The 56457-nt window shown below is 66.7% G+C and carries 53 protein-coding genes (2 of these 53 cut by a window edge); 32 read left to right on the forward strand and 21 right to left on the reverse strand.

Annotated features, from left to right (window positions below):
• Window positions 1-821, reverse strand: partial view of a DNA topoisomerase IV subunit B gene (locus tag H162_RS0102940; RefSeq protein WP_026354153.1) — the 5' portion only. 1177 nt of this gene lie to the left of the window's left edge; 821 of the gene's 1998 nt are visible here — the first part of the coding sequence; it begins with the start codon at window positions 819-821; its stop codon lies off the left edge, out of view.
• Between the two features lie 152 nt (window positions 822-973).
• Between H162_RS0102940 and H162_RS0102945 the strand changes: the two genes are divergently transcribed.
• The 3 genes from H162_RS0102945 to H162_RS0102955 all read left to right on the forward strand — a co-directional run bounded on the left by H162_RS0102945 (window position 974) and on the right by H162_RS0102955 (window position 3396).
• A complete protein-coding gene (locus tag H162_RS0102945; RefSeq protein WP_026354154.1) occupies window positions 974-1798 on the forward strand; it encodes a response regulator in 825 nt (274 codons plus the stop codon).
• 130 nt (window positions 1799-1928) lie between these two features.
• Complete coding sequence (locus H162_RS0102950; RefSeq protein WP_020651953.1) at window positions 1929-2930, forward strand: gamma-glutamyl-gamma-aminobutyrate hydrolase; 1002 nt, start codon at window positions 1929-1931, stop codon at window positions 2928-2930.
• 127 nt (window positions 2931-3057) lie between these two features.
• Window positions 3058-3396, forward strand: a complete 339-nt coding sequence (locus H162_RS0102955; protein ID WP_020651954.1) for a hypothetical protein — start codon at window positions 3058-3060, stop codon at window positions 3394-3396.
• 30 nt (window positions 3397-3426) lie between these two features.
• Here H162_RS0102955 and H162_RS0102960 read toward each other — a convergent pair whose 3' ends face one another.
• From H162_RS0102960 to H162_RS0102980, 5 genes are all read right to left on the reverse strand, one after another.
• Window positions 3427-4560 carry a YbdK family carboxylate-amine ligase gene (locus H162_RS0102960; protein ID WP_020651955.1) on the reverse strand — a complete coding sequence of 378 codons (1134 nt, stop codon included), beginning with the start codon at window positions 4558-4560 and terminating at the stop codon, window positions 3427-3429.
• On the reverse strand, window positions 4550-5740 hold the full coding sequence (locus H162_RS0102965) for a cation:proton antiporter (protein WP_020651956.1): 1191 nt from the start codon (window positions 5738-5740) through the stop codon (window positions 4550-4552). The genes H162_RS0102960 and H162_RS0102965 overlap by 11 nt, the downstream gene beginning before the upstream one ends.
• Before the next feature lie 113 nt (window positions 5741-5853).
• Window positions 5854-7023 (reverse strand): vWA domain-containing protein, encoded by a 1170-nt coding sequence (locus H162_RS0102970; RefSeq protein ID WP_020651957.1) that lies wholly within the window; start codon window positions 7021-7023, stop codon window positions 5854-5856.
• A gap of 1 nt (window position 7024) precedes the next feature.
• Window positions 7025-7615 (reverse strand): GNAT family N-acetyltransferase, encoded by a 591-nt coding sequence (locus H162_RS0102975; protein WP_020651958.1) that lies wholly within the window; start codon window positions 7613-7615, stop codon window positions 7025-7027.
• Window positions 7612-8466, reverse strand: coding sequence for an AAA family ATPase (locus tag H162_RS0102980; protein ID WP_020651959.1), 855 nt, complete (start codon window positions 8464-8466; stop codon window positions 7612-7614). The genes H162_RS0102975 and H162_RS0102980 overlap by 4 nt, the downstream gene beginning before the upstream one ends.
• 177 nt (window positions 8467-8643) lie before the next feature.
• On the opposite strand from H162_RS0102980, the gene H162_RS34955 reads away from it, so the two are divergent.
• From H162_RS34955 to H162_RS0102995, 3 genes are all read left to right on the forward strand, one after another.
• The gene (locus tag H162_RS34955; RefSeq protein WP_026354155.1) at window positions 8644-8982 is read left to right on the forward strand and encodes a c-type cytochrome; all 339 of its coding nucleotides are present in this window, start codon (window positions 8644-8646) and stop codon (window positions 8980-8982) included.
• Window positions 8983-8990: 8 nt separating this feature from the next.
• The gene (locus H162_RS34960) at window positions 8991-9329 is read left to right on the forward strand and encodes a c-type cytochrome (RefSeq protein WP_020651961.1); all 339 of its coding nucleotides are present in this window, start codon (window positions 8991-8993) and stop codon (window positions 9327-9329) included.
• Window positions 9330-9474: 145 nt separating this feature from the next.
• Entirely contained in the window at window positions 9475-10995 is a 1521-nt protein-coding gene (locus tag H162_RS0102995) for a SulP family inorganic anion transporter (RefSeq protein ID WP_020651962.1), read from the forward strand.
• Window positions 10996-11008: 13 nt separating this feature from the next.
• Here H162_RS0102995 and H162_RS0103000 read toward each other — a convergent pair whose 3' ends face one another.
• Together H162_RS0103000 and H162_RS0103005 are read right to left on the reverse strand one after the other, a co-directional pair.
• Window positions 11009-11437 (reverse strand): DUF1841 family protein, encoded by a 429-nt coding sequence (locus tag H162_RS0103000; RefSeq protein ID WP_020651963.1) that lies wholly within the window; start codon window positions 11435-11437, stop codon window positions 11009-11011.
• A 247-nt stretch (window positions 11438-11684) separates the two neighbouring features.
• Window positions 11685-12302, reverse strand: a complete 618-nt coding sequence (locus tag H162_RS0103005) for an RNA pyrophosphohydrolase (RefSeq protein ID WP_020651964.1) — start codon at window positions 12300-12302, stop codon at window positions 11685-11687.
• Between the two features lie 208 nt (window positions 12303-12510).
• Here H162_RS0103005 and H162_RS0103010 point away from each other — a divergent pair, with 208 nt between their 5' ends.
• The 4 genes from H162_RS0103010 to H162_RS0103025 all read left to right on the forward strand — a co-directional run bounded on the left by H162_RS0103010 (window position 12511) and on the right by H162_RS0103025 (window position 17865).
• The gene (locus tag H162_RS0103010; protein WP_026354156.1) at window positions 12511-14241 is read left to right on the forward strand and encodes a proline--tRNA ligase; all 1731 of its coding nucleotides are present in this window, start codon (window positions 12511-12513) and stop codon (window positions 14239-14241) included.
• Window positions 14238-14924, forward strand: a complete 687-nt coding sequence (locus tag H162_RS0103015; protein WP_020651966.1) for a lytic transglycosylase domain-containing protein — start codon at window positions 14238-14240, stop codon at window positions 14922-14924. Before H162_RS0103010 ends, H162_RS0103015 begins: the two co-directional genes overlap by 4 nt.
• A gap of 108 nt (window positions 14925-15032) precedes the next feature.
• A complete protein-coding gene (locus H162_RS0103020) occupies window positions 15033-16481 on the forward strand; it encodes an alkaline phosphatase (protein ID WP_020651967.1) in 1449 nt (482 codons plus the stop codon).
• 19 nt (window positions 16482-16500) lie between these two features.
• On the forward strand, window positions 16501-17865 hold the full coding sequence (locus H162_RS0103025; protein WP_020651968.1) for an alkaline phosphatase: 1365 nt from the start codon (window positions 16501-16503) through the stop codon (window positions 17863-17865).
• A gap of 183 nt (window positions 17866-18048) precedes the next feature.
• Here H162_RS0103025 and H162_RS33040 read toward each other — a convergent pair whose 3' ends face one another.
• Complete coding sequence (locus tag H162_RS33040) at window positions 18049-18441, reverse strand: SWIB/MDM2 domain-containing protein (protein ID WP_026354157.1); 393 nt, start codon at window positions 18439-18441, stop codon at window positions 18049-18051.
• Window positions 18442-18686: 245 nt separating this feature from the next.
• The gene (ffh, locus tag H162_RS0103035; RefSeq protein ID WP_026354158.1) at window positions 18687-20054 is read right to left on the reverse strand and encodes a signal recognition particle protein; all 1368 of its coding nucleotides are present in this window, start codon (window positions 20052-20054) and stop codon (window positions 18687-18689) included.
• 276 nt (window positions 20055-20330) lie between these two features.
• Between ffh and H162_RS0103040 the strand changes: the two genes are divergently transcribed.
• The 11 genes from H162_RS0103040 (at window position 20331) to H162_RS29985 (ending at window position 35568) form a co-directional block, all read left to right on the forward strand.
• Complete coding sequence (locus tag H162_RS0103040; protein ID WP_020651971.1) at window positions 20331-21302, forward strand: ABC transporter substrate-binding protein; 972 nt, start codon at window positions 20331-20333, stop codon at window positions 21300-21302.
• A complete protein-coding gene (locus H162_RS0103045; protein ID WP_020651972.1) occupies window positions 21292-22146 on the forward strand; it encodes an ABC transporter permease in 855 nt (284 codons plus the stop codon). Before H162_RS0103040 ends, H162_RS0103045 begins: the two co-directional genes overlap by 11 nt.
• A 2-nt stretch (window positions 22147-22148) precedes the next feature.
• Window positions 22149-22946: an ABC transporter ATP-binding protein gene (locus tag H162_RS0103050; RefSeq protein ID WP_020651973.1), complete on the forward strand. Its 798-nt coding sequence runs from the start codon at window positions 22149-22151 to the stop codon at window positions 22944-22946.
• 59 nt (window positions 22947-23005) lie between these two features.
• Window positions 23006-23809 (forward strand): cytochrome C assembly family protein, encoded by an 804-nt coding sequence (locus H162_RS0103055; protein ID WP_020651974.1) that lies wholly within the window; start codon window positions 23006-23008, stop codon window positions 23807-23809.
• Complete coding sequence (locus tag H162_RS0103060; RefSeq protein ID WP_020651975.1) at window positions 23806-24054, forward strand: PP0621 family protein; 249 nt, start codon at window positions 23806-23808, stop codon at window positions 24052-24054. The genes H162_RS0103055 and H162_RS0103060 overlap by 4 nt, the downstream gene beginning before the upstream one ends.
• Window positions 24055-24058: 4 nt before the next feature.
• The gene (locus tag H162_RS0103065) at window positions 24059-25726 is read left to right on the forward strand and encodes a two-component system sensor histidine kinase NtrB (protein ID WP_020651976.1); all 1668 of its coding nucleotides are present in this window, start codon (window positions 24059-24061) and stop codon (window positions 25724-25726) included.
• Between the two features lie 36 nt (window positions 25727-25762).
• The gene (locus H162_RS0103070; protein ID WP_020651977.1) at window positions 25763-27226 is read left to right on the forward strand and encodes a sigma-54-dependent transcriptional regulator; all 1464 of its coding nucleotides are present in this window, start codon (window positions 25763-25765) and stop codon (window positions 27224-27226) included.
• A gap of 515 nt (window positions 27227-27741) precedes the next feature.
• Window positions 27742-30669, forward strand: coding sequence for a ribonucleoside-diphosphate reductase subunit alpha (locus H162_RS0103075; protein WP_026354160.1), 2928 nt, complete (start codon window positions 27742-27744; stop codon window positions 30667-30669).
• A 164-nt stretch (window positions 30670-30833) separates the two neighbouring features.
• A complete protein-coding gene (locus H162_RS0103080) occupies window positions 30834-31946 on the forward strand; it encodes a ribonucleotide-diphosphate reductase subunit beta (protein ID WP_020651979.1) in 1113 nt (370 codons plus the stop codon).
• A 178-nt stretch (window positions 31947-32124) separates the two neighbouring features.
• Complete coding sequence (locus tag H162_RS29980) at window positions 32125-33819, forward strand: PQQ-dependent sugar dehydrogenase (RefSeq protein ID WP_020651980.1); 1695 nt, start codon at window positions 32125-32127, stop codon at window positions 33817-33819.
• A 93-nt stretch (window positions 33820-33912) separates the two neighbouring features.
• On the forward strand, window positions 33913-35568 hold the full coding sequence (locus H162_RS29985; protein ID WP_020651981.1) for a glycosyltransferase family 4 protein: 1656 nt from the start codon (window positions 33913-33915) through the stop codon (window positions 35566-35568).
• A gap of 20 nt (window positions 35569-35588) precedes the next feature.
• On the opposite strand, the gene H162_RS0103095 is transcribed toward H162_RS29985, so the two are convergent.
• On the reverse strand, window positions 35589-36008 hold the full coding sequence (locus tag H162_RS0103095; protein ID WP_084676920.1) for a DoxX family protein: 420 nt from the start codon (window positions 36006-36008) through the stop codon (window positions 35589-35591).
• A gap of 56 nt (window positions 36009-36064) precedes the next feature.
• Window positions 36065-36931 carry a pirin family protein gene (locus H162_RS0103100; protein ID WP_020651983.1) on the reverse strand — a complete coding sequence of 289 codons (867 nt, stop codon included), beginning with the start codon at window positions 36929-36931 and terminating at the stop codon, window positions 36065-36067.
• Window positions 36932-37049: 118 nt separating this feature from the next.
• Between H162_RS0103100 and H162_RS0103105 the strand changes: the two genes are divergently transcribed.
• The 3 genes from H162_RS0103105 to H162_RS0103120 all read left to right on the forward strand — a co-directional run bounded on the left by H162_RS0103105 (window position 37050) and on the right by H162_RS0103120 (window position 40420).
• Window positions 37050-37946 (forward strand): LysR family transcriptional regulator, encoded by an 897-nt coding sequence (locus tag H162_RS0103105; RefSeq protein WP_020651984.1) that lies wholly within the window; start codon window positions 37050-37052, stop codon window positions 37944-37946.
• Between the two features lie 489 nt (window positions 37947-38435).
• Window positions 38436-39779: a transcriptional regulator gene (locus H162_RS35620; RefSeq protein WP_307188060.1), complete on the forward strand. Its 1344-nt coding sequence runs from the start codon at window positions 38436-38438 to the stop codon at window positions 39777-39779.
• 113 nt (window positions 39780-39892) lie between these two features.
• Window positions 39893-40420 (forward strand): YggT family protein, encoded by a 528-nt coding sequence (locus H162_RS0103120; RefSeq protein WP_026354163.1) that lies wholly within the window; start codon window positions 39893-39895, stop codon window positions 40418-40420.
• Window positions 40421-40526: 106 nt separating this feature from the next.
• Here H162_RS0103120 and H162_RS0103125 read toward each other — a convergent pair whose 3' ends face one another.
• The 8 genes from H162_RS0103125 to H162_RS0103160 form a co-directional block, all read right to left on the reverse strand.
• A complete protein-coding gene (locus tag H162_RS0103125; RefSeq protein ID WP_020651989.1) occupies window positions 40527-41471 on the reverse strand; it encodes a carbohydrate kinase family protein in 945 nt (314 codons plus the stop codon).
• Window positions 41472-41480: 9 nt separating this feature from the next.
• Window positions 41481-42764 carry a DUF3426 domain-containing protein gene (locus H162_RS0103130; protein ID WP_051109863.1) on the reverse strand — a complete coding sequence of 428 codons (1284 nt, stop codon included), beginning with the start codon at window positions 42762-42764 and terminating at the stop codon, window positions 41481-41483.
• 3 nt (window positions 42765-42767) lie between these two features.
• The gene (gene prmA / locus H162_RS0103135) at window positions 42768-43718 is read right to left on the reverse strand and encodes a 50S ribosomal protein L11 methyltransferase (protein ID WP_020651991.1); all 951 of its coding nucleotides are present in this window, start codon (window positions 43716-43718) and stop codon (window positions 42768-42770) included.
• Window positions 43715-45115: an acetyl-CoA carboxylase biotin carboxylase subunit gene (gene accC, locus H162_RS0103140; RefSeq protein WP_020651992.1), complete on the reverse strand. Its 1401-nt coding sequence runs from the start codon at window positions 45113-45115 to the stop codon at window positions 43715-43717. Before accC ends, prmA begins: the two co-directional genes overlap by 4 nt.
• Window positions 45116-45204: 89 nt before the next feature.
• The gene (accB, locus tag H162_RS0103145) at window positions 45205-45672 is read right to left on the reverse strand and encodes an acetyl-CoA carboxylase biotin carboxyl carrier protein (RefSeq protein WP_026354164.1); all 468 of its coding nucleotides are present in this window, start codon (window positions 45670-45672) and stop codon (window positions 45205-45207) included.
• A gap of 97 nt (window positions 45673-45769) precedes the next feature.
• On the reverse strand, window positions 45770-46201 hold the full coding sequence (aroQ, locus tag H162_RS0103150; RefSeq protein ID WP_026354165.1) for a type II 3-dehydroquinate dehydratase: 432 nt from the start codon (window positions 46199-46201) through the stop codon (window positions 45770-45772).
• Between the two features lie 122 nt (window positions 46202-46323).
• Window positions 46324-46884 (reverse strand): TlpA family protein disulfide reductase, encoded by a 561-nt coding sequence (locus tag H162_RS0103155; protein ID WP_020651995.1) that lies wholly within the window; start codon window positions 46882-46884, stop codon window positions 46324-46326.
• Window positions 46881-47513: a hypothetical protein gene (locus H162_RS0103160; protein WP_020651996.1), complete on the reverse strand. Its 633-nt coding sequence runs from the start codon at window positions 47511-47513 to the stop codon at window positions 46881-46883. The genes H162_RS0103155 and H162_RS0103160 overlap by 4 nt, the downstream gene beginning before the upstream one ends.
• Before the next feature lie 78 nt (window positions 47514-47591).
• On the opposite strand from H162_RS0103160, the gene mpl reads away from it, so the two are divergent.
• From mpl to corA, 8 genes are all read left to right on the forward strand, one after another.
• Complete coding sequence (gene mpl, locus H162_RS0103165) at window positions 47592-48962, forward strand: UDP-N-acetylmuramate:L-alanyl-gamma-D-glutamyl-meso-diaminopimelate ligase (protein ID WP_084676918.1); 1371 nt, start codon at window positions 47592-47594, stop codon at window positions 48960-48962.
• Window positions 48959-49552 carry a YqiA/YcfP family alpha/beta fold hydrolase gene (locus H162_RS30000; RefSeq protein WP_020651998.1) on the forward strand — a complete coding sequence of 198 codons (594 nt, stop codon included), beginning with the start codon at window positions 48959-48961 and terminating at the stop codon, window positions 49550-49552. Before mpl ends, H162_RS30000 begins: the two co-directional genes overlap by 4 nt.
• Entirely contained in the window at window positions 49549-50145 is a 597-nt protein-coding gene (locus tag H162_RS0103175) for a chorismate--pyruvate lyase family protein (RefSeq protein ID WP_040786281.1), read from the forward strand. The genes H162_RS30000 and H162_RS0103175 overlap by 4 nt, the downstream gene beginning before the upstream one ends.
• Before the next feature lies 1 nt (window position 50146).
• Complete coding sequence (locus tag H162_RS0103180; RefSeq protein ID WP_020652000.1) at window positions 50147-52180, forward strand: RNB domain-containing ribonuclease; 2034 nt, start codon at window positions 50147-50149, stop codon at window positions 52178-52180.
• Between the two features lie 173 nt (window positions 52181-52353).
• A complete protein-coding gene (locus H162_RS0103185; RefSeq protein ID WP_229451900.1) occupies window positions 52354-53238 on the forward strand; it encodes a TonB family protein in 885 nt (294 codons plus the stop codon).
• The gene (gene aroE, locus H162_RS0103190) at window positions 53235-54044 is read left to right on the forward strand and encodes a shikimate dehydrogenase (protein ID WP_020652002.1); all 810 of its coding nucleotides are present in this window, start codon (window positions 53235-53237) and stop codon (window positions 54042-54044) included. The genes H162_RS0103185 and aroE overlap by 4 nt, the downstream gene beginning before the upstream one ends.
• 10 nt (window positions 54045-54054) lie before the next feature.
• Window positions 54055-54768 (forward strand): monofunctional biosynthetic peptidoglycan transglycosylase, encoded by a 714-nt coding sequence (mtgA, locus tag H162_RS0103195; RefSeq protein ID WP_020652003.1) that lies wholly within the window; start codon window positions 54055-54057, stop codon window positions 54766-54768.
• A 126-nt stretch (window positions 54769-54894) separates the two neighbouring features.
• Window positions 54895-55860, forward strand: coding sequence for a magnesium/cobalt transporter CorA (corA, locus tag H162_RS0103200; protein WP_020652004.1), 966 nt, complete (start codon window positions 54895-54897; stop codon window positions 55858-55860).
• Between the two features lie 150 nt (window positions 55861-56010).
• Here the strand turns inward: corA and hemL are convergent, their stop codons facing one another.
• Window positions 56011-56457 carry the 3' end of a glutamate-1-semialdehyde 2,1-aminomutase gene (gene hemL, locus H162_RS0103205; RefSeq protein ID WP_020652005.1) on the reverse strand. It continues 852 nt past the right edge of the window, so 447 of the gene's 1299 nt are visible here — the last part of the coding sequence; its start codon lies off the right edge, out of view; its stop codon occupies window positions 56011-56013.

The following is a 56457-nucleotide window of genomic DNA, read 5'->3' on the forward strand; positions in this document are numbered from 1 at the left end:
CAGGCCGCGCCTTCGCCCTCGGCGAAGCCTTCGTCTCCCTGGGCCGCGTACTGCGCGCCTTCGAACAGCGGGATCAGGGTCTGGCCGTTCGAGGCCTGGTTCAGCGCCTCGGTCAGGTAGCCGCGCAGGCCTTCGTCGTAGCGCCAGGTCTGGACGTCGCCGGTCTTGGCATGGGTGAGCGTGACGGTCACGCCCGGCAGCAGCACCGCCTTCGAGCGCAGCAGGCGCTGCAGCTCGGCCATCGGGATGTTCGGGGAGTCGAAATACTTCCCGTCCGGCCAGGCGGTGACGCGGGTGCCGTTCTTCTTGCCGCCGCGCTCAAGCGGGGCGGAGCTCAGCGGTTCGATCACGTCGCCGTCGGCAAAGGTCAGGCGGTGCACGCCGTTGCCTTGCTCGTCCTTGCGCCAGACCGTGATCTCGAGGCGCTTCGACAGGGCGTTGGTCACCGACACGCCGACGCCGTGCAGGCCGCCCGAGAAGGCGTAGGCGCCGCCCGAGCCCTTGTCGAACTTGCCGCCCGCATGCAGGCGCGTAAAGACGATCTCGACCGTGGAGACGCCTTCTTCCGGGTGCAGGCCGACGGGAATGCCGCGGCCGTCGTCCTCGACGGTGATCGAGCCATCGAGGTTGATCGTCACGCCGATGTTCCTGCAGTGGCCGCCGAGCGCCTCGTCCGAGGCGTTGTCGATCACTTCCTGGATGATGTGGAGCGGATTTTCGGTCCGGGTATACATGCCCGGACGCTGTTTCACAGGTTCGAGTCCCTTCAGGACGCGGATGGATGATTCGCTGTAATCGGTGGAGGGTTTCTTAGAGGCCATGCTATTGTTTGTTTATCGAATGCCTGCGCATTCTATCTTGTCGGGCAGAAAAGTTGATCTTTTCGCGGGGGAGGCAATCGTGCTTGCCACTTTGCACACTTGTGCTAGATTAAATTGGATTACGACCGGCACATGCCAGGGGAGGCGGCACGATGCACGTACCCAGACATCCATTCACCGTACGCCTGGTCGGGTTCGAACCAGATGAGAGCACGCAACTGGAAGCCCTGCTTGCGCGGGCCCCGGTTGCGGGACCGTCGTATTCTTGCCTGCACGACGACAGTTTGCAAGAGCCCGATCTATATATTGCAAATGGCGACAGTTCGGCCGCGCTCAAGCGGCTGGGCTGCGTTCCGCCCAGCAGTTTGCAGCCCGCGCTGGTCATCGGCGGCGGGGATGCCAGCGCCCGTCCGACCATGGCGCGCCCGATCGAGCCCAAGCGCCTGTTCGACGAACTGGCCGAGCTGCTCGATATGCGGGTGCAGGCGCTGGCGGAGCTGAACGCGCGCGGCGAGCGGCTCCTGGCCGAGCGGCGGCGCCATCCGCGTCTCGCGCCGGATACCGAAAAGCCCGAATTCTACGATCGCCTGCGTCATGGTCCATCAGATGGGGGCGTACTCATCATTGACAAGGAGTGCACTTTCCGCGATCACGTGGCGCGCGTGCTCGGCAGGCGCAAGTTGCCCGTCGAGTGGACCGACAGCTTGCGCGCCGCCATGCGCCTGTGCGACGAGACGCCCGTCTCGCTGGTCATGATCAACACCTCGGCGGTGGGCGTCGATCCCTACTGGCTGTGCAGCTCGATCAAGTCCCAGGGCGGGGCGGGGCGCACGGCGGTGCTGTTCCTGGTCGAGTCGTCCTTTCAATACGACAGCGTCCGCGCCAGGGATGCCGGGGTGCGCGGCCTGCTCGACAAGCCGGTGGCGGGGCGGCACCTGATGATGACCTTCCAGAAGCTGCTGGATCTGCCCGTCTAGTCCGCCGGCGGCGTGTCAACGGCGGGTCCTCATCAAGCGTTGACCAATGCATCAGCCTTTAGTCCCTTGATGAACGCCTTTGCAACAAGCCCGTATCGTGCGCGGCCGAAGCAAGGCTATATTGATATCCATGGCGGAAAACGAACCCAAGCAACCCGAGGAGCCTGCCGGCCCTCCCACCGAGAAGAGTCCCGACACCCCGGTCCGCGTTCCCGACCGGCGCGCCACCGACACACCTGCGCGTGGCGCCCGCGCCCGCTACCAGCGCGACGGCGATACCCCGATGGCGCTGGCCGGCCGGGTCATCACCTCGCGTTTCCGCGCCTTGCGCGACCGTTTCAGCCGCGACTTCATGCAGCGCACGCTGCACATCGGCGTCTCCGCCCGCATCTTCCACCCGGAATCGGGCGCCAAGGGTTTGCTCAGCAAGAATCTCCAGTACCTCGAGGAGTCGATCGCCCAGTGGGTGATGTCGCGCGACGTGCTGGTCTTCATGATCCCGACCGTGAACACCAGCGGCCTGCTGCACCCGAGTAACATCACCCTGCGCCACTACGCGCGCCACCTCGACGGCCTGGTGCTGCAGGGCGGGGCGGACGTGGCGCCGCAGACCTATTCCGAAACCCCGACCCGTCCCGAGTGGGGCGGCGACCGTGCGCGCGACGTGTACGAACTGGAACTGCTGCACGAGTTCGTGGACGCCGGCAAGCCGGTGCTGGGCGTGTGCCGCGGTTGCCAGCTGATCAATGTGGCCTTCGGCGGCACCCTGTACCAGGACGTGGCCACGAATGTGCCGCAGGCCAGGGCCCACGTGCACGACCTGTACGACGCCCACCGCCACGACATCGTGTTCCCGCAAGGTTCTTCGCTGGCGCGCATGTTTCCTCAGGTAAATCGCGCGGTGGTGAACTCGATCCACCACCAGGCGGTCAAGGAACTCGGGCGCGATATCCGGGTCGAAGCTTATTCCGATCCCGACGGCATCGTCGAGGCGATCCGCTACGAGCGCGCCGACTTCGTGATGGGCCTGCAATGGCACCCGGAATTCCACCGTGCCGGCGGGGTCGACTTGCTCGACTGTACGCCCGTGCTGGACGAGTTCCTGCGCGCGGCCCGTGAAACACGGCTGTAGTCATGCAATAAGATTGTCTTATCGAAAACCCTTCGAAAACGCTTGCTTTCATTTATCGCCCGGACAATAATTGGAATGAGAATGATTCTCATTTACGAGAAGGCAACCGTTTATCAGAGAGGCTTGCATGAACATTTCCTTCGCAGACGACGCACTGCCTCCGGCGCAGCCCGGACGCAGCCAGGACGTGCTGCTGGTCGCATCCCTGCTGCACCTGATGTCGCACTACACCGCCCGCGGCGAGGGCGAGCCGCCCTGCGTCAAGCTGGCCTCCGTGATCGAGCGCCACCTGTGCGCGCTGTCGCGCCTGCCAGAGATCGATCCGGTCCTGCGCGCCACCTGCGAGCAGCTGGCCGAACAGTGGGCCGGGATGGTCGATGCCAGGCTGCCGCCAGCCAGGCAGCCGCTGCTGGCGCGCTTCATGAAAGGGGCGTGGCCCGGCAAGGCGGCCGCGGTCGCGGGCTGAACCCTCCCTGATGCGCCCCTGGCCGCCGTACTACGGCGCCATGCGGCGCTCGCCCCGGAAGCGTGCGATGGCGGCGTTGACCATGCTTTCCACGCTGCCGTCGCGCTCGAAGTAGCGGCGCAGCAGGGTCGCATCGCTGCCCTCGTTCACGGCCGCGTTCAGGTGGCGCAGGGCGTCCACGCTGCCCAGCGCCTCCGCATGCGGCAGCATCTTCTCCAGGGTCGCCAGGATGTCTTCGCGCAGCGGGATGTTCTCGTAGGTCTTCGGATGGGTGATGGTGCCCTCCAGGCCGAAGCGGCAGGCCTGGAAGCGGTTGTAGTTGTAGACCAGGTAATCGTCCTCCACCGGCGCTTCCTCGCCGCGCGCCAGCAGGTGGCGGCACAGCGCCTGCAGGTAGCCGGCCAGCGCCGCCGCGCGCTCCACCGTCAGCGGGGTGTCGCAGACCCGCAGCTCGATGGTGCCGTATTCGGGCTTGGGCCGCAGGTCCCAGTAGAAGTCCTTCATGCTCTTGATGACGCCGGTGCGTTCCATCTTGGCGAAGAACACCTCGTTGAATTCGGCCCAGGACAGCACGAAGGGCGCGCGCCCGCTCATCGGGAAGGCGAACACCGAATTCAGGCGCGCCGATTCGAACAGGCTGTCATGCCCCTGCACGAAGGGCGAGGAGGCCGACAGCGCGATGAAGTGCGGGATGTAGCGTCCCAGCGCATGCAGCAGGTAGAGCGCGTCGTCGCCGCTGGCGCAGCCGATGTGCACGTGCTGGCCGAACACCGTGAACTGCTTGGCCAGGTAGCCGTACAGCTGCGACAGGTATTCGTAGCGCGGCTTGGCCGAGATCTTCTGGTCCGACCAGTGCTGGAACGGATGGGTGCCGCCGCCGGCGATGCCGATGTTGAGCGTGTCGCTGGCCGTCACCAGGGTGTCGCGGATCTCGAGCAGTTCCGCCAGCAGCGGCGCGTAGGCGGTCTGGACGCTCGAGTTAATCTCGATCATGCTCTCGGTGATCTCGGGCGTCACGTTGCCCGGGAAGGGCTTGCGGTTCAGCAGGTGCAGCAGGTCGGGACTGGCCGCGGTCAGGTTGAAGTCCGACAGGTCGATCAGCTGCAGTTCGAGCTCGACCCCGAAGGTCAGCGGCTGCGACGTGGCAAAGGGTTCAAGCGGCATTGGCGGTCTCCGGTGCTTCGCGCGCCCAGATGAGCGCGCGCTGGATGATGATCGGGCCGAACACTTCGAGCAGCATCGTCACCGCCGCCATCGAGCGCAGTTCCTCGACCACGTGCACGCCCGCATGGCGCGCATGCTCGAGCAGCAGGATCACGAACACCGCCAGCGGCGCCAGCCCGAGGCCGGTCAGCATGCCCTTGCGCCACGAGATGCCCGACAGCTGGGAGAGCGCCATCACGCCGGCCGTCTTGGTCACCAGGCGCACCAGCACCACGGCGATCGCCAGTGCGCTGCCCTCGGCCACGGTGAGCCAGTTGATGGTGGAGGCGGCGTATACGAACAGCAGCACGGTGAGCACTTCGCCGAGCGCGCCGAAATTGCGCTGCGCCTGGCTGAAGGCGATGCGCCGGTGGCGCGCGGCCAGCCCGAAGGCCAGCGAGGCCACCACCGGCGACAGGCTGGCGCTGTCGCAGATCGCGACCAGCAGGATCACGGCCAGGGAAAAGGGCACGGTGGCGTCCTGGCCGGGATGGCCGATGGCGCGCAGCAGCGCCGGCACCACCACGCCGAACAGGGCGCCGGCGAGCATCGAGCCGGCCAGCATCACCAGGCTTTGCCAGATCGCCTCGCCGACCGCCTCGTAGGTGCGGAAGATCCAGAAGCCGATGATGGCGTTGAACGCGAACACCGCCAGCACGCAGTTCTGGGCCGACAGGTGCAGCACCCGTTCGGTCACCTGGCCGGAGCTGCGCTGTTCGTTGATGACGCGCACCACGGTGGCGGGCGAGGTCGCCATCGACAGCGCCGCCATCAGCAGCGCCGTCATCCGGGCCGTGCCGAAGGCGGTGGCGACCAGGTACACGGCGATGAAGGTCAGGCCGGCCTCGACCAGGCCGGCGACGCCGATCCAGGGATTGTTGACCAGCCAGCGCAGGTTGATGCGGTAGCCCAGTTCGAACAGCACCAGGCCGAAGGCGATATTGGCCAGCAGCGCGACCGGCCCGGCGTCCGGCGCGGGCAGGACCCCGATCTGGGTGCTGCCGAGCATGAACCCGGCCAGGCCGTAGAAGCTGATGCGCGGCAGGCCGGTCCAGCGTTGCCCGAATTCGCCCGCCAGCCAGGCGATCGCGATCGCGAACGGCCATGCAAGACTTGTCAACACGGACAGCAGGTCTGGCATTAAGTCCCCCTCGAGAAAGGCAAGCAGTGGTCAGTCATCATTGACACTTTCTTTGCCGATTCTACAAGAGACTCCGTGCGCACGATTCGCGCGCACTTCCCGTAGGAATCGTCCTATTTGCTGAGGAGACGCATTGCCCGTTCCAGGCCTTCCAGGGTGACCGGAAACATGCGGTTATTCATGATCTGGCGGATCACGGCGATCGATTGCCGGTACTCCCACAGGCTTTCCGGCTCGGGGTTGAGCCAGGCGAACTTGGGGAAGTGGCTGACGAAGCGCGCCAGCCATTCGGCGCCCGCTTCCTCGTTGTTGTACTCGACCGAGCCGCCCGGCGCCAGCACCTCGTAGGGACTCATGGTGGCGTCGCCCACAAAAATCAGGCGGGTGTCGGACGGATACTTGCGCAGCACGTCCCAGGTCGGGAAGCGCTCGCTGTGGCGGCGCCGGTTGTTCTTCCACAGGTAGTCGTAGACGCAGTTGTGGAAATAATAGAACTCCATGTTCTTGAACTCGGTCCTGGCCGCCGAGAACAGCTCTTCGGTGCGTTCGATGTGGTCGTCCATCGTGCCGCCGACGTCGAGCAGCATCACCACCTTGATCCGGTTCCTGCGTTCGGGCTGCATGCGGATGTCGAGGTAGCCCGCATTGCTGGCGGTGGCGCGGATGGTGTCGTCCAGCGCCAGCTCCTCGGCCGCGCCCTGGCGCGCGAAGCGCCGCAGGCGGCGCAGCGCGACCTTGATGTTGCGCGTGCCGAGTTCGCGCTCGTCGTCGTAGTCGCGGTAGCTGCGCTGGTCCCAGACCTTGACCGCGCTGCGGTTGCGGCTTTGTCCGCCGATGCGGATGCCTTCCGGGTTGGCGCCGCTGTTGCCGAACGGGGAGGTGCCGCCGGTGCCGATCCACTTGTTGCCGCCTTCGTGGCGGCCTTTCTGTTCCTTCAGCAGTTCTTCCAGGCGCTGCTGCAGCTTGTCGTAGCCGAGCTTCTCGAGCTGGGCCTTCTGTTCCGGCGTCAGCTCGCGCTCGAAGCGCTTGAGCAGCCACTCGAGCGGAATCTCGGCCTGCTCGTCGAACACCGCGTCCACGCCCTTGAAATAGGCGCCGAAGGCGCGGTCGAACCGGTCGAAGTGCGCCTCGTCCTTCACCAGGGTGAGGCGCGCGAGGTAGTAGAACTCGTCGAGCGAAGGCGCGATCACCTGTTCCTGCAGGGCTTCGAGCAGGGTCAGGAACTCCTTGATCGTGACCGGGACCCTGGCCTCGCGCAGCGCGTAGAAGAAATCGATCAGCATGTCAGGGCCTGGCGTGGCTGGCGAGGCGTTCGTGCAGGTGCGACTTGATGGCGGGCCATTCGGCGCGCAGGATGCTGTACATGACCGTGTCGCGGATCGTGCCGTCGCGCCGTGCGCCGTGGTGGCGGATCACGCCGTCCTTGTGCGCGCCGAGCCGCTCGATGGCGGCCTGCGAGGCGAAGTTCTCGCAGTCGGTGCGCAGGCCCACGACGCCGCAGCCGAGCGTGTCGAAGGCATGCGACAGCAGGATCAGCTTGCAGCTGGTGTTCAGGTGCGAGCGCTGCACCCGCTTGGCATACCAGGTGTAGCCGATTTCGACGCGGTCGATCTCGGGCACGATGTCGTGGTAGCTGGTGCTGCCCAGCACCGTGCCGGAGGCCGCGTCGATCACGGCGAAGGGCTGGCGGTTGCGCATCTCGAGCGCGGCGCCGATGTAGTGCTCCACGTTGTACGGCTCGGGGACGGTGGTCACCCGCAGCTGCCACAGCTCGCCGTCGCTGGCGGCGGCGCGCAGGCCGTCGGCATGGTGCGGCGCCAGCGGCTCCAGGCGCACCCCGTTGAATTCCAGCGTGACGGGCGCGACGCGGATCATCGGTTGGTCCTCGACATGTAGACCAGGCGCTCGAACAGGTGCACGTCCTGCTCGTTCTTCAGCAGGGCGCCGGCCAGCGGCGGCACCACGGCCTTGGCGTCCTGGCTGCGCAGGGCTTCGGCCGGGATGTCCTCGGCCAGCAGCAGCTTGAGCCAGTCGAGGAATTCCGAGGTCGAGGGCTTCTTCTTGATGCCGGGGACGTCGCGCAGCTGGTAGAAGCTCTGCAGCGCGGCGCCCAGCAGTTCCTGCTTGAGCTTGGGGAAGTGGACCTTGACGATGTCGGCCATCGTCTCGCGGTCCGGGAACTTGATGTAGTGGAAGAAGCAGCGGCGCAGGAAGGCGTCGGGCAGCTCCTTCTCGTTGTTCGAGGTGATGATCACCAGCGGGCGGTGTTTGGCCACGACCATCTCGCGCGTCTCGTAGACGTAGAACTCCATGCGGTCCAGTTCGCGCAGCAGGTCGTTCGGGAACTCGATGTCGGCCTTGTCGATTTCGTCGATCAGGAGCACCACCGGCTCGGGCGCGGTGAAGGCCTGCCACAGCACGCCCCTGACGATGTAGTTGTGGATGTCGCGCACGCGCTCGTCGCCCAGCTGCGAATCGCGCAGGCGCGAGACCGCATCGTATTCGTACAGGCCCTGCTGCGCCTTGGTGGTCGACTTCACGTGCCACTGCAGCAGCGGCATGTCCAGCGCCGCGGCCACTTCTTCGGCCAGCATGGTCTTGCCGGTGCCCGGCTCGCCCTTGATCAGGAGCGGGCGGCCGAGCGTGAGCGCGGCGTTCACGGCCAGTTTCAGGTCGGCGGTGGCGACGTAGTTGTCGCTGCCTTCGAAGCGTTGGGAAGCTTGCATACGCGAGATGAAAAGAGAGTGAAATGCCAACGAGTATATGCCAGAACCCGGCCGGTGACGCACCGCACGGTTTATAGACTGACGCCAAGTCTTCGGATAGAATCGACTGGTTGGTAGTCCAATTGCTAACTTTTTGTGCGTTTGCGGTATTCGAATTACAACTAACGAGCCCCACCCATGAAAAACACTTTAGCACTACTGGTGCTGGCCGCGTGCGCCAGCACCGCCGCAGCCGCGGAAGTCGTCGGCAATCCCAAGGCTGCACCGGCCAAGATTGAAATGTGCATCGGCTGCCATGGCATCCCGGGCTACAAGGCGGCCTTCCCCGAGGTCTACCAGGTGCCGATGATCGGCGGCCAGTCCGCCAAGTACATCGAAGCGGCCCTGCACGCGTACAAGAAGGGCGACCGCAAGCATCCGTCGATGCGCGGCATCGCGGCGAGCCTGAGCGACCAGGACATCGCCGACGTGGCAGCCTACTACGCCATGCAGACCCCAGCCACCGTCAAGCGATGAGGACCGCCATGAAAAAACTGATTTCCGCACTGGCCGTCGGCGCGGTCTGCCTGAACGCATCGGCCGCCGACGTCTCGCGCGGCGAGGCGCTGGCCAAGAAGTACAACTGCGCGTCCTGCCATGGCGCCGACTACAGCAAGCCGATCGACCCGAGCTATCCGAAGCTGGCCGGCCAGCACGCCGACTACCTCACCCACGCGCTGCGCGCCTACAAGCGCGGCGCCGGCGCCAACGGCCGCACCAACCCGATCATGGCGGGACAGGTGCAGCCGCTGTCGAACCAGGACATGGCCGATATCGGGGCTTACCTGGCCAGCCTGCCGTCGAACCTGGTGGTCAGCAGGTAGCGACACGCTGCCAGCCCCGGGCTGGTAACATGCGATCCCCTCGGCTGCTGGGCGGCGAGGGGATTTTTCTTTTGTGGTGCGCGCACGCCGCCATCGTCACCCTCAGGACACCAACCCGCACCGCCACGCATTTACCGGAGTTCCCTTGCTTTCCGTCTCACTCACCTACCTCAAGACCAACCTGCTGAGCGGCCTGACCGTCGCCCTGGCCCTGGTCCCGGAGGCGATCGCCTTCGCCCTGGTCGCCCACGTGTCGCCCCTGACCGGCCTGTACGCCGCCGTGCTGGTCGCCTTCATCACCTCCGCCTTCGGCGGCCGCCCCGGCATGATCTCGGCGGCGGCCGGTTCGCTGGCGGTCGTGATGGTGGCGCTGGTGGTGCAGCATGGCGCCCAGTACCTGTTCGCGGCGGTGGTGTTGATGGGCGTGCTGCAGCTCCTGTTCGCGCTGGCCCGGCTGGGCAAGTTCATCCGCATGGTGCCGCACCCGGTCATGCTCGGCTTCGTCAACGGACTGGCGCTGGTGATCTTCATCGCCCAGTTCGGCCACTTCAAGGTCGCCGGTCCCGGCGGCGCGCCGCAATGGATGGACGGCGCCCGGCTGGCCGCCATGCTCGGCGTCGTGGCCGCGACCATGGCGGTGATCTACCTGACGCCGCGCATCACCAGGGCGGTGCCGGCGACCCTGGTCGGCATCCTGGCCACCAGCGCCGGCTGCGCACTGCTGGGCATCGACACCAAGACGGTGGGCGACCTCGGCTCGATCGCGGGCGGCCTGCCGGCGTTCGCGCCGCCCGCCGTGCCGTTCACCCTGGAAACCTTGCGCATCGTGTTCCCGTACGCGCTGGTGATGGCCGGCGTCGGCCTGATCGAGTCGCTGCTGACCCTGACCCTGATCGACGAGATCACCGACACCCGCGGCCAGCCGAACCGCGAATCCATGGCGCTGGGCGCGGCCAATGTCGTCACCGGCCTGTTCGGCGGCATGGGCGGCTGCGCGCTGATCGGCCAGAGCATGATCAACGTGAACAGCGGCGCCACCGGGCGCCTGTCCGGCATCGCCGCGGCGCTGTTCCTGATGGCCTTCATCCTGTTCGGATCGGCGTGGATCGAGGCGATCCCGCTGGCCGCGCTGATCGGGGTGATGTTCGTGGTCTGCGAAAAGACCTTCGAGTGGGGCACCTTCCGCCTGTTCGGCAAGGTGCCGCGCGCCGATGCCTTCGTGGTGGTGCTGGTGGCCGCGATCACGCTGCTGTTCGACCTGGCGGTCGCGGTGCTGGCGGGCGTGGTGGTGTCGGCGCTGGTGTTCGCCTGGCAGCATGCACGCCAGGTAAGGGCGGGAGCCCTGGTCGACGCGCAGGGCTGGAAGGTCTATGACCTGGAAGGGACGCTGTTCTTCGCTTCGGTCACCAACTTCCAGCAGCTGTTCCGTCCCAGGGACGACCCGGAGGATGTGGTGATCGATTTTCGCCGCGCCCGCGTGGCCGACCATTCGGCGATCCAGGCGATCGATGCGCTGGCCGACCGCTATCGCGCGCTGGGCAAGCGCCTGCACCTGCGCCACCTCAGCCCGGACTGCCGCGAGCTGCTGGAGAAGGCGAAAGACATGATCGAGGTGAACCTCCTCGAGGATCCGCGCTACCGGGTCGCCGACGACAAGCTGGCCTGAGCCGGGCGAAGACTCAGGCGAAAGCGCGCCGGCGCACGCACTCGACGTAGGTTTCCGTGTCGGGCGGGGCGCCGTTGCGCTGCGAGGTCCAGATCATCTCGCCCAGGCATTCCATGATCTCGTGGTGCGCATCGTGCTGCCCGCGTTTCGCGACCAGCGCATCGTGGGCGGCGCGGATGCCGCGCGGCTGGTCGATCGAGACCTGCTCGGCGATCGACAGGTGCATCGACAGGTGCAGGAAGGGATTCGGCTGCCCGCCCTCCACCGAGTAGTCGCGTGCGATCGCCGCCTCGACATCCTCGAGCGCGTCGTGGTACTCGGGATGCTGGACGATCCAGTCGGCCGCGATGGCGTCCATCGGGGTCAGGATCTCGCCGTTGCGCTGCTTGCGGTAGGCTTCGCAGAAAAAGCGGCGCACGTCGTGCGAAGACGGTGTGAACATGGGTGGGAGCGTCGGAAAAAGGAGAGAGCCGGCATTGTAGCGCGATGGCGCCCGGCCCGCCCGCCAGGGCATTCCACCGGCATCCTTGCCATGTTGCATGCGGGTGGAGAGTACTGCTGAGTATGTTGGAAACAACAATGTCTTGTACGCGAAACAAGACGATTGACGCAAGGAAGGGCATCCGGCCGCGTGGGCCGGTGCGGGAGGAATGCAAAGGGGAAAGTGGCAGGCCACTTTCCCCTTTTGCTTACTTGTTTGGCAACAGTACCAGCGACTCCGGTGCGCCCGGGGGCGCCGCCAGGGTGGGCGGCTGCACCGTCTTGCTGCCCTGCTGGGCGCGCGGCTGGCGCAGGTAGCGCGCCGTGTGCCGCCGTTCGCCGTGCGCGCCCTTCGGCCAGGTGACGAAACGCGACAGTTCCTGCAAGGCGCGCTGGTAGACGTCACGCTTGAACTCGATCACCACGTCCAGCGGAACCCAGTAGTCGTGCCAGCGCCAGGCGTCGAACTCCGGATGGTCGGTCAGGCGCAGGTTCACGTCGTTGTCGCGCGCCACCATGCGCAACAGGAACCAGATCTGCTTCTGGCCGCGGTAATGTCCGCGGATCTCGCGCTTGATGAAGTGATCGGGCACTTCGTAGCGCAGCCAGTCACGGGTACGTCCCATGATCTTGACGTGCTCCTGGCGCAGGCCGATTTCCTCCTCGAGCTCGCGGTACATCGCCTGTTCCGGCGTCTCACCGTACTTGATACCCCCTTGCGGGAATTGCCACGAGTGCTCGCGCACCCGCTTGCCCCACCACACCTCGTTGTTGGCGTTCAGCAGGATGATGCCGACGTTGGGGCGAAACCCTTCACGATCGAGCATAAGTGCACCTCGAAACTTTCTGCCGGCTCCTGCGTTCCTTATATTTTTACTTACAAACTTGCGCGCCTATGGGGATTCCATGCCGTTTGTGCGGCGGGCGCTGCCTGTGTTCCGGACCCATTTGTAGAAAGATTGGACGCATCAGCCGGCTAATCCTTTAAAATTAAGGTCGATTATAACTCTCTCTTTTTAAAAAGAATTCAACGATATGCGCGCCTCACGATTTTTTATTTCAACTCTTAAAGAAGCGCCTTCCGATGCCGAGATCGTCAGCCACCAGCTGATGATGCGCGCCGGGATGATCAAGCGTCTGGGCTCCGGCATCTACACCTACATGCCGACCGGGCTGCGCATCATCCGCAAGGTAGAGGGCATCATCCGCGAAGAAATGAACCGCGCCGGCGCGATCGAGCTGTTGATGCCGGTCGTGCAGCCGGCCGAACTGTGGCAGGAAACCGGCCGCTGGGACAAGATGGGCCCGGAACTGATGCGCGTCAAGGACCGCCATGGCCGCGACTACGCGATCCAGCCGACGTCCGAGGAAGTCGTGACCGACGTCGTGCGCACCGAGGTGAAGTCCTACCGCCAGCTGCCGATCAACTTCTACCACATCCAGACCAAGTTCCGCGACGAGCGCCGTCCGCGCTTCGGCCTGATGCGCGGCCGCGAATTCACCATGAAGGACGCCTACTCGTTCGACCGCGACGTGGCGGGCATGCAGGCGTCCTACCAGACCATGTTCGACGCCTACGTCCGCATCTTCAGCCGCTTCGGCCTGAAGTTCCGCGCGGTGGCGGCCGACAACGGCGCCATCGGCGGCACCGGCTCGCATGAATTCCACGTCATCGCCAGCACCGGCGAAGACGCGCTGGTGTACTGCCCGAGCTCGGACTACGCGGCCAACATCGAAGCCGCCGAAGCGCTGGCGATCGGCGAACGCGGCGCGGCCACCCAGGCCCTGACCAGGACCCTCACCCCGGGCAAGACCAAGTGCGAGGACGTGGCGGCCTTCCTCGGCCTGGAGCTGGCGAAGAACGTCAAGAGCCTGGCGCTGACCGTCGAGAAGGAAGAAGACGGCAAGCAGGTCAAGGAACACTGGCTGCTGCTGCTGCGCGCCGACCATGAGCTGAACGAGATCAAGGTCTCGAAGGTGCCGGGCCTGGCGACCTTCCGCTTCGCCACCGAAGCCGAGATCCTGGAAGCCTACGGCACCGTGCCGGGCTACCTGGGGCCGATCAACACCAGGCTGCCGGTCAAGGTCGTGGCCGACCGCACCGTGGCCAACATGGCGGACTTCGTCTGCGGCGCCAACGAGCTCGACTACCACTACACCGGCGCCAACTGGGGCCGCGATGTTCCCGAGCCGATCGTTGCCGACCTGCGCAACGTGGTCGAGGGCGACGCTTCGCCGGACGGCAAGGGCGTGCTGGCGATCGAGCGCGGCATCGAGGTGGGCCACGTGTTCCAGCTCGGCACCGCCTATTCGGAAGCGATGGGCGCGACCTACCTGGACGAAGGCGGCAAGCCGGTGGCGCTGCAGATGGGCTGCTACGGCATCGGCGTGACCCGTATCCTGGGCGCGGCGATCGAGCAGAACTTCGACGACAAGGGCATCGTCTGGCCGGACGCGATCGCGCCGTTCGAGATCGTGCTGTGCCCGATGGGCCTGGACCGCAGCGAGATGGTCAAGGAGCAGACCGAGAAGCTGTACGCCGACCTGGTGGCGGCCGGCGTCGACGTGATCGTCGACGACCGCGGCCTGCGTCCGGGCGCGATGTTCGCCGACTGGGAGCTGATCGGTGTGCCGCACCGCGTCGTGATCGGCGAGCGCGGCCTCAAGGAAGGCAACCTGGAATACCAGGGCCGCCGCGACGCCGAGGCCACCAGCGTTCCCGTGGCCGACATGGTCGGCTTCGTCAAGGAAAAGCTGGGCAAGTGAAGCGTTTCAACCTTGCTCCCCTGGTCGGGGGCGTGCTGCTCGCGGCCGGGCTGGGGCTCGGCGGGGCGGCGCAAGCCGGCAACCAGAAGGAAGAAGCACTGGCCGACTCGGTGCGGCTGGCGCTGGCCAACGCCATCGCCGACGCGCGCCCGCCCAAGCCCTCGTTCCGCGACGAGGGCGCGCGCGCGCGTTACCAGCAGTGGTTCGACGAAATGTCGCGCCGCCTGGCGAAGCGCATCCCGGACGGCCAGTCGCGCACCGAATTCCTGGAGACGGTGCACTACGAAGCCACGCGGGCCGGCCTCGATCCGGGGCTGGTGCTGGGGCTGATCCAGGTCGAATCGGCCTACCGCAAGTACGCGATCTCGATCGCCGGCGCGCGCGGCTACATGCAGGTGATGCCGTTCTGGACCAAGGTGATCGGCGACGGCGACCGCCGCCGGCTGTTCCACATGCAGTCCAACCTGCGCTACGGCTGTTCGATCCTGCGCATGTACATCGACATGGAGCGCGGCGACCTGTACCTCGCGCTGGGTCGCTACAACGGCAGCCGGGGCAAGCCGCAGTATCCGAGCGCGGTGCATGCGGCGTGGAAGAAGTGGGAATTCAATCCGGGCATGAGCGCGACCAGCCAGGCCCGCGCGGACAATCCCAAAGCCGCCGTGTCCAGGTCCGGAGGCTGAACCGCCCCTGCCGCGCAATGCCGGCATCCTGTACAAACCCGCAACATATCTATTCAGCCAACTTTCCTGCGGCCGGTGTAGACTTTCCGCTTTCCTCACGAGGTAAGCATGCGACTGACCACTCTCGCCACCGCCACGCTGCTGGCGGCGCTCGCCGGCTGCGCGGCCACGCCGCCCGCATCCGCGCCGCTCAATGCCGGAACCGCCGGCGTCCCCGCCGAGCAGCGCGCCAAAAACATCATCTTCTTCCTCGGCGACGGCATGGGCATCAATACCCTGACCGCCGCGCGCATCTACGCGGTCGGCGAAGAGGGCGAGCTGGCCATCGACCGCCTGCCCGAATCGGCCTTCGTCAAGACCTTCTCGAACGACGCCCAGGTCACCGACAGCGCCGCCTCGATGGCCGCCTACATGACCGGCGTGAAGCACAACAACGGCGTGATCTCGATGACATCGGACACGCGCTCGATCTCCCCCGGCCCTGACGCCAACGGCAACAACCTGGTGAGCCGCTGCGAGAACGGCCAGCCGGTGCCGACCCTGCTCGAACTGGCCAGGCGCCGCGGCATGGCGGCGGGCGTGGTCACCACCACCAGCGTCACCGACGCCACCCCGGCCACCACCTTCTCGCACTTCTGCCACCGCAAGCTGGAGACCGACATCGCGGCCTCGGTGGTGCCGGGCGGCGCCGGCTACAACGCGGCCCTGGGCGCGCGCGGCCTGGACGTGCTGTTCGGCGGCGGCGCGCAATTCTTCACGCCGTTCGCGAACGGCGGCAAGCGCGCCGACAACCGCGACCTGCTGGCCGAACTGGGGCAGCAGGGCGTCAAGGTGGCCCGCGACAGCGCCCAGTTCAAGGCGCTCGCGCCCGGCCAGCCGGCCGTGGCCCTGTTCGCGCCCAACCACCTCGACTACGACGCGCTGCGCCAGCCCGAACGCCAGCCCGGCCTGGACGAGATGACGCGCAAGGCGATCGACCTGCTGGCCCCAAGCCCGAACGGCTTCTTCCTGGTGGTCGAGGGCGGCCTGATCGACCACGCGCTGCACGCCACCCTGGGCAAGCGCGCCCTGCAGGAAACCGTCGCCTACGACGCGGCGCTGCAGGCCGCGATCGAGCGCATGCAGGCGCTCGACCCGGGCCTGAGGAACACCCTGATCGTCGCCACCGCCGACCATGACCACACCCTGCTGCTGAACGGCTACGCGGTCCGCACCGGCAAGACCACGCCAACGAATCCGGGCGTGCTGGGACTGGTGCGCAACCTGGACGGCTCACCGAAGCTCGACAAGGACGGCATGCCGTTCACGATCATCGGCTTCGGCACCGGCGAAAACCGCCATGCCGGCAACCGCGCGCAAAAGGGGCCGCTGACCGACGAGATCGTAACGCGCGACGACTACCACCAGGAAGCGGTGGTGCGCACCCGCACCGGGGCCGAGACCCACGGCGGCGCCGACGTCTACCTGGGCGCGGCGGGCGCGGGATCGGAGCTGTTCCGCGGGACCATCGACAACACCCGCGTGTTCAGCCTGATCAAGACCGCCGCCGGATTGTAGAACGCCACCAGGAGCCAACATGACCATGAAACGACTCTCGCCGCTGCTGCTGGCCGCCTGCTGCGCAGTCGGCGCCAACGCCGGCGCCGCGCCGCAGGCGAAGAACATCATTTTCTTCCTCGGTGACGGCATGGGCCCGACCACCATCACCGCCGCGCGCATCTACAAGGGAGGCGAGGAAGGCCTGCTCAACTTCGAGCGCTTCGAGCGCACCGCGCGCATCAAGACCTATTCGAACGATTTCCAGACCACCGACAGCGCGCCGTCGATGGGTGCCTACATGACCGGCATCAAGATCAACAACGACGTGATCTCGATGAAGGACGCGCGCGCCCTCGAACCCGGCAAGGCGGGCATCGACCTGTGCGGCAGCGGCAACGGCGCGGCCAGCCCCACCATCCTGGAACTGGCGAAGGCGCGCGGCAAGGCGGTCGGCGCGGTCACTACCACCGAGCTGACCCACGCCACGCCGGCATCGACCTTCTCGCACGTGTGCCACCGCGACGCGGTCTACACGATCGCGCAGCAGATCGTGCCGGGCGGCGCCGGCTACAACGCGGCGCTGGGCGACGGCGTCGACGTCCTGATGGGAGGAGGGCGCGATCACTTCACGCCGCGCGACGCCACCCGCAATCCGCAGGGCCGGCCCGACGGGCGCGACCTGATGGCGGAATTCGCGGCGCAGGGCTACTTCGTGGCCGCGACCAGGGCGGACATGCAGTCGGCGCGGGTCGGCCGCAAGTTCGTCGGCATCTACAGCGCCACCAGTCACCTCGATTATTCGCGCGCGCGCCGGCCCGAGCAGCCGTCGCTGGCCGAAATGACGGCCAAGTCGATCGAGCTGCTGGCCAGGGATCCGGACGGCTTCTTCCTGATGGTCGAGGGCGGCAAGATCGACCACGCGCTGCACGACACCAGGGCCAGGGACGCGCTGGCCGAGACGGTGGCCTTCGACGAGGCGATCCATACCGCGGTGGAACGCATGCGCGCCATCGATCCGGGGCTGGAGAACACCCTGATCGTGGTGACGGCGGACCATGACCACACCATGGTCATGAACGGCTATCCGAAGCGCGGCAGCCCGGTGCTGGACGTGGTGCGCGACTATGCGACCGGCCAGCCGAAGAAGGACGCCGACGGCAAGACCTTCACCACCCTCGTCTTCGGCAACGGCGCCAACCGGCCGGATGTCAGGGCGGACGTGGACAGCGCCACCGCCCTGGGCGACGACTACCGGCAGGAAGCCGGCGTGCGCGCGCCGTATGAATCGCACGGGGGCGGGGATGTGAAGCTGTTCGCGATCGGGGCGGGATCGGCGCCGTTCAAGGGGACGATCGAGAACACGCAGGTGTTCCACCTGATGAAGGCGGCGTTCGGGTTTTGATGCCGCCGCTGTTATCGGGATCGGGAAGAATGCCGCCGGCATTGTTTCCCCCCGGGTTCGCCGATCCGCTGCAAACCCGGACGCCAGACATTATTAGTAACTAATAATCGATAACCCATAAAACAAAAGGCCCCGGGATTAACCGGGGCCTTCCAGCTCGGGGCTTTAACAGCCGGCCAATGCTTATTTCAGGTGATCCGAAATGAGTTTGGTCATTTCGAACATCGATACCTGCGCTTTGCCGCCAAAGACAGCTTTCAGCTTGTCGTCGGCATTGATCATGCGGCGGTTTTCTGCATCCTGCAGATTCGATTTCTTGATGTAGTCCCAGACCTTCTTGGTCACTTCGGTACGTGGCAGCGGCTTGTCGCCAACGACTGCGGCCAGGGTAGCGGACGGGGTCATTTCTTTCATGAAAGCGGCGTTCGGCTTGCGAGCGGCGGCGGGCTTGGCGGCTGCCTTCGGTGCTGCTTTTGCTGGAGCTGCTGCCTTCTTTGCTGCGGGCTTGGCCGCTGCAGCCGGCTTGGCAGCGGCTTTCTTGGCTGGCGCTGCAGGGGATTTTTTGGCTGTTGCCATCTTCGAGCCTCCTAAAACGAACACATGGAAAATTGCGCAATTTATCGCACGGCTTATATTGGTGGCGTTTTACTGTTCGTGCAAGTCCTTTTCGAAACTTTTTCACTCTTATAAGCCCCAAAATGCGCCCTATCGCATCCAGCAACGCGCCGGAGCGAGAAAACGCCGACAAACGGCGAAAAAAAACCGCGTGAAGCAGGACTTCACGCGGTCTGCGCCCGGAGGCGAATCGATTAACGGGAACCTTAACGCATACCTGGCATCATGCCCTTCATCCCGCGCATCATCTTCATCAGTCCGCCGCCTTTGAGCTTCTTCATCATGGTCTGCATCTGGTCGTACTGCGTCAGCATGCGGTTCACTTCCTGCACCTGCACGCCGGCGCCGGCCGCGATGCGGCGCTTGCGGTTGGCCTTGATCAGTTCGGGCTTGGCGCGTTCGGCCGGCGTCATCGAGTCGATGATGCCGACCATGCGCCGCACCTGCTTCTCGGCCTGGTCCATGTTGGCGCCCGATGCGGCCTGCTGGAACTGGGCCGGCAGCTTGTCGAGCAGGCCGGCCATGCCGCCCATTTTCTTCATCTGGGTCAGCTGCGACTTGAAGTCGTTCATGTCGAAACGGCCGCCGACCTTGATCTTGTTGGCCAGTTCGGCCGCCGCTTCGGCGTCCACGCCCTTGCGCGCTTCCTCGACCAGGGCCAGGATGTCGCCCATGCCCAGCACGCGGTTGGCCATGCGCGCCGGGTCGAAGGCTTCCAGGCCGTCCAGTTTTTCGGACACGCCGGCGAACTTGATCGGCTTTCCGGTCACGTGGCGCACCGACAGCGCGGCGCCGCCGCGCGAGTCGCCATCGAGCTTGGTCAGCACGATGCCGGTCAGCGGCAGCGCGTCGTTGAAGGCCTTGGCGGTGTTGATCGCGTCCTGGCCCAGCATGGCGTCGACCACGAACAGGGTCTCGACCGGCTTGACGGCGCCGTGCACCGCGGCGATCTCCTGCATCATCGCCTCGTCGATGCCCAGGCGGCCGGCGGTGTCGATGATCAGGACGTCATGGTAGTGCTTCTTGGCCCAGTCCAGCGCGTTGCGGGCGATGTCGACCGGCTTGTCGCTGGAGGTGGTCGGGAAGAAGTCGGCGCCGACCTGCCTGGTCACCGATTCCAGCTGCGCGATCGCGGCCGGACGGTAGACGTCGGCCGACACGGTCAGCACTTTTTTCTTCTTCTGTTCCTTGAGGTACTTGGCCAGCTTGCCGACCGTGGTGGTTTTACCCACGCCCTGCAGGCCGGCCATCAGGATGATCGCCGGCGGCTGCTGGGCGAACGAGAGCTGGGACGCTTCCGGACCGAGGTCGGCGCCCATCAGGGCGGCCAGCTCGCGCTGGACCACGCCGACCAGGGCCTGGCCGGGGCTGAGCGAGCCGATGACTTCTTCGCCCAGCGCTTTTTCCTTCACTTTGGCGATGAATTCGCGCACTGCCGGCAGCGCCACGTCCGCCTCGAGCAGGGCCATGCGCACTTCGCGCAGCATCTCGGCGGTGTTGGACTCGGTCAGGCGAGCCTCGCCGCGCATCGTCTTGACGACTTTGGCAAGGCGTTGGGTCAGGTTATCTAGCATGTTCTACCTATCTACCTAATATATAAGGCTATACGGCGGGATTCGATCAAACCGCCATTTTACCTTGTGCAAGGGCTCGCCGTTCGTGCCGCAGGCAGCGTTAGCGTTTTTTTTGAGCAGTTGTTTTGTTTTCAATCAGAAGCTGTGATGGTCGTGTTTGACACAGCTCGCCTTGCAATCTTGTGTTGCAGTATAGCCTTTTCTCCATAGCATTTTTCGCATGCGCGCACCGGGCCCGGCGGCAGCTCCGGTTCACCCCGCATCATGGAGATCGAGATGACCAAGGCATTCGGCAAGACCCTCGTCGCACTATTCCTGCTGGCCGCGGCGGGCGTCCGGGCCCAGGAAGTGGTGCGGCTCGGGAACCTCAAGCTCGCGCACTTCGGCGCGGTGTCGTATATCAAGGAGATCGCCCCGGGCTGCGGCATCAGGGTCGAGGAACGGGTGTTCGCCAAGGGGCTCGACGTGATGCAGGCCATCATCGCGGGCGAGCTGGATGTCGGCGCCACCGCGTCCGAGGCGGCCATCTCCGGCCGTGCCGGCGGCGCGCCGATCTACATCGTGGCCGGATTCGCAAAGGGCGGGGCGCGCCTGGTCGGCCGTCCGGACCTGCCCTTGAAGTCGGTGGCCGACCTGAAAGGGCGGCGCGTGGGCGTCACGCGCGGCGCGATCCAGGAAGTGCTGCTGCAGGCGGAGCTGCAGCGGGCGGGGCTCACGGCCTCCGAGTACCCGGGCAAGGACGTGCGCCTGCTCTTCCTTTCCTATCCGGACCTGAACGGGGCGCTGCTCGGCAAGGAGATCGACGCCATGATGCAGTCCGAGCCGCAGTCCTCGCAGGCGATCAACAAGGGCTTCGGACGCGAGATCATGAAGCCCTACGGCACGCCGATCGGCGCGCCGGTGCGCACGATGGTGATGACGGAGGCCTTCTACGGCAAGCGGCGTCCGGCCGCCGACAAGTTCATGCGCTGCTTCGTGCAGGCGACCAGGAGCTTCATCGAGAATCCCGCGCAGGCCGAGAAGTACGTGCGCGAGAATCTGTTCAAGAACCAGATCTCGGGCCAGGACTTCCGCGACGCGATCGGCAATTCGCCCTATTCCTACGACATCACGCCCGAGCACATCCAGGTCACGACCGACATCATGGTCAGGACCGGCGTCGGGCGCATGGCCAGGCCGCCGCTGGCGAAGGACTGGGTCCGGCTCGACCTGCTGGACGCGGCCAAGAGGAGCCTGCATGTCCAGTGAACGCCGCGTGGGGCGCCGCGGACGGCGGCGCTTCCGGGGCCGGGCCGCGGTCGGCCTGGTGGCGCCGGTGCTGGCCATCGCGCTCTGGCAGTGGGTGGCGGCGATGGGCTGGGTCAATCCGCAGGTGCTGCCGGCGCCGCTCGACGTGTGGCGCAAATGGGTCGCCTACCTGCTGCCCCTGGCGCCCTACGAGAGCCATGCCGAAGGCGGCTGGCTGTCGTGGGCGCTGTCGGGCGAGCTGCCGGTCGATACCATCGCCAGCCTGTACCGGGTGGCGCTGGGCTTCGGGATCGGCGCCGGCCTGGCGCTGCCGCTCGGACTGGCGATGGGCGCCAGCCCCGCCGTGCATGCCTGGGTCAACCCGCTGGTCCAGGTCCTGCGGCCGATCCCGCCGATCGCCTACATCCCGCTGGCGATCCTGTGGTTCGGCCTGGGCAATCCGCCGGCCGTGTTCCTGATCGCGCTCGGCGCCTTCTTCCCGGTCCTGATGAACACCATCGCCGGGGTGCGCCAGGTCGACGGCATCTACCTGCGCGCCGCGCGCAACCTCGGCGCCGGCGGCGCGACCCTGTTCCTGCGCGTGATCCTGCCGGCCGCCGTGCCCTCCATCCTGTCGGGCGCGCGGATCGGCATCGGCACCGCCTTCATCGTCGTGATCGTGTCCGAGATGATCGCGGTGAACAACGGCCTGGGCTACCGCATCCTGGAAGCGCGCGAGTACTTCTGGTCCGACAAGATCATCGCCGGCATGGCCAGCATCGGCCTGCTCGGCCTGGCGATCGACATCGGCATGAACCGCCTGAACAACCATCTGCTGCGCTGGCACCGCGGCCTGGAGCACTGAGCATGCAAGCACCGCATATCTCCATCGAGCGCGTGAACAAGGTATTCGAGAGCGATTGCCGCACGGTGGCGGCGCTGCAGGACATCAGCCTGGACATCCCGCACGGCCAGTTCACCTGCCTGCTCGGGCCGTCCGGCTGCGGCAAGTCGACCCTGCTCAATGCGGTGGCCGGCTTCGCGCCGCCCAGCAGCGGCGCGATCATGGTGGATGGCCGGCCGGTGGCGGCCCCCGGTCCCGAGCGCGGCATGGTGTTCCAGGAATATGCGCTGTTCCCCTGGATGACGGTCGAGAAGAACGTCGCCTTCGGCCTCGAGATCAAGGGCCTGCCGGCGGCGCAGGTCGGCGCCACCGTCGACCGGCTGCTGAAGATGCTTTCCCTGGGCGACTTCCGCCAGCGCTATCCGAAGGACCTGTCGGGCGGGATGCGCCAGCGGGTCGCGATCGCGCGCGTGCTGGCGCTGGATTCGCCGATCATGCTGATGGACGAGCCATTCGGCGCGCTCGACGCGCTCACCCGGCGCAACCTGCAGGACGAACTGCTGCGCATCTGGGCCGGGCTGGAGAAGACCATCCTGTTCGTCACCCACAGCATCGAGGAAGCGATCTACCTGGCCGACCGCATCGTCGTGATGACCTACCGGCCGGGCACCATCAAGCGCGACCTGCTGGTCGAGATCCCGCGCATGCGCGATCCGGCGGCGCCGGCATTCAATGCGCTCAAGCGCGAACTGGGCATGCTGGTGATGGAAGAGCAGCAGCGCCATCACAACGACGAGTTGCGCATGGCGGCGCTCGACTGAACGCCGGGAAAGGGCGGGGGCCTTGCCCCCGGCCTCTCCCGATGGTGTAGACTTCCATTATGCAGAACACCCTTTTTGTCGCCGCGGCTCTCCTTTACGCGGTCTGCGCCCTGCTGCCATCGCGCCGGGGCGCTGTCATTTCCGCCGTCACCGCCGTGGCCTGGGTGACGCACGGGGCCGCGCTCGGCCTGGACGTGGTCATGCCGGGCCGGCTGCGTGTCGGTTTTGCCATCATGCTATCGTCCGCGCTGTGGGTCTCGGTGGCCGCCTACTGGATCGAGAACCGCAATTTCGCGCTGGACGGCCTGCGCCGCCTGGTGATGCCGTTCGCCTTCGGCGCCGCGCTGCTGCCGATGCTGTTCCCGGGCAGCCTGATGCCGCTGGCCGGCAAGTCGCCCGCCTTCGCCTGGCACATCGCGGTCGCGGTGCTGGCCTACAGCACCCTGACGATCGCCGCCTTCCACGCCGTCCTGATGGCGCTGCAGGAAGCGCGGCTGCATACCCGCACCGCCTCGCGCGGCTGGTTCGGCTCGGCGCTGGACCAGCTGCCGGCCCTGCTGACCATGGAAAAGCTGCTGTTCCGCGTGATCTGGATCGGCTTCGTGCTGCTCAGCCTCACCGTGCTGTCGGGGATCGTGTTCTCCGAACAGGTGTTCGACCGTCCGCTGCTGCTGGACCACAAGAGCGTGTTCGCGCTGCTCTCCTGGGCGCTGTTCGCGGCGCTGCTGGCCGGGCGCAAATGGCAGGGCTGGCGCGGCAAGACCGCGCTGCGCTTCACGCTGGCGGGATTCGCCACCCTGGCGCTGGCCTACGTCGGCAGCCGCTTCGTGATGGAAGTCGTCCTGCACCGGGGGGTGGCATGACCCGTATCCTGTTCTGGATCGCCCTGATCGTGCTGGTCGTGATGGCCGTGCGCAGCAAGCTGAAGGCCGCCGCCCGGCGCAGCCAGATGGCGCCGCCGCCGCAACAGCCTTCGGCGCCCGCCGGCGAGATCGAGGCCATGACCCAATGCGCCCATTGCGGCATGTATTTCCCCGCCTCGGAGGCGGTGCGCGCCGACGGCCTCGACTACTGTTCGCCAGGCCACGTGCGCCTGCCGCCACAGTAAGCCGATGGCGGCCTGGAAGGCGCTGTCGGCCGGGGCGCGCGACACGCTCTGGCGTTCGCTGCAGACGTTCACCATCACCCGCATCGTCATCGCGCTGGTGCTGCTGCTGTATCTCGGCGTCGATATCGAGAGCGGCCGCATCAGGGCCGATCCCGTGAATGCCGAGACCTGCTTCGCGTATGCCGTGCTGGCGCTGCTGTTCGCGGTCGTCGCGGCGCGCTGGCGGCGCCGCTTCCTGGTGCAGCTGGGCGCGCAGATCGCCGCCGACCTGGCCGCCATCTCGCTGCTGTACCTGGCCGCGGGCGGCATGCGCAGCGGCCTGGGCATCCTGTACCTGTTCCCGCTGGCCGGCGCGGCGATCCTCGCGCCGCTGCTGCTGGCGCTGTTCTCGGCCTCGATCGCGACCCTGTTCCTGCTCGGCCAGAGCGTCTGGCAGATGCTGTTCCAGCAGCGCGACCCGCTGCTGATGCAGGCCGGGATGTACGGCGCCGCCTTCTTCGCCGCGGTGCTGATGGTGAACCGGCTGGCCGCGCGCCTGCTCGGCCAGGAGGAACTGGCGGCGCAGCGCGGCACCGACCTGCGCATCCAGCAGACCATCAACCAGATCGTGATCGCGGACGTCGGCGACGGCATCCTGGTGGTCGACGACGAGGGGCGGGTCTTCACCGGCAACCCGGCGGCGCGCCGCATGCTCGGGCTGGAATGCGAGGCCGCGGACTTCCGCCTGGGCGACGCGCCGGCCTTCGAGCCGGTGGCCCAGGCCTTCGCCGCCTGGCTGGACGCGCCGGGGCAGGGGGCGGCCTTCGTCACCGTCAAGCCCTACCGCGAAGGGGACGGCGCCGGCACCGTGCGCGGACGGCGCGACCAGCCGGTGCACCTGAAGCTGCGCTTCGCGCGGGTCGACACCCCGAACGGCTCGAAAGGACGCAGCGTGGCGTTCATGCAGGACGTGAGCGCGATCGAGAACCAGGCCCAGCAGCTGAAACTGGCGTCGATGGGGCGCCTGACCGCCAGCATCGCGCACGAGGTGCGCAACCCGCTGTCGGCGATCGGCCATGCGACCGCCCTGCTGGCCGAGGACCTGCACGGCCCGGCCGAAGTGCGCCTGTTGAAGATCGTGGGCGACAACGTGACGCGCGTGAACCGCATGGTGGAAGACATCCTGCAGCTGTCGCGCAAGGCCCAGCCGAACGGCAAGCCGGTGCCCCTGGGCGCCTTCCTGGCCGAGCTGAAGGCCGAATTCTGCGAGATCCACGGCCTGGCCGGTGATATAGTCTGGCTGGGCGATGCGGGCCAGGCCTCGGTGCGGTTCGACCCGCTGCACCTGCACGAAGTGCTGCTCAACCTGCTCAACAACGCGGTGCGCTACGCCAGCCGCAAGCCGGCCAGCATCCGGATCTTCCCGGCCAGCGACGCCGCCGGGCGCATCGAGCTGCACGTGCAGGACGACGGTCCCGGCATCACGCCCGAAGTGCGCGCCCACCTGTTCGAGCCGTTCTACACGACCTCGAGCAAGGGGACCGGCCTGGGCCTGTACCTGGCGCGCGAGCTGTGCCTGAACAACGATGCGAAACTCGATTATGAATACCGGTTCGACCCGGCCGCGATGGGACCGCGCAAGGCCAGCGGCCGCTTCGTGATCGCGCTCGCCCAGCCTTCCCAGCCGGCCTGAGTCGAGCGGAAACCACAGCGAGAACAAGAGAACATCATGACCTCACCCCGCATCCTGGTGCTCGACGACGAAGCCGACCTGCGCGAACTGCTCGAGATCACGCTGCTCAAGATGGGCCTGGACGTCGACAGCGCCGCCACCCTGCGCGAGGCACGCGCCCTGTTCGCGGAGCGCGACTACGCCCTGGTCCTGACCGACATGCGCCTGCCCGACGGACTCGGGCTGGAACTGGTGCGCGAGATCGGCGCCTCCGGCAAGGGCACGCCGGTGGCCGTCATCACCGCCTTCGGCAGCGCCGAGAACGCCGTGGTGGCGCTGAAGGCCGGCGCCTTCGACTACATCGCCAAGCCGGTGGCGCTCGATGCGCTGCGGCTGATGGTGCGCTCGGCGCTGAAACTGTCCGAAGCCGGCGCCGCCCGGTCCGACGGGCCGGGGACCGCCTCGCGCCTGATCGGCAGCTCGCCGGCGATGCAGGCGCTGCGCGCCCAGATCGCGCGCCTGGCGCGCTCGATGGCGCCGATCTCGATCACCGGCGAATCCGGCAGCGGCAAGGAACTGGCCGCGCGCGAGATCCACGCCCAGAGTTCGCGCGCCGCCAGGCCCTTCGTGGCGGTGAACTGCGGCGCGATTCCGGAAACCCTGATGGAGGCCGAGTTCTTCGGCTACCGCAAGGGCGCCTTCACCGGCGCCGCCGACGAGCGCGACGGCTTCTTCCAGGCGGCCGACGGCGGCACCCTGATGCTCGACGAAGTGGCCGACCTGCCGCTGGCGATGCAGGTCAAGCTGCTGCGCGCGATCCAGGAACGGCGGGTGCGCAAGATCGGCGCCACCGTCGAGGAGCCGGTCGACGTGCGCATCATCAGCGCGACCCACCAGGACCTGGCGCGCTGCGTCGAGACCGGCAAGTTCCGGCAAGACCTGTTCTACCGCCTGAACGTGATCGAGCTGGCGCTGCCGCCGCTGCGCGAGCGGCTGGACGATGTGCAGATGCTGGCCGACGGGATCCTGGCGCGCCTGGCCGGCCCGGGCAAGGCCTCGCTCGGCCCCGGGGTCCTGGCGGCGCTGCGCGCCTATTCCTTCCCCGGCAACGTGCGCGAGCTGGAAAACGTGCTGGAGCGCGCGCTGGCCTTCGCCAACGATGGCGTGATCGAAGTGGGCGACCTGTCGCTGAAGGCCGCGCGGCCGCAGGAAGCGGGCGTGCGCGAACCGGTCGCGCCGCCGGCGGCGCCCGCGCTGCCGCCCGCGCCCGAAGCGCCGCCGCCGCTGCCGGCCGCGGCTCCGGCGAGCGCGCCGCTGCAGTCGGGGCAGGCGGGGCTGGGCCCCGCCGAACTGCCGGGCAACCTGCCCGAATACCTGGCCCAGGTCGAGCGCGACATCATCCAGCGCGCGCTGCAGCAGACCCAGTTCAACCGGACCCAGGCCGCCAGCCTGCTCGGGATCAGCGTGCGCCAGCTGCGCTACCAGATGCAGAAACTCGAGATCAGCGCGCCGGACGATTGAGGCGCCGCCAGCCCTGCTGCTCGCCGCTCCGGTTGCCGTACGGATATTGTTATCTTGAGGTAATTTATATAGTGCAAAATGCACTTCCGTAGTGCAACCATGCACTCAGGTGATTACCCGTTAGGCAGAGGATTTTTCCGATGTTAGTGCTTGCTCACCGTGCACTCCCCATCATTTGGAGAACGCTGAAAAGTCAAGACTGCACGCATTGAAATTCATCAAAAAATGGAAATTTATTCACTTGCCCCGAGCGCAAAGCAGGTACTACAATTAGTCTCATCTCAAGACCGGACACTAGATATAGTGGTAGTAGACTAAAGGCAACTAGGTCTCCCGGTTGTCGGCAGCACAAGCTTCCGACGTGAACATGGACGTATCCTTACCCTGCATATCTGGTTTGCCAGCTTTGGTCACCGGCTGGCAGGGTATCGTTTTGCTTTTTAATTTGTTAACGGACCGCACAACGGTCCTGGTGAACATAAAGCGGCGGCGCGACCGCCCATCCTGGAGGCTCAATGCAAACAGCACAAGACATCTCGATCAATCCGCACGTCACCCCAGGAGCGGCGGTTGGTGGGCAGACGCCTGCCGACATCGTCGCGCGCGGTGACTACCGTGTCATCCGCCGTAACGGCGCCGTGGTCGCGTTCGAACCGAACAAGATCTCGGTCGCGATGACCAAGGCCTTCCTCGCCGTCGCCGGCGGGCAGGGCGCCGTCTCGGCCCGCATCCGCGAGCTGGTGGAACAGCTGACCAACAACGTCGTGGCCGCGCTGGTGCGCCGCCAGCCGAATGGCGGCACCTTCCACATCGAAGACGTGCAGGACCAGGTCGAGCTGTCGCTGATGCGTTCGGGCGAACACGATGTCGCGCGCGAATACGTGCTGTACCGCGCCAAGCGCATGGAAGAGCGCCGCGCGGCCAAGGAAGCCGCCGGCGGCGCCCCAATCGTCGCACCGCAGATCCACGTGGTCGACGGCGGCGAACGCCGCCCGCTGGACCTGAACGCCGTGTCGAGCCTGATCAACGCCGCCTGCACCGGCCTGGAAAAGCATGTCGACGCCGACGCGATCGCCGCCGAGACCATGAAGAACCTGTACGACGGCGTGCCGGTCGAAGAGCTGCACAAGTCCGCCATCCTGGCTGCCCGCGCGCTGATGGAGAAGGACCCGGCCTACAGCCAGGTGACCGCACGCATCCTGCTGCACACCATCCGCAAGGAAGTCTTCGGCCGCGAAGTGCCGCAAGCCGGCGCCGCCGCCGAGTACATCACCTACTTCCCGCAATACATCGCCAAGGGCATCCAGGCCGAGCTGCTGGACGAGGAACTGGGCAAGTACGACCTCGAGCGCCTGGCCAAGGCCATCGTCGCCGACCGTGACCTGCAGTTCGGCTACATCGGGCTGCAGACCCTGTACGACCGCTACTTCCTGCACGTGCGCGACGTGCGCATCGAGATGCCGCAGGCCTTCTACATGCGCGTCGCGATGGGCCTGGCCCTGCGCGAAGCGGACCGCGAAGCGCGCGCCATCGAGTTCTACAACCTGCTGTCGAGCTTCGACTTCATGAGCTCGACCCCGACCCTGTTCAACTCGGGCACCCGCCGCTCGCAGCTGTCCTCGTGCTACCTGACCACCGTCGGCGACGACCTGGAAGGCATCTACGACGCAATCAAGGAAAACGCGCTGCTGTCGAAGTTCGCCGGCGGCCTGGGCAACGACTGGACCCCGGTGCGCGCGCTCGGCTCGCGCATCAAGGGCACCAACGGCCGCTCGCAGGGCGTGGTGCCGTTCCTGAAGGTGGTCAACGACACCGCCGTGGCGGTCAACCAGGGCGGCAAGCGCAAGGGCGCGGTCTGCGCCTACCTGGAAACCTGGCACCTGGACATCGAGGAGTTCCTCGACCTGCGCAAGAACACCGGAGACGACCGCCGCCGCACCCACGACATGAACACCGCGAACTGGATTCCCGACCTGTTCATGAAGCGCGTGATGGAAAAGGGCAGCTGGACCCTGTTCTCGCCGTCGGAAACCCCGGACCTGCACGACCTGGTCGGCAAGGCCTTCGAGCAGGCCTACGTGGCGTACGAAGCCAAGGCCGAGCGCGGCGAAATGACCGTGTTCAAGAAGATCGAAGCGCTCGACCTGTGGCGCAAGATGCTGTCGATGCTGTTCGAGACCGGCCACCCATGGATCACCTTCAAGGATCCGTGCAACATCCGTTCGCCGCAGCAGCACGTGGGCGTGGTGCACTCGTCGAACCTGTGCACCGAGATCACGCTGAACACCAACGCCGACGAGATCGCCGTCTGCAACCTGGGCTCGGTGAACCTGCCGCAGCACATGAAGGGCGATGGCCTGGACCACGTCAAGCTGCAGAAGACCATCCGCACCGCGATGCGCATGCTCGACAACGTCATCGACATCAACTACTACGCCGTGGAAAAGGCGCGCAACTCGAACATGCGCCACCGCCCGGTGGGCATGGGCATCATGGGTCACCAGGACTGCCTGCACATGATGCGCGTGCCGTTCGCCTCGGACAAGGCGGTGGAATTCGCCGACCGTTCGATGGAAGCCGTCTGCTACTACGCCTACCTGGCCTCGACCGAGCTGGCGGAAGAGCGCGGCCGCTACGACACCTACGCCGGTTCGCTGTGGGACCGCGGCATCCTGCCGCAGGACTCGATCAAGCTGCTGGCGGAAGAGCGCGGCGGCTACCTGGAGCAGGACCTGTCCGAGAACATGGACTGGAGCCTGGTGCGCGAGCGCATCAAGCAGTTCGGCATGCGTAACTCGAACTGCGTGGCGATCGCCCCGACCGCGACGATCTCGAACATCATCGGCGTGTCGGCCTGCATCGAGCCGACCTTCCAGAACCTGTACGTGAAGTCGAACCTGTCGGGCGAATTCACCGAGATCAACTCCTACCTGGTGCGCGACCTGAAGGCGCGCGACCTGTGGGACGAAGTGATGATCGCCGACCTGAAGTACTTCGACGGCTCGCTCTCGAAGATCGACCGTGTGCCGCAGGACCTGCGCGACATCTACGCCACCGCGTTCGAAGTCGAGCCGAAGTGGCTGGTGGAAGCCGCCTCGCGCCGCCAGAAGTGGATCGACCAGGCCCAGTCGCTGAACATCTACATGGCCGGCGCCTCGGGCAAGAAGCTGGACGAGACCTACAAGCTGGCATGGCTGCGCGGCCTGAAGACCACCTACTACCTGCGCACCATCGCGGCGACCCACATGGAGAAGTCGACCACCCGCACCGGCGCGCTGAACGCGGTGCCGGTCTCGGGCGGCCTGCAGGCCGGCCATGCCGCGCCGGCAGCGAACGCCCCGGTGGCAGCCGCTCCGGCAGCCGCGCCGGAAGTGGTGGACGGCGCCGCCTGCTACCTGCGTCCGGGCGACGCCGGCTTCGACGAGTGCGAAGCCTGCCAGTAATAAATAAGGTGCAAGCTGGCTGACACGCCCGCTTGCACCGTCAACTGCAAGACCGTCGTTCGCCAGCCAACCGCTGGCGCTTGCGTTCCCACCGGAACCGACGATTGCCAATGAATACTTACGGCCCCATCCAACGAAGGAGGCCACGAAAGAAGGAATACACCATGCTCTCCTGGGACGACGAACCCACCAGCGCGCCCGCCGCGCCCGCACCGCAACCGCATGCCAACCCGGAAGGCGCTCCCGCCGCCGAGGTGGCCAAGCGCGTCAACGCCGACGACAAGCGCATCATCAACGGCCAGACCGACGTCAACCAGCTGGTGCCGTTCAAGTACAAGTGGGCCTGGGACAAATACCTGGCCGGCTGCGCCAACCACTGGATGCCGCAGGAAGTGAACATGCAGCGCGACATCGAGCTGTGGAAGAACCCGAACGGCCTGACCGAGGACGAGCGCCGCCTGGTCAAGCGCAACCTGGGCTTCTTCGTGACCGCCGACTCGCTGGCCGCGAACAACATCGTGCTGGGCACCTACCGCCACATCACCGCCCCTGAATGCCGCCAGTACCTGCTGCGCCAGGCCTTCGAGGAAGCGATCCACACCCACGCCTACCAGTACATCGTCGAATCGCTGGGCCTGGACGAGCGCGAGATCTTCAACGCCTACAACGAGATCGAATCGATCCACGACAAGGACCAGTTCCTGATCCCGTTCATCGACGTCCTGACCGACCCCGATTTCAAGACTGGTACGACCGAAAACGACCAGAAGCTGCTGAAGTCGATCATCGTCTTCGCCTGCCTGATGGAAGGCCTGTTCTTCTACGTCGGCTTCACCCAGATCCTGGCGCTCGGCCGCCAAAATAAAATGACCGGCGCCGCCGAGCAGTACCAGTACATCCTGCGCGACGAGTCGATGCACGTGAACTTCGGCATCGACCTGATCAACACGATCAAGATGGAAAACCCGATGCTGTGGACGCCGGAATTCCGCGACGAGATCAAGCAGCTGTTCCTGAAAGCCGTCGAACTGGAATACCGCTACGCCGAAGACACCATGCCGCGCGGCGTGCTGGGCCTGAACGCCCCGATGTTCAAGGGCTACCTGCGCTTCATCGCCAACCGCCGCGCCGTGCAGATCGGCCTCGATCCGCTGTTCCCGAACGAGGAAAACCCGTTCCCGTGGATGAGCGAGATGATCGACCTGAAGAAAGAGCGCAACTTCTTCGAGACCCGCGTGACCGAGTACCAGACCGGCGGTACGCTGAGCTGGGACTAAGTCCGCCATCGGCGCCGGCGCCACCCCGCACCAGGGGACGCCGGCCATCGGGGCCGCACACCGGACGCCATCCCTGGTCCGGCTTGCGGCCCTTTTTGTTTCCTGTCACCACGTCCACCGGTGCGCACCGACGAGTTGTCCTATGATGACGGCTTATCAAGCCCATCAGGAGAACCCCTTGCACGCCAAGACCCTGTCGCTGCATGCCCTCATGCTCGCCAGCCTGGCAGCGCTATCCGCTGCCCACGCCGCGCCCGTCACCGGCCGCACCACCTTCCAGAACAACTGCGCCAGCTGCCACAGCGTCGATCCGACCCTCTCTCCGCTGGCCGGTCCGGGCCTGTTCCGCGTCCTCGGCCGCAAGGCGGCATCAAGCCCCGGCTTCAATTATTCGGCGGCGCTGACCCAGGCCAGCGCCGCCGGCAAGGCCTGGACCCGCGCCGAGCTGGATGCCTTCCTGGCCAATCCGGCCAGGGCGGTGCCCGGCACCACGATGCCGGTCGGCGTGCCGGACAAGAAGACGCGGGCGGCGCTGATCGACTACCTCGCTAGCCTGCAAGGGCCGCTCGCCGCCGCGCCGGCGCAGGCGGCCGGCGCGGCGCCGCTCGAGCGCGGCGGCGCCTGGGACGAGAGCCAGCCCGGCAGGATCCACCACATCAAGGCGAGCGACATGGCGGCGCCGTTCGCGACCGCCAGCGCCGGCAACGGCCCGCGCGTCGAGGCGCGCCCGAACGGCAGCCTGCCGGTGGTCCCGGGCGGCTTCACAGTCGGCGTGTTCGCGCATGACGCCGACAAGCCGCGCCTGCCGCTGCGCGCGCCGAACGGCGACCTCTTCCTGGCCGCCACGAGCAAGGGCGAGATCAAGGTGCTGCGTTCGAAGAACGGCCAGGCAGCCGAGACGGCCGAGGTGTTCGCCAGCGGCCTGGCCCGTCCCTACGGCATGGCGTTCTGGCCCTCCGGCGCCGATCCGCAATACCTGTACGTCGCCAACATCAACACGATCGTGCGCATCCCCTACCGCAACGGCGACCTGAAGGCGCGCGCCGCACCCGAGGTCGTGGTGCCGCACCTGTCCGACACCAGCGGCGGCCACACCACCCGCACCCTGGTCTTCTCGCAGGACGACAAGGCGATGCTGCTGTCGATCGGCTCGGCCACCAACGTCGCCACCGAGATCGGCCCCAAGCCGCCCGAGCCGCTGGCGCAATGGGAAGCGCGCCACGGCCTGGGCGCGAGCTGGGGCGTGGAAACCGACCGCGCCACCGTCATGGCCTTCGATCCGGACGGGCGCAACCGCCGCACCTGGGCCACCGGCCTGCGCAACTGCGTCGGCCTGCTGGTCTACCCCGGCACCGGCGACGTGATGTGCACCGTCAACGAGCGCGACGCGCTGGGCGACAACCTGCCGCCCGACTACCTGACCCGCGTGAAGCAGGGCGGCTTCTACGGCTGGCCGTGGTACTACATCGGCGACCACGAGGATCCGCGCCTGCAGGGCCAGCGCCCCGACCTGAAGGGCAAGGCCATCGTCCCGGACGTGCTGCTGCAGGCCCACTCGGCGCCGCTCGGCATGGCGGTCTACCACGCGCCGAAGGGCGCAGCGAACGCCTTCCCGCAGGAGTACGAGGGCGACGTCTTCGTGGCCCTGCACGGTTCCTGGAACCGCGGGGTGCGCACCGGCTACAAGGTGGTGCGCGTCTTCATGAAGGATGGCGCGCCGACCGGGCGCTACCAGGACTTCATGACCGGCATGGTGCTGAGCGACCGTGAGGTCTGGGGCCGTCCGGCCGGCGTGGCGGTCGCCGCCGACGGCGCGCTGCTGGTGGTGGACGACGCCGGCGGCGTGGTCTGGCGCGTCGCGCCTCGGCGCTGACGGGGCGCGGCGGGGCGCCGGCGCCACGCTCGCGCCATCGCGCCGGAAGCGGCGATATGATTTGCATCATCCATCCGGTGGACAGGAGCATGCATGACCGACCGCTTTGCGCTGCATTACGTTCCCGAGGCGTTTTCCGTCGCCGGGCAGAAGCTGATGGGCCGCCAGTCCGCCGGCGTCGGGCTGCTGCGCGCCATCGCGCAGGCCGATGGCCTGGCCGACATCGGCTGCGTCGCCGCCGACCGCAGCCACGCGGACGCGTTCGAGGCGCTGCTGCGCGCCGACGGCTACGCGGGACGGAGCACCTGGGTACCACCCTCCGCGCCGCAGGAGCTGGCCTATTACGGCTGCCTCTACCATCCGGGGCCGGGCATCGAGCGCCTGGCCTGGCGCCGGCTGCAGGCGGGCGAGGGGCTCTACAGCCTGTGCGGCATCGCCCACACCACCGCCAACCACGAGATGATGAGCATGGTCGCGGACCTGCTGGTCGCGCCGGTGCGCGGCTGGGATGCGGTGGTGTGCACCTCGCGCGTGGTGCGCGACAGCGTGCGGGTGCTGCTCGAGGAGCAGGCCGAGTACCTGCGCGCCCGCCTCGGCGCCTGCCGCTTCGAGCTGCCGCAGCTGCCCCTGATACCGCTCGGCGTGCATTGCGCCGGGCTGCGCATCGACGAGGCGAGCCGGGCGCAGGCCCGCGAACGGCTGGGCATCGGCGGCGAGGATGTCGCCGTGCTGTTCCTCGGCCGCCTGTCGGTGCACGCCAAGGCCCATCCGCAGCAGATGTTCACGGCGCTCGAACGCGCCGACAAGGACGGACGCCGCGTCCACCTGGTGCAGTGCGGCTGGTTCGCCAGCGAGGCGATGGAGTCGGCCTTCCGCGAGGCGGCGGCGCTGCTCTGCCCCTCGGTGCGGCTGGTCGAGCTGGATGGACGCGTGCCCGGACACAAGCACGACGCCTGGGCCGCCGCCGACATCTTCACCTCGCTCTCCGACAACGTGCAGGAAACCTTCGGCCTGACCCCGGCCGAGGCCATGGCGGCCGGGCTGCCGTGCGTGGTCTCGGACTGGAACGGCTACCGCGACACGGTGCGCGACGGCGTCGACGGCTACCGCATCGCCACCGTGATGCCGCCGCCAGGGGCCGGGCTCGACCTGGCGCTGCGCTACGACGACGGCGTCGACAGCTTCGACATGTACTGCGGCCACGCCAGCCAGGCGGTGGCGGTCGACGGCGCCGGCCTGGCCCAGGCCTATGGGCGCCTGATCCGCGACGCCGAGCTGCGCCGCCGGATGGGCGCCAGCGCGCGCGCCAGGGCCGAGCGCGAATTCGACTGGAGCGCGGTGTTCGTGCGCTACCGCGAACTGTTCGCCGAGCTGGGCGAGCGCCGCCGCGCCGACCCGGTGCTGGCGCCGCCGCTGCCGCGGCAGGCCCCGGACCGGCCCGACCCGTTCCGGCTGTTCGCGACCCACGCGACGCGCGCCCTGAACCCGACCTCGCTGGTCGAGCTGAAGGCGGACGCCTCGCTGGCGCTGGTGCGCCAGTACCGCGAGCTGGGCATCAACCGTTTTGCCGCCTCCTCGCTGCCCACCCTGGAAGAGTTCGGCGTGATCTTCGGCGCCATCGGGCCGCGCCCGATGCAGGTCGACGAGCTGATCGATACGCTCGGCCCGTGGGACCGCGCCACCCTGCTGCGCGGGCTGACCTGGCTGTGCAAGATGGACATGCTGAGGATTACGGACGGGGGACGCTGACCTGCACGGGCATCCGCGTCTCAGGCCGCATGCGGCGCCGCCGTGCGTCCGCGCGCGGCATCCACGCTGCAGGCGCCGGCCCCGAACGCCACCACCTGCAGCAGGCCGCCGGTCAGCGCGATGTTCTTCAACAGGTGGATCAGCTGGTTCTGGTCGCCGATCGCGCTGTGGAAGGCGAATGCGGTGACCAGGGAGAACGCGGCCAGCAGCGCCGCCACCAGGCGCGTCCTGATGCCCAGGACCAGCAGCAGGCCGCCGCCCGCCTCGACCGCGATGGCGCCGGCCAGGGCCAGCGACGCGAACGGCAGGCCGGCTGACTGGATATAGCCCATCGTGGCGGCCGGTGCGAGGGCTTTGCCGATGCCGCTGAACACGAAGATGGTGGCCATCAGGATGCGCCCGATAGCGGAAATGATGGATTGCCTGGTGGTGGAGTTCATGGTCCTTCCTTTCATGTCGTAGGTGATGGCGGCGCTTGCAACGGCGCCGCGCATGCTTAAATCTGTCCGATAGCGCGCAGATGGGCGCCGATGCGTGCGATCTCGCGCTCGCCGCGGTCGAGGGCGGCCTGGCTGGTGTGCACCGAGTAGGTGCCGGTGACGAGCTCATGCGGATGCCTGGCCGCCGAGCCGAGCACGAATTCGGTAACGCCGCGCGCCATGAACGCCAGGGCGCCGTCGCCCTCTTCAAACACGGCGATCTCGGGGCCGATGGCTTCCGCTCCGGCCAGCAGCACGCCGCGGACCGGCGCCACCCAGGCCAGGTCGTGGCCCGGCGGCGGCGTGTAGGTCCAGCGCTCGCCATCCTCGAGCTGCACGTGGAGGTAGTTGATCGGCGCGCGGGTCGCGATCGGGCTGCGCACGCCGCCGTATGCGCCGATCACCACGCGTGCGGGACCGCTGCGCGGCGCCTCGTGCGGGGCCAGGTAGCGGCTGTGCGCCGGGCCGTTCTCGTCCTCCGGCGGCAGCGCCAGCCAGAGCTGGAAGCCGCGCACCGGCGCATCGCCGGCGATGCCGCCGCCGTGCCACACGCCGCCGCCGGCGTTCATCCATTCGACGCCGCCGGCCGGCAGCACGCCGGCATTGCCGGTCGTTTCGCGGTAGCTGACGGCGCCTTCCATGACGACGGTGACGGTGGCGATGCCGGAGTGCGGATGCATGCCCATGTCGCCGCCGTGGCCGCTGAACGCGAAGCGGTCGAGGAAGACGAAGGGCTTGATCAGCTGGCCGAGGTCGCCGGGGCTGGCGAGGCGCGTGATGCCGCCGCGCGTGCCGCCCGCCGTGCGGTAGATGATCCTGCGCGCGACGCGACTCGCTGGCGTGCTCGCGCCGATGCCGGCGTGGGTGGTGGTGGCCATGTCCATGTTGTTCTCCTTGCGTGGGCGGCGCCCGTTGTCGTGGTTGTGGGAGGGCATCTTAGGCAGGCTGGAATGATCGTGGAAGCCTATATAATTCGATGACTCGTATCGATGGAGGCGATAGATGCTCGACGGGATGTCCATGGACCAGCTGCGCACCTTTATCGCGGCGGCCGACGAGGGCAGCTTTTCCGCCGCCGGCCGCAAGCTGCGGCGCGCGCAATCGGTGGTCAGCCACACGCTGGCCAATCTCGAACTGCAGGTCGGGTTCGCGCTGTTCGACCGGTCGGGCCGCTATCCGCAGCTGACCGACGCCGGCCGCGCGCTGCTCGAGGATGCGCGCCAGGCCGCCGGCAGCATGGATGCGTTCAAGGCCAAGGCGCGCACGCTCGCGGAAGGACTCGAACCCGAGCTCGCGGTGGCGGTCGACGTGATGTTCCCGATCGCGACCCTCACCGCCGCGGTGCAGGCCTTCCACCACACTTTCCCCTCCACGCCGCTGCGCCTGTATGTCGAGGCGCTCGGCGCCGTGGTGCAGCCGCTGCTCGACGGCCGCTGCCGCATCGCGGTGATCGGCTCGCTGCCCGATGTGCCGGCCGCGTGCGCATCCGAATACCTGGTCGGCGTGCCCGCGGTGTCGGTCGCCGCGCCCGGTCATCCGCTCGCGCGCATCGAGGGCGACATCATGCGCGACGAAGCGGCGAAGCATGTGCAGCTGGTGCTGACCGACCGCTCGAGCCTGACCAGCGGACACGACTTCGGCGTGCTGTCGCCGCACGTGTGGCGGCTCGCCGATCTCGGCGCCAAGCACGCATTCCTGCGCGCGGGACTCGGGTGGGGGCACATGCCGCTGCACATGGTCGAGCACGACCTCGCGAGCGGCGCGCTGGTGCGCCTTCGGCATGAGCGCTATCCGATGCAGGGCGCGGCGTTCTCGATGCACGCGATCTTCCTGAAAGACCAGCCGCCAGGTCCCGCGGGACGCTGGTTCGTCAATCAGTTGAAATGCGATTCGGTGTGATGGACTTTTATCGGCGCGATGTGGTCTTACCGAGGATGGAAGCAGGTGGTGTTTTTAGGTTCTTCCGGTTGCGCACCCACAAAGTTTTCGTGTACTTTACGTGATTGAATTTGTCAAAACGTGAACATGTGATATTGTCGCGGCAATCGGGCAAACAATCGATCGAATAATAGGACGCTGAACCACTCAGTATGCACGTAAGCGAAGCGAAAAGAACAAGCCGCACTGCCTGACCCGATCTTCAGGCAAGGCGGCTTTTTCTTTTCGCGCCCGCAAGGGTAGCGGTGTGAACGCATTGGGTTCGGTGGCCTGTCGACGTTGGCTGAAGCGCTGCAATTGTGAGGAGTTGCAGCAGTTCAGCCGGTGCCGGATTCATTGGCGTAAATCGATCTTCGGTTTGGGCCGATGAATAATTCGCCGGGACATGAAAATGGCCGGGCGGATTTCAACCTTGAGCGTATAACTCATCGCAGATGAAGGAGAAAAAAAATGGCAACCGCTAAGAAACCAGCAGCAAAGGCAGCAGCAAAGAGCGCGCCTTCGTCCTCGACGAAGGCCAGCGCTAAAACCGCCGCCGAGAAACCAGTAGCAAAGAAGGCAGCCGCCACCAAGGCGACCGCCACCAAGACGACCGCCACCAAGGCCACCGCCACCAAGGCCACCGCCACCAAGGCGGCAGCCAAGCCGGTCGCTAAAAAAGCCGCAGCAAGCAAAACCGCTGCAACCAAAACCACCGCCACCAAGGCAGCAGCAAAACCTGCAGCAAAGAAAACTGCAACCAAGGCAGCTGCAAAACCGGTAGCGAAGAAAGCGGCCGCCACCAAGGCAGCAGCAAAACCTGCAGCAAAGAAAACCGCCACCAAGGCAGCTGCAAAACCGGTAGCGAAGAAAGCGGCCGCCACCAAGGCAGCAGCAAAACCGGCAGCCAAGAAAGCGACCGCCACCAAAGCCGCCGCCAAACCGGCAGCCAAAAAGGCGACCGCCACCAAAGCCGCCGCCAAACCGGCAGCGAAAAAGGCGAGCGCCACCAAAGCCGCCGCCAAGCCAGCAGCCAAAAAGGCGAGCGCCACCAAAGCCGCCGCCAAGCCAGCAGCCAAAAAGGCGAGCGCCACCAAAGCCGCTGCCAAGCCGGCAGCTAAAAAGGCGACCGCTACCAAAGCCGCCGCCAAGCCGGCAGCCAAAAAGGCGAGCGCCACCAAGGCCGCCGCCAAGCCAGCAGCTAAAAAGGCGACTGCCACCAAAGCCGCCGCCAAGCCAGCAGCCAAAAAAGCGACCGCTACCAAGGCCGCCGCCAAACCGGCAGCTAAAAAGGCGACCGCCACCAAGGCCGCCGCCAAACCGGCAGCTAAAAAGGCGACCGCCACCAAGGCCGCCGCCAAACCGGCCGCCAAGAAAGCCGCTGCACCGGCTGCCAAGAAGGCGACTGCAACCAAGACCGCTGCGACCAAGGCCGCTGCCAAGCCTGCCGCGACCAAGACCGCTGCGACCAAGACCGCCGCCAAGCCTGCTGCGACCAAGACCGCCGCAACCAAGGCCGCTGCCAAGCCGGAAGTGAAGGCCGAGACCAAGGCCGAAGCCAAGCCGGAAGTGAAGGTCGAGACCAAGGCCGAAGCCAAGCCGGAAGCCAAGGCCGAAGCCAAGCCGGAAGCGAAGAAGCCTGCTGCGAAGAAGCCGGCTGCGAAGAAGGCCGAAGCCAGGAAAGCCGAAGCCAAGCCGGAAGCGAAGGCCGACACCAAGGCGCAACCAGCTACTCCTGCTGCGACTCCTGCTTCGTCCGCGAAGACCGTGCTGGCCCCGGCCGCCTGGCCGTTCCCGACCAGCAGCCGTCCGTAAGGCTTGCCCGGCAAGACGCGCACTTTCCGCGCGTCATAGCCAGTAATGCCTGGATAAGGCAAAATACCGCTGTGTGATCGGTTCGCACAGCGGTTTTTTTTTGAGGAGCGTTTGTGCTGTCTATTCTTCAGTTTCTCGTCGATACCGCCGCCGCACTATTGGGCGGATTGCTGCTGTTGCGCTTCTGGATGCAGGCGATTCGCGTGCGTCCTCCAGTACAGATCGGTCAGTTCACCTTCACGCTGACCGACTGGCTGGTGCTGCCGCTGCGGCGCCTGGTACCGGGAATGGGCGGCTATGACTGGGCCAGCCTGATCGGGGCTTTCCTGGTGGTGCTGGCCGCGAGCGCGGTGCTGCTGCTGGGCGGGGCGTCCGGCGAGATGGTGCTGCTTGGCGCGCTGTATCGCTTCCTGAACTGGATACTGTACGGTTTCATGGCGCTCCTGATCATCGACGCGATCTTCAGCTGGGTGAACCCGCATGCGCCGCTGGCGCCCTTCGTCCACGCATTGAATACCCCCATCCTGCGGCCGATCCGCCGCGTGGTGCCGCCGATCGGCGGCATCGACCTGTCGGTGCTGGTGGCGCTGGTGCTGATCCAGATTATCCAGTTCATCCTGCGCCAGGTCTTCTTCATGTGAGTCCGGGCGGTACGGGTGTGCAGGCAAACCTGGGTCCCGCGCAGGCGGGGAACCCAAGTTGCCAGGCGTCGTGGAGGATCAAGCCGTCCCCACGAACGCTGGCATGTCAGCGAAACCGGAACCCGAACGCCGCCTCGAACTGCTGGTCGAACTCGTCCGGCGTGAACGCATGGTTCTGCCCGCCCTGGCTCGCGATCTTGATCGAGCCCAGCAGGCTGGCGATGCGGCCGCTGGTCGGCCAGTCGAAGCCGTTGGTGATCCCGTACAGCAGGCCGGCGCGGTAGGCGTCGCCACAGCCGGTCGGGTCGACCACGCTCGATGCCGGCACCGCCGGGATGCGGTGGTGCTCGCCGCCCGCGTAGATGTCCGAACCTTCCGCGCCGCGCGTGATGACCAGCGCGTCCAGGCGCGCCGCGATATCGGCCTGCGACAGGCCGGTGCGGTCCATCACCATCTCGAATTCGTAGTCGTTCGCCGCCAGGTAGCTGGCCTGGTCGATGAAGCGGATCAGCTCTTCGCCCGAGAACATCGGCAGCTGCTGGCCCGGGTCGAACATGAACGGCAGCTTCAGGTCGGCGCAGTCGCGCGCATGCTTGATCATGCCGTCGCGGCCGTCCGGCGAGATGATCGCCACGCGCAGTGTGCCCTGGTCGGCCACGTTGTTCTCGTGCGAGTACTGCATCGCGCCCGGGTGGAAGGCGTTGATCTGGTTGTTGTCCTGGTCGGCGGTGACGAAGCACTGCGCCGTGTAGGCGTCGCCGATGGTACGGATGCCGCGCGTGTCGAGGCCCAGCTTGCCGAAGCGCTCCAGGTACTCGCCGCCGTCCTGGCCGATGGTGGCCATGATGAGCGGATCGCCGCCCAGCAGCTTGAGGTTGTAGGCGATGTTGGCCGAGCAGCCGCCGTATTCGGTGCGCAGGGTCGGGACGAGGAAGGAAACGTTCACGCGGTGCAGCTGGTCGGCCAGCAGCGTCTCGGCGAAGCGGCCGTGGTACTGCATGATCTTGTCGAACGCAAGCGATCCGCAGATCAGGGCGGTTTTGTTGGTCATGGGCGAGCCTTAAGGATAGAAAACGGCGATATGGTAGCCGGAGGGCGTCACGTCCTCCAGGCGGAAATGGAGCTTGACCGGCTGCTCGGCGCGCGCGCCGAAACCGGCGGCGGGCGCGACGCCTGGCGGCAGGTAGTCGCGCGGGCCGAATACGCGCCGCACCAGCGGCTTGTCGTCGGCGTCGGACAAGGTCAGTTCGATGCTCGGCCAGGCCTGCACCAGGTCGCCCTGGTTGCGCAGCAGGGTGCTCAGGGTATAGGCGTTGCCGCCCAGGGTAGTCAGTTCGCCGGTCTCGATGACGAGCTGGTCGATCCGCGCCGGCAGCTCGATCCGGCAGCCGAGCAGGGCGCAGCCCGACACCAGCGCCGGGCGCATGCCGGGATAGCGCGCCGCCAGCACGTCGCCGAAGCTCAGCACCGCCTGCGCCGCCAGCGCCAGCAGCAGCGCCACGCTGCCCACGGCCAGCGCGATGCGCACGGCCTTGCCGGACTTCTCGCGCTGGCGGCCGCGGCGCATGAATTCGGGCTCGTCGGCTTCGGGTACGCGCAGCTTGGGCGGCTCGATCTTCGTCGGGGTCAGCTTGGAGCGCCGCGCGCGCGACTCGGCGGCGCGCAGGCGCGGGCTTTTCGGCGGCGGCTGGACCGGCGGCATGGGCGGCGCCTGGCCGCCGGTGGATTCGCGCAGCAGCAGCGGGGGCGCCTCGGCCCGGCCCGGGCGCGCGGGCGCCGCCACGGCCTGCTGCGCCGGTTCCGGCTCGAGTCCGTCGTCGGGCGGCGGCGCCGCCACCAGCTCTTCGTCGACCGGCAGGTCGAGCACCGCGGCGCCGGCCGGCGCCGCAGCTTGCGCCGGCTCCGGCTCCGGCTCCGGCTCCGGCTCCGGTTCTGGCTCAGGCAGAGGCTCAGGTTCAGGCTCCGGCGCTATGGACTCCGCACGCGTTTCTGCCTGCGCGGCATCCGCATCCGTCGCCTGCGGCAGGATGCCGAAGGGCGCGAAGGTGCGGTCGAATTCGAGGGTGTAGATGGGAACGTCGCCGGCCTGCGTGGCGGGCGCTTCCGGGGAAGCCTCGGCGGCGACAGCCGGGGCAGGGGAGGGTTCAGGAGCAGGCGCAGGCGCCGGCGGCGTGGCGGCCGGCGCGCTAGCCGCAGGCGCGGCCGACAGGTCGACCAGCCCGCGGTTACCGTCGAAGACCTGCTGGCAGGCGCCGCAGCGCACGATGCCCCCGCGCAGCTTCAGCTGGTCCGCGGCGACGCGGAACACTGTGCCACAGTGGGGGCATTGGGTGGCGAGCGCCATGCCTCAGGCAGCGGAGCGCGGCGGCGGTGCGGTGTCCTGGCCGAGCTGACCGTGGAGGGCGACCCAGCCGTCCTGCTCGGCCCAGACGCCCAGCTTGATGAAGGGTGCGTAGGCGGCGGCCACTTCCTCGGCCTGGCGCGCCAGCACGCCCGACAGGATCAGCGAACCGCCCGGCGCCACGCGGCCGGACAGCATCGGCGCCATCAGCTTGAGTGGGCTCGACAGGATGTTGGCCACCACGATGTCGAACTTGCCGCTGGCATGGTGCGCATTGCCGGAGGCCGCGAAGGCGTCCGGCAGGTAGTAGGCGATCTCGACGCCGTTGCGCTCGGCGTTGGCGCGCGCCGATTCGATCGCCTGCGGGTCGATGTCGACGCCCACGACGTCGGCCGCGTCCAGCTTCTTGGCCACCATCGCCAGGATGCCCGAGCCGCAGCCATAGTCCAGCACCGACTTGCCCGGCGCCGGATGGGCTTCCAGCCATTCCATGCACAGGCGGGTGGTCGGGTGGCTGCCGGTGCCGAAGGCCAGGCCCGGATCGAGCTCGAGGATCAGGCCGTTCGGGTCCGGCGCCTCGTGCCAGCTCGGCACGACCCAGATGTTCTTGCCGATGTGGATGGGCTCGAACTGCGACTGGGTCAGGCGCACCCAGTCGGCATCCGCCACCGCGCGGGTGGTGAAGGCCGGGATCTGGGTCAGCTTGATGGCGTTCGCGGCTTCGGTGACGATCGCGAACTGGTCGGCGTCGGTATCCGTCAGCGCGACCACGCGGCTGTGGTCCCAGGCCGCTTCGGTGGGTTCCATGCCCGGTTCGCCGAACAGCGGCTTCTCGGCTTCCGTGCCTTCGTCGGCGTCTTCGACCGAGACCGACAGCGCGCCGGCCTCCATCAGGGCGTCCGACAGGGCCTCGGCGTGCTCGCGTGCGATCTCGATGACGACTTCAGTCCAGCTCATGCCTCTACCTTGGCTTCCGATTTGGCGCCGAGCGCCGTTTCCTTCGGCAGGTCGGGCTTGGAAGCCAGCTTCTGCTCGAGGTAATGGATGTTGGTGCCGCCTTCGATGAAGCGGGCGTCCACCATCAGTTCGCGGTGCAGCGGGATATTCGTGAGGATACCCTCGACCACCATTTCGGAGAGCGCGATTTGCATGCGGCGGATCGCCTGGTCCCGGGTGGCGCCATACGAGATTACCTTGCCGATCATCGAATCGTAATGAGGCGGCACATAGTAACCCGCATACGAGTGCGAATCGACGCGGATGCCGGGACCGCCCGGCGGGTGCCAGCCGGTGATGCGGCCCGGCGACGGGGTGAACTTGAACGGATCCTCGGCGTTGATGCGGCACTCGATCGCGTGGCCCGACAGCATGATGTCGCGCTGGCGGAAGCGCAGCTTTTCGCCGCAGGCGATGCGGATCTGTTCCTGCACGATGTCGATGCCGGTGATCATCTCGGTGACCGGGTGCTCGACCTGGACACGGGTGTTCATCTCGATGAAGTAGAACTCGCCGTTTTCGTACAGGAATTCGAAGGTGCCGGCGCCACGGTAGCCGATCTTGCGGCAGGCTTCGGCGCAGCGGTCGCCGATCTTCTCGATCAGCTTGCGCGGGATGCCCGGCGCCGGCGCTTCCTCGATCACTTTCTGGTGGCGGCGCTGCATCGAGCAGTCGCGCTCGCCCAGCCAGACGGCATTCTTGTGCTCGTCGGCCAGCACCTGGATCTCCACGTGGCGCGGATTTTCCAGGAATTTCTCCATGTAGACTTCCGGATTGCCGAACGCGGTGCCGGCCTCGGTCTTGGTCATCGCCACGGCGTTCAGCAGGGCGGCCTCGGTGTGCACCACGCGCATGCCGCGGCCGCCGCCGCCGCCGGCGGCCTTGATGATGACCGGATAGCCGACGCGGCGCGCGGTCTGGATGATCTCCTTCGGATCGTCCGGCAGGGCGCCGTCCGAACCCGGCACGCAGGGCACGCCCGCCTTGATCATCGCCTGTTTTGCCGAAACCTTATCGCCCATCAGGCGGATCGAGTCGCTGCGCGGGCCGATGAAGACGAAGCCCGATTTTTCGACGCGCTCGGCGAAGTCGGCGTTTTCCGACAGGAAGCCGTAACCCGGGTGGATCGCTTCCGCATCGGTGACTTCGGCCGCGCTGATGATCGCCGGCATGTTCAGGTAGCTGAGCGACGATTGTGCCGGGCCGATGCAGACGGATTCGTCTGCCAGCTTCACATACTTGGCGTCCTTGTCCGCCTCGGAGTGAACGACAACCGTCTTGATGCCCAGTTCGCGGCAGGCGCGCTGGATACGCAGCGCGATTTCACCACGGTTGGCGATGAGGATTTTTTCAAACATGGTAGGTTTGGTGTTTCTGTGAAAACCGGCGCGATAGCGCCGGACACGACATGGATGAGTTGGCGGCAGGAGTGGCCGCCGGGGGCTGCTTAGCCGATCACGAACAGCGGCTGGCCGAATTCGACCGGTTGGCCGTTTTCCACGAGGATCTTGGTGACAACGCCGCTCACGTCGGCGTCGATTTCATTCAGGAGCTTCATCGCTTCGATGATGCACAGGGTGTCGCCTTCCTTGATGTTGTGGCCGACTTCGACGAAGGCCGGAGCGCCCGGAGCCGACGAACGGTAGAAGGTGCCGACCATCGGCGACTTGACGACATGGCCGGTCGGCTCGGCGGCCGGGGCCGGCGCGGCGGCGGCCGGAGCCGGTGCCGCGGCCTGGACGGCCGGCGCGGCATAATGCTGCACGCCCTGCGGCGGCATGACCATCATTTGATTTTGCGGGATTGCAGAGGACTTGACGATGCGAACCTTGCTTTCGCCTTCGGTCACTTCGAGTTCAGCGATGTCCGATTCAGCGACCAGGTCGATCAAAGTCTTGAGTTTTCGTAGATCCATGTGAAACCCCTTGGAATTATTCGTTTTGAGAGAGCAAGTCGGCGCGATGGTGGTAGGCGCGCCGCTGCTTGATACATGAAGTTGACGTAGATTAACGCTATTTAAGCGCGAAGTCGATGGCAAACCTGTATCCGTCCGGTCCCAGTCCGCAGATCACGCCGCGCGCGATGGCAGAGAGATAGGAATGGTGACGGAAGGCTTCGCGCTGGTGGATATTCGAGATATGCACCTCCACGAAGGGGATCGCCACGCCGGCAAGCGCATCGCGCAGAGCCACGCTGGTATGGGTCAGGCCGCCTGGGTTGATGACGATCGCTTCCACGCCTTCGTCGCGCGCGGCATGGATGCGGTCGATCAGTGCGCCTTCATGATTACTTTGGAAGCAGTCGAGCGTTGCGCCGGCCGCCTGGGCTTGGGCCACCGCCGCCGCTTCGATGTCGGCCAGGGTGGTCGCGCCGTACACACCCGGCTCCCGGGTCCCTAGTAGATTCAGATTTGGACCGTTGAGCAGCAGTAGCTTTTTCGCCATGATAAGGAGTCTGTATGCCCGAAAGTCAGGCATTGTGCCGCCAAGCACGCCTGTTGGCAAGCGGTAAAATTGTCAGTTGATGAAGGCAGTTTAACAGCAGTTTCGAAAAGGACGACCGTTCGTTATCCGTTCAGCTTGGCAAGATCCGCGCGCAGTTCATCGAACTTGAGCTTGCCCAGGTAAGTCTTGCGCACTTGCCCGTCCGCGCCGATCAGGACCGTATAGGGCAGGCCGCCGGCGGTATTGCCGAACTCGCGCGACAGCTCGGTGCCGCCCATGCCGGCCACGTACAGCGGATAGGCGATCTTGAGTTTGGCAGCGAATTCGGCCATGTTGGACGGCGAATCGATGCCGATGCCGATCACATTGAAGTGCTTGCCGCCGTCTTCGCCGGCCAGGTGCGACAGTTCGGGCATTTCCTGCACGCAGGGTGCGCACCAGGTGGCCCAGAAATTCACCAGCAGCGGCTTGCCTTGCCATTTCGACAGCGATTGCGGCTTGCCTTCCAGATCGTTGAGCGACTGGCCGAACAGGTTGGCGACAGCCGTGTGCTGCGGGCCGCCGGTCGGGGCGATCGCGGTGGTGACCGGGGGCGGGTCTTTCTTGTTGATGGCCACCAGGGCGCCCATCACGCCGAACATGGCGGCAACGGCCGTGTAGGCGGCCACGTGTTTCTTGTTCATTCGTCTTGTTCCAGAGTCTCGTCGGTAGTCATCAGTGCGCGCAGGCCGGCGGCGTCGACGCGCTGCAGGCGGCCGTCGGAACGCGGCTTGAGGGCGCCGCGCAGGTCGTGGAACTCGTAGAGCTCGGCATGAACGGTTTCCTTCTGCCAGGTAAAGCTCACGGTCTCGACCGGCGGATGGCGGCCCCCCTTGAAATGCGGGATTTCCGAGATCTCAATATTAACATTACGGTTGAGTAAATATATCTCGACCTCCTTGGCGCTGTCGGCAAACAGCTGGAGGTGGATGCCGTCGTGCTCGCCGGCGGTGCCGTTGAGCACGGCGCCGGTGAGGTAGGGGCGGAACTCGGCCAGCGCTTCCATCACCTGCAGGGCGGTGACGCGCAGGTGGGCCAGGCGCCGGCCGTGTTCGGGGCCGCCGAACATGGCCAGGTACTTGCGCACCTCGTCCTCGATCTGGTTGTCGTCGGGCATCATGTTGGGCTTCGGCTGGTCGACGCCCAGCACCTGGCGCGCCGCCTTGCGCCGGGCGGTCGCGTAGTCCGCCCCATCCTGGGCGATCATGCGCGCTGCCGTGGCGGCGATCTCGGCGCGCAACTGGAGGAGATCGTTGTTCTGGTTCGGCATCATGGGGAGAATCATACTCTTGAACGGAAAATGACAGCGGCTCGGGTAGAATCGCGTATTCGCAATTCCACACGTCATGTCATGCACATTCATATTCTCGGTATTTGCGGCACCTTCATGGGCGGCCTGGCCGTGCTGGCCAAGGAAGCCGGCCACCGCGTCACCGGCTGCGACGCCAACGTCTATCCCCCGATGAGCACCCAGCTGGAAGCCCAGGGAATCGAATTGATCCAGGGCTATGGCCCGGAACAGGTGTCGCTGAACCCGGACCTGTATGTGATCGGTAATGTAATGACGCGTGGTAACCCGCTGATCGAGGAAATCCTGAACCGCGGCCTGAAGTATATGTCGGGCCCGCAATGGATCGGCGAGCATATCCTGCGTGAAAAATGGGTGCTGGCCGTGGCCGGCACGCACGGCAAGACCACGACCACCTCGATGCTGGCCTGGATCCTGGAAGACGCCGGCTATGCGCCGGGCTTCCTGATCGGCGGCGTGCCGATGAATTTCGGCGTCTCGGCGCGCCTGCACGGCGACAAGCCGTCCGAGTTCTTCGTGATCGAGGCCGACGAATACGACACCGCCTTCTTCGACAAGCGCAGCAAGTTCGTGCACTACCACGCCCGCACCGCGGTGCTGAACAACCTCGAATACGACCACGCCGACATCTTCCCCGACATCGGCGCCATCGAAACCCAGTTCCACCACCTGGTGCGCACCGTGCCGGGCGTGGGCCGCCTGGTCGTGAACGGCGACGAAGCCTCGCTGGGCCGCGTGCTCAAGCGCGGCTGCTGGAGCGAGAAGGAGACCTTCGGCGCGGCCGACGGCGTGGACTGGAGCCTGGTCGAGCATCCGGGCGGCGCCAGCTTCGACGTGGTGTTCAACCATGAAGTGCTGGGCACCGTGCACTGGGACCTGACGGGCAGGCACAACCGCTCGAACGCGCTGGCCGCGATCGCCGCCGCGCGCCATGTCGGCGTGCCCCCGGGCCAGGCCATCGACTCGCTGTCGCGCTTCCAGAGCGTCAAGCGGCGCATGGAAGTGCGCGGCGCCGTGAACGGCATCACCGTGTACGACGACTTCGCCCACCATCCGACCGCGATCGCCACCACCGTGGGCGGCCTGCGCCAGAAGCTTGGCACGGCCGGGCGCATCCTGGCCGTGCTCGAGCCGCGCTCGAACACCATGAAGCTGGGCGCCATGAAGGACGCGCTGCCGGGCAGCCTGAAGGACGCCGACCTGGTGTTCGGCTTCGGCAGCCAGCAGGCGCTGGGCTGGTCGCTGGCCGACGCGCTGAAACCGCTGGGCGCGATCGCGCACAGCTTCGACCAGCTCGACTACCTGGTGCAGGCGGTGGTGCAGGCGGCCCAGCCGGGCGACCATATCCTCGTGATGAGCAACGGCGGCTTCGGCGGCGTGCACCAGAAGCTGCTGGACGCGCTGGCCCCATGATCCTGTACTTGCACGGTTTCCGTTCGTCGCCGCGTTCGTTCAAGGCGCGGGTGGTGCAAAAGACGCTGGAAGGGGCTGGCCGCGCGCATGAGCTGATCTGCCCGCAGCTGCCCGCGTCGCCGAAGGCGGCGATGGAACTGGCCCTGCTGCTGGCCGAACGCCATGCGCCGCACGACCTGTCCATCATCGGTTCCTCGCTGGGCGGTTTCTACGCCACCTGGCTGGCCGAGCGCCTCGGCGTGCGCGCGGTCGTGATCAACCCGGCGGTCGACCCGACCCGCAACCTGGAACAGCATGTCGGGGTCACCAGGGCCTGGCATTCGGATGATTTATTCGAGTTCAAGCAGGAGTACATTGGTGAACTGGAGGCGCTGCGGGTGCGGACGATCACGCGTCCCGAGCGTTATTTCCTGCTGGCCGCCACCGGCGACGAGGTGCTCGACTACCGCGAGATGGTGGCCCACTATGCCGGCGCGCGCCAGCATGTGATCGAGGGCAGCGATCATGCGATCTCCGAATTTCCGCAGTATGTGGACGAGGTGCTTGCGTTCTGCACGCCGCAGCCTGGCAAAGCGGGCGCGCTGCAGTGAGGGGCGGTTCGTTGCGCCAGGCGGCCTGGCAGCCGCATGCCCGCGCCGTGCGCGCGCCCCTCGCCATGCATGACTGGCTGACCACCCCGGGCTCGCTGACCGCGCGCCTGACCGCGCAGAGCGGCAGCTTCCGGGTGCGCCGCCTGCACCAGGGCGGCGCCCTGTGCCTGGCGGACGAGGCGCGCGCGATCGCCCTGCCGCGCCGGGAGCAGGTGTGCGAGCGCGAAGTGCTGCTGGTCTGCGACGGCAGGCCGGTGGTGTTCGGCCATACCGTGGTGCCGATGCGCTGCACCGCGCACGACTGGCCGCTGTTTTCCGCGCTGGGCGAGCGTTCGCTCGGCACCACCCTGTTCTACGACCCGCTGGTGCGCCGCGGCCGGCTCGAGTTCGCGCGCCTGCGCGCGGGCCATCCGCTGGTGGAGCGCGTGCGCGCCGCCGCCGCCGGGGCCGGGGACGACAGCGGGGACGAAACGATTTATTTTGCGCGGCGCTGTGTCTACCGCCGCCGTCAAGGACTGCTGCTGGTCACCGAGGTATTCTTGCCCGCGGTGCTGGACCTGGCGGCAGCCGCACACCTGAAGAACACGAAATAACATGAATCTATTTTTTGAAGAGTCGGGCGACTTCAAGGTCGGCGCCGTACTGTCGCAGGCCGGCGAGGCTTACCAGGTCGAGATGCCGAGCGGGAAACGCACCAAGGTCAAGGCGAAGGACGTGCTGCTGCAGTTCGACAAGCCGGAACCGCAAGCCCTGCTGGACGCCGCCAAGGGCATCGCCGCCGAGGTCGACCTCGACTTCCTGTGGGAAGTGGCGGGCGCCGAGGAATTCGGCTTCGCCGAGCTGGGCGCCGAATACTTCGGCCATGCGCCGCTGCCGTTCGAGGCCGCCGGCCTGGTGCTGGCGCTGCACGGCGCGCCGATCTATTTCTATAAAAAGGGCCGCGGACGCTACAAGGCCGCGCCCGAGCAGTCGCTGAAGGCGGCGCTGGCCGGCATCGAGAAGAAGAAGCAGCAGGCGATCATCCAGGCCGGCTATGTGGACGAGCTGAAGGCGGGCAAGCTGCCGCAGGCCATGCAGGCGCTGGTGCAGCAGCTGCTGTTCAAGCCGGACAAGAACACCATCGAATACAAGGCGCTGGAAACGGCCGCCGACGAGATGCAGACCACGGCCCAGCGCCTGATGCTGGCCAACGGCGGCCTGGCCTCGCCCAAGGAACTGCACATGGCGCGCTTCCTGTTCGAGCACTTCCCGCGCGGCGCCGGCTTCCCGCCGGTGGATGTGCCGAAGGCGCCCGCCGACCTGCCGCTGGCCGACGTGGCCGCGTTCTCGATCGACGACGTGACCACCACCGAGATCGACGATGCGTTCTCGGTGGTGAAGCTGGAGGATGGCACCGTGCGCGTGGGTATCCACATCGCGGCCCCGGGCCTGGGCATCCGCCCGGACGACGCCATCGACAAGATCGCGCGCACCCGCATGTCGACCGTGTATATGCCGGGCGACAAGATCACCATGCTGCCGGACGAGGTGGTCGACGCCTTCACCCTGGCCGAGGGCAACGATTGCCCGGCGCTGTCGCTGTACGCGGTGCTCAACCCGGGCGACTGGTCGGTGGTCTCGACCACCACCCGCGCCGAGCGCGTGCCGGTCAAGAGCAACCTGCGCCACAACGACCTCGACGAGGTGGTCAACGAAGAGACCCTGAATAGCGGCGCGGGCGAGTATCCGCACAAGGAAGAGCTGGGCCTGCTGTGGCAGTGGGCGCTGGCGCTGGAAGCGGGCCGCATGAAGAAGCGCGAAGCCTTTGGCCTGAAGCCGGAGCAGGCGAACCGCGTCGACTTCAACTTCTACGTCGAGGACGACGTGGTGACCATCCTGCGCCGCAAGCGCGGCGCGCCGCTGGACAAGATCGTGGCCGAGCTGATGATCTTCGCGAACAGCACCTGGGGCAAGCTGCTGCACGACTCGGGCGTGCCGGGCATCTACCGTTCGCAGGCACCGGGCGCCGGCGGCTGGAACGCCAAGCTGCAGGTGCGCATGGTGACGCACGCGGCCCCGCACCAGGGCCTGGGCGTGGACCAGTACGCGTGGAGCACCTCGCCGCTGCGCCGCTACACGGACCTGGTGAACCAGTGGCAGATCCTGGCCTGCGCCTCGAACGGCGTGACCGCGCCGCTGGTGGCGCCGTTCAAGCACCGCGACGCGACCCTGTTCTCGATCGTGTCGGCGTTCGACGCGGCGTATTCCGCGTACAACGACTTCCAGCAGAACATGGAACGCTACTGGTGCCTGCGCTGGCTGGGCCAGGAGCAGGCGAAGCAGGTCGAGGCCGTGGTGCTGAAGGACGAGATCGTGCGCCTGGCCGAGGTCCCGCTGGTGGTGCGCCTGGCCGGCATGACCCAGGTGGCGCGCGGGGCGCAGGTGCGCCTGGATATCGTGCGCTGGGACGAGGTCGACCTGACGCTGGAGGCGCGCCTGCTCGAAGTGGCGGCCGTGGCGCCGGATGCCGCGCTGGCGCTCGAGGATGAGGAAGAGGGCGATACCGGGGAAGCGGCTGCGACCGAAGCGGTCGAGGCCGAGGGAGCGGTGACGGTGGTGGATACGGGGACGGAGCAGGCGGCGTCGTAAAGCCGTGGCAGGGTGGACGGGTTCTCCCGTCCACGCTACGCCCACCATTGGCAAAACGCCAATGTATCAACACCTGACTGTTGCACCCACGCCTTATCCCTCCCTACCCGCCCACTGGCGCGGTAGAATGATTAAATTCCCTGATTCAACAGCCCCTCCGGCCCCTGCTGCGCGTGACGTATTCCCGACAAAACCGCCCCCTGATCATTGCCCTGGCCGTTTCCGTGGTGGCGCACGCGGCGCTGCTGGCGGTCCGTTTCGCCGCGCCCGACGCCTTCCGCCAGCAGCCGGCCGACCCCGGCCTGGAAGTGGTGCTGGTCAATGCCAGGCACGCCAAGGCCCCCGCCAAGGCCGACGCCCTGGCCCAGGCCAACCTCGACGGCGGCGGCAGCGCCGACGCGGGGCGCGCCAAGTCGCCGCTGCCGGACCTGCGCAAGGTCGAGGATGGCGACAGCATCAAGGCCCTGCAGCGCCGCATCGCCGAACTGGAACAGCAGCAGCAGGACGTGCTCACCCGCGCCCGCCGCTCGCAGTTCACCGCGCCCGCGCTGACCGAAAAGGACAAGCCCGACCCCACCCGTACCGGCGCCGACAACCTCGATACCAGCCGCGCGATCTCGCGCAGCGCGGCCGAGATCTTCGAGCGCATCGAAGAGGAAAACCGGCGCCCCAAGCGCACCCAGATCACCCCCAGCACGCGCCAGGTCGGCTACGCGCTGTACTATAAAGAGATGCAGAAGCGGGTCGAGGAAGTCGGCACGCTCAACTTCCCGCAGCAGAGCGGGCGCAAGCTGTACGGCGAACTGGTGGTCTACATCCCGGTCTTCCAGGACGGCAGCCTGTACCTGAAGGACGGCGGCCCGCGCATCGAACGCAGTTCGGGCAGCGCGGCGCTGGACAAGGCGGCGCTGGAGATCGTGCGCCGCGCCGCGCCGTTCGGCAGCTTCCCGGCCAACATGCGCACGCAGGGCAAGGACGACCTATGGGAAGTGTTCACCCGCTTCCGTTTCACCCGAGAGGAAAAAATGCAGGCAGAACTCCGAGGAGGCGGCGCATGAGCGACCGTTATTGCGTCATCGGCAATCCGATCGCACACAGCAAATCCCCCCAGATCCACGCCGCCTTCGCGGCCCGGACCGGCCAGGAACTGGACTACGAGCGCTGCCTGGCGCCGCTCGACGGCTTCGAGGCCACGGTGCGCCGCCTCGTCGACGAAGGCTACCGCGGCGCCAACGTCACCGTGCCCTTCAAGCTGGAGGCGGCGAAGCTGGCCACCCGCTTGTCCGAGCGGGCGCGCGCCGCCGGCGCCGTCAACACCCTGGTGTTCGCGGATGGCGAGATCGCCGGCGACAACACCGACGGTCCGGGCCTGGTGGCCGACATCGTGCGCAACGCCGGCGTGGCCCTGGGTGGCAAGCGCATCCTGCTGCTGGGCGCGGGCGGCGCCGCGCGCGGCGTGATGCTGCCGCTGCTGCTCGAAGACCCGCGCGAGATCGTGGTGGCCAACCGCACCCTCGCCACCGCCGAGGCGATGGCGCGTGATTTCGCGGCCTACGCCGAGCGCATCGCCGTGCGCGGCTTCGCGGACGTGGAGGGCGGCTTCGACGTCGTCATCAACGCCACCTCGGCCAGCCTGGCGGCCGACGTGCCGCCGGTGCCCGACAGCGTTTTTTGCCAGGGCACCCTCGCATTGGATATGATGTACGGAAATAAACCGACCGTGTACATGGACTTCGCGGCGGCCCGCGGCGCGGTTGTACGCGACGGCCTGGGCATGCTGGTGGAGCAGGCGGCCGAAGCCTTCGCCCTGTGGCGCGGGGTGAGGCCGGACACGGCGGACGTCCTGAACTCGATGCGCCAATAATCGATAAGAAATGAGCAAAACGCACAAGGGCCCGGCGCCGCGCCGCTGGCTCAAGTGGATCTTCCTCGGCCCGCTGCTGCTGGTGCTGGCGATCCAGTTGTACTTCTTCGTCATGGTGTGCTGGTATGCGGTGTTCAACCCGTCCTCGACCAGTTTCATGCGCCAGCAGCTGTCCGCGCTGCAGGAGAAGAACCCGAATGCGAAGCTCAAGCACCAGTGGGTGTCCTACGAGCGCATCTCGACCAGCCTCAAGCGCGCCGTGGTGGCTTCCGAGGACGCCAATTTCGCCGACCACGACGGCGTCGACTGGGAAGCGCTGGAGCGCGCCTACGAGCGCAACAACCGCCGCGCCAAGGTGGTTGGCGGCGGCTCGACCATCACCCAGCAGCTGGCCAAGAACCTGTTCCTGTCCGGCTCGCGCAGCTACCTGCGCAAGGCCCAGGAAATGGTGATCGCCTTCATGCTGGAGACCGTGATGAGCAAGAAGCGCATCCTCGAGGTCTACCTGAACGTGGTCGAATTCGGCCGCGGCGTGTTCGGCGCCGAAGCGGCGGCGCGCTACTACTACAAGACCTCGGCGGCCGGCCTGTCGTCCGCGCAGGCGGCGCGCCTGGCGGTCATGCTGCCCAACCCGCGCTACTACGACAGGCACCGCAGCACGGGCTACCTGGTGCGCCGTACCAATGCGATCCAGCGCCAGATGCGCTTTGCGGAGCTGCCCTAGTCCCGCCAGGCCCTTGAGCGCCCTGAAACGCCGGATTTCCGCCCCAATTTGTCGTGACGGGGTGGCCGCGTCCGGGGGTTACGGGTACACTTGCGCTAGTTTCGAATCCGGCCGAGAAAACAGCGCATGATCAACGTATTTGTCCTACAAAATGGCCGACTGAACCAGGTAAGCATCGCTTCGCGCGAAGATCTCGAGAACGTTTCTCCGGTCTGGGTCGACCTCACCGACCCGACCGAGGACGAGCGCATCTGGGTGAAAACCATGTATGGCGTCACCCTGCCGGGCGAGGACGAGGTCCAGGATATCGAAGCGTCGGCGCGCTACTACGAAGCCGAGAACGGCGACCTGCACCTGCGCACCGACTTCCTGCTCGAGGAAGACGACGGTCCGGCGCGGGTCGTGACGGTCGCCTTCATCCTGTCCGGCAAAAAACTGTTTTCGGTACATAACGACGACCTGCCGGTGTTCCGGCTGGTGCGCATGCGCGCGCGTTCGCGCCCGGGTTCGATCGAAGACTACATGGACGTGCTGCTCGACCTGTACGCGACCGACGCCGAGTATTCGGCGGATGCGCTGGAGGGTATCTACGAGAGCCTGGAAGAGGTCTCCACGCGCGTGCTGCAGAAGGAATTCACCGACCAGGACGCCGCCGCGGCGCTGAACGCGATCGCGCACGAGGAAGACTTGAACGGCCGCATCCGCCGCAACATGATGGACACGCGGCGCGCGGTCAGCTTCCTGATGCGCGGCCGATTGCTGAACGCCGACCAGTTCGAGGAAGCGCGCCAGATCCTGCGCGACATCGAATCGCTGGACGGCCACACGTCCTTCCTGTTCGACAAGGTGAACTTCCTGATGGACGCCACCGTCGGCTTCATCAACATTAACCAGAACAAGATCATCAAGATCTTCTCGGTGGCCTCGGTGTCCTTCCTGCCGCCGACCCTGATCGCGAGCGTCTACGGCATGAACTTCGACATCCTGCCGGAACTGAACTGGCGCTTCGGCTATCCGTTCGCGCTGACCCTGATGGCGGCCTGCGGGATCGCGCCGCTGTGGTATTTCCACAAGCGCGGCTGGCTGAAGTAGGGTGGACGGCTATGCCGTCCACGCGGTGATCGTTATCGGCACCGATGCCGGACGCGATGATCTCGCCTCTAGCTACCACCGCGTGGGCGGGAAACCCGCCCACCCTACGCAGAAGCGGGCGGTGAAGACTCACCGCCCGTTTTTTTTACCTCAGGCCAGGCGCGCGAACACCCGGCGCGCGGCGGCGACGGTTTCCTCGATCACGGCGTCGTCGTGCTGGATCGAGACGAAGCCCGCTTCGAACATCGCCGGCGCGAAGTACACGCCTTCCTCCAGCATGCCGTGGAAGAAGCGGTTGAAGCGATCCTTGTCGCCGGCCATCATCTGGGCGTAGGTCGACGGGACCGTGGCCGAGAAGTACATGCCGAACATGCCGCCCACCGAGTCGGCGCAGAAGGCGATGCCCGCTTCGCGCGCCGCCGTCGCCAGGCCGTCGACCAGCTTGGCGGCCTGGGCGCCCAGCCGCTCGTAGAAGCCCGGCTCCTGCACCAGCTTCAGGGTGGTCATGCCGGCCGCCACCGCGACCGGGTTGCCCGACAGGGTGCCGGCCTGGTAGACCGGGCCGATCGGCGCCATCTTCTGCATCAGGTCCGCGCG

This window comes from Massilia niastensis DSM 21313 (assembly GCF_000382345.1).
Taxonomy (GTDB): domain Bacteria; phylum Pseudomonadota; class Gammaproteobacteria; order Burkholderiales; family Burkholderiaceae_D; genus Telluria; species Telluria niastensis.

Coding starts and splice junctions, on each gene's coding strand:
- H162_RS0102945 (WP_026354154.1), top strand. CDS start 974: ATGCACGTACCCAGACATCCATTCACCGTACGCCTGGTCGGGTTCGAA.
- H162_RS0102950 (WP_020651953.1), top strand. CDS start 1,929: ATGGCGGAAAACGAACCCAAGCAACCCGAGGAGCCTGCCGGCCCTCCC.
- H162_RS0102955 (WP_020651954.1), top strand. CDS start 3,058: ATGAACATTTCCTTCGCAGACGACGCACTGCCTCCGGCGCAGCCCGGA.
- H162_RS0102960 (WP_020651955.1), bottom strand. CDS start 4,560: ATGCCGCTTGAACCCTTTGCCACGTCGCAGCCGCTGACCTTCGGGGTC.
- H162_RS0102965 (WP_020651956.1), bottom strand. CDS start 5,740: ATGCCAGACCTGCTGTCCGTGTTGACAAGTCTTGCATGGCCGTTCGCG.
- H162_RS0102970 (WP_020651957.1), bottom strand. CDS start 7,023: ATGCTGATCGATTTCTTCTACGCGCTGCGCGAGGCCAGGGTCCCGGTC.
- H162_RS0102975 (WP_020651958.1), bottom strand. CDS start 7,615: ATGATCCGCGTCGCGCCCGTCACGCTGGAATTCAACGGGGTGCGCCTG.
- H162_RS0102980 (WP_020651959.1), bottom strand. CDS start 8,466: ATGCAAGCTTCCCAACGCTTCGAAGGCAGCGACAACTACGTCGCCACC.
- H162_RS34955 (WP_026354155.1), top strand. CDS start 8,644: ATGAAAAACACTTTAGCACTACTGGTGCTGGCCGCGTGCGCCAGCACC.
- H162_RS34960 (WP_020651961.1), top strand. CDS start 8,991: ATGAAAAAACTGATTTCCGCACTGGCCGTCGGCGCGGTCTGCCTGAAC.
- H162_RS0103000 (WP_020651963.1), bottom strand. CDS start 11,437: ATGTTCACACCGTCTTCGCACGACGTGCGCCGCTTTTTCTGCGAAGCC.
- H162_RS0103005 (WP_020651964.1), bottom strand. CDS start 12,302: ATGCTCGATCGTGAAGGGTTTCGCCCCAACGTCGGCATCATCCTGCTG.
- H162_RS0103010 (WP_026354156.1), top strand. CDS start 12,511: ATGCGCGCCTCACGATTTTTTATTTCAACTCTTAAAGAAGCGCCTTCC.
- H162_RS0103020 (WP_020651967.1), top strand. CDS start 15,033: ATGCGACTGACCACTCTCGCCACCGCCACGCTGCTGGCGGCGCTCGCC.
- H162_RS0103025 (WP_020651968.1), top strand. CDS start 16,501: ATGACCATGAAACGACTCTCGCCGCTGCTGCTGGCCGCCTGCTGCGCA.
- H162_RS33040 (WP_026354157.1), bottom strand. CDS start 18,441: ATGGCAACAGCCAAAAAATCCCCTGCAGCGCCAGCCAAGAAAGCCGCT.
- ffh (WP_026354158.1), bottom strand. CDS start 20,054: ATGCTAGATAACCTGACCCAACGCCTTGCCAAAGTCGTCAAGACGATG.
- H162_RS0103040 (WP_020651971.1), top strand. CDS start 20,331: ATGACCAAGGCATTCGGCAAGACCCTCGTCGCACTATTCCTGCTGGCC.
- H162_RS0103045 (WP_020651972.1), top strand. CDS start 21,292: ATGTCCAGTGAACGCCGCGTGGGGCGCCGCGGACGGCGGCGCTTCCGG.
- H162_RS0103050 (WP_020651973.1), top strand. CDS start 22,149: ATGCAAGCACCGCATATCTCCATCGAGCGCGTGAACAAGGTATTCGAG.
- H162_RS0103055 (WP_020651974.1), top strand. CDS start 23,006: ATGCAGAACACCCTTTTTGTCGCCGCGGCTCTCCTTTACGCGGTCTGC.
- H162_RS0103060 (WP_020651975.1), top strand. CDS start 23,806: ATGACCCGTATCCTGTTCTGGATCGCCCTGATCGTGCTGGTCGTGATG.
- H162_RS0103065 (WP_020651976.1), top strand. CDS start 24,059: ATGGCGGCCTGGAAGGCGCTGTCGGCCGGGGCGCGCGACACGCTCTGG.
- H162_RS0103070 (WP_020651977.1), top strand. CDS start 25,763: ATGACCTCACCCCGCATCCTGGTGCTCGACGACGAAGCCGACCTGCGC.
- H162_RS0103075 (WP_026354160.1), top strand. CDS start 27,742: ATGCAAACAGCACAAGACATCTCGATCAATCCGCACGTCACCCCAGGA.
- H162_RS0103080 (WP_020651979.1), top strand. CDS start 30,834: ATGCTCTCCTGGGACGACGAACCCACCAGCGCGCCCGCCGCGCCCGCA.
- H162_RS29985 (WP_020651981.1), top strand. CDS start 33,913: ATGACCGACCGCTTTGCGCTGCATTACGTTCCCGAGGCGTTTTCCGTC.
- H162_RS0103095 (WP_084676920.1), bottom strand. CDS start 36,008: ATGAACTCCACCACCAGGCAATCCATCATTTCCGCTATCGGGCGCATC.
- H162_RS0103100 (WP_020651983.1), bottom strand. CDS start 36,931: ATGGACATGGCCACCACCACCCACGCCGGCATCGGCGCGAGCACGCCA.
- H162_RS0103105 (WP_020651984.1), top strand. CDS start 37,050: ATGCTCGACGGGATGTCCATGGACCAGCTGCGCACCTTTATCGCGGCG.
- H162_RS35620 (WP_307188060.1), top strand. CDS start 38,436: ATGGCAACCGCTAAGAAACCAGCAGCAAAGGCAGCAGCAAAGAGCGCG.
- H162_RS0103125 (WP_020651989.1), bottom strand. CDS start 41,471: ATGACCAACAAAACCGCCCTGATCTGCGGATCGCTTGCGTTCGACAAG.
- H162_RS0103130 (WP_051109863.1), bottom strand. CDS start 42,764: ATGGCGCTCGCCACCCAATGCCCCCACTGTGGCACAGTGTTCCGCGTC.
- prmA (WP_020651991.1), bottom strand. CDS start 43,718: ATGAGCTGGACTGAAGTCGTCATCGAGATCGCACGCGAGCACGCCGAG.
- accC (WP_020651992.1), bottom strand. CDS start 45,115: ATGTTTGAAAAAATCCTCATCGCCAACCGTGGTGAAATCGCGCTGCGT.
- accB (WP_026354164.1), bottom strand. CDS start 45,672: ATGGATCTACGAAAACTCAAGACTTTGATCGACCTGGTCGCTGAATCG.
- aroQ (WP_026354165.1), bottom strand. CDS start 46,201: ATGGCGAAAAAGCTACTGCTGCTCAACGGTCCAAATCTGAATCTACTA.
- H162_RS0103155 (WP_020651995.1), bottom strand. CDS start 46,884: ATGAACAAGAAACACGTGGCCGCCTACACGGCCGTTGCCGCCATGTTC.
- H162_RS0103160 (WP_020651996.1), bottom strand. CDS start 47,513: ATGATGCCGAACCAGAACAACGATCTCCTCCAGTTGCGCGCCGAGATC.
- mpl (WP_084676918.1), top strand. CDS start 47,592: ATGCACATTCATATTCTCGGTATTTGCGGCACCTTCATGGGCGGCCTG.
- H162_RS30000 (WP_020651998.1), top strand. CDS start 48,959: ATGATCCTGTACTTGCACGGTTTCCGTTCGTCGCCGCGTTCGTTCAAG.
- H162_RS0103180 (WP_020652000.1), top strand. CDS start 50,147: ATGAATCTATTTTTTGAAGAGTCGGGCGACTTCAAGGTCGGCGCCGTA.
- aroE (WP_020652002.1), top strand. CDS start 53,235: ATGAGCGACCGTTATTGCGTCATCGGCAATCCGATCGCACACAGCAAA.
- mtgA (WP_020652003.1), top strand. CDS start 54,055: ATGAGCAAAACGCACAAGGGCCCGGCGCCGCGCCGCTGGCTCAAGTGG.
- corA (WP_020652004.1), top strand. CDS start 54,895: ATGATCAACGTATTTGTCCTACAAAATGGCCGACTGAACCAGGTAAGC.